Raw genomic sequence first — 53,983 nt, 5'->3', positions numbered from 1 at the left:
GCCGCTTGAAGGTGTCGGGCGATACGACTTCGATGATCTCGGACACCTGCGCGACATCGAGCAGCGCTGCGACGCGCGGCGCGACATTCTTGCCCGACGAGGTCGCCGGCGCGATGATGGTGTCGTAGGCGCCCGCCAGCGACACAATGAGCGCTGCCGTCGGTTCGGCCAGGCGCTCGGCAAGTTCGTCTGCCTCGGCCAGCAACACCTTGCTCACGCCCTTCAGCTTGGCGGCAGCGTCGGCTGCCGGCTTGGCGCCTTTGCCGGCAACCAGCACATGCACGTCCGAGCCGATCTGCAGCGCCGCCGACAGCGCCTTGGCGGTCTGGTCGGAAAGCGTTGCGTTGTCGTGTTCTGCGATGAGGAGAATAGCCATTTTTCTGTTCCTTTCCCGATCGCTTACAACACGCCGGCTTCGTTCTTGAGCTTGTCGACCAGCTCAGTGACGCTCTTGACCTTGACGCCTGCCTTGCGGCCGCTCGGCTCCTCGGTCTTGATGACCTTCAGCCGCGGCTTGACGTCGGCGCCGTAGTCGGCCGGGGTCTTCTCGTCGAGCTGCTTCTTCTTGGCCTTCATGATGTTGGGCAACGAGGCATAGCGCGGCTGGTTGAGGCGAAGGTCGGCGGTGACGATCACCGGCATCTTCAGTTCCACGGTCTGCAGGCCGCCGTCGACTTCGCGCGTCACCTTGGCCTTGTCGCCGTCGAGCACGATCTTGGAAGCGAAGGTGCCCTGCGCCCAGCCAAGCAGTGCCGCCAGCATCTGGCCGGTCTGGTTGGAGTCGTCGTCGATCGCCTGCTTGCCGAGAATGACGAGGCCGGGCTGCTCGGCGTCGACGACGCCTTTCAGCACCTTGGCGACGCCGAGCGGCTCGGTCTGTTCGTCGGTCTTGACCAGGATGGCGCGGTCGGCGCCCATGGCGAGCGCGGTGCGCAGTGTTTCCTGCGCCTGCTGCGGGCCGATCGAGACGACGATGATTTCTTCAGCCTTGCCGGCTTCCTTCAGCCGGATTGCTTCTTCCACCGCGATTTCGTCAAACGGGTTCATCGCCATCTTGACGTTGGCGAGCTCCACCGCCGAACCATCAGCCTTCACGCGAACCTTGACGTTCGCATCCACAACCCGCTTCACGGGCACAAGGATCTTCATTTGCCTGTCACCTCTTCACGCTAGTTGGGCGCGCTATAACAGCCTGCGCCCGTTCTGAGTTGTCGAAAGCCGACATTCCTGACTGAATTTTGGCCGGATGGAATTCCGGCCGGATGGAAATTCTGGTCTTTGCCCGCCTTAGGTTGCGGCGGTGACGTTTCCGTAGTTGCGGCAACCCTGCACGTCAATACGCTGCAAGCGGCTCAAATCGGTTCAGTCCGAACTGGAAGTGTTTCCTCGCCCCCAGCGCGGCGTCGCGGCGGGCGGGTCGGGGATCAGCGGTTCCGTGGCAACCGGCGGTTGGTCGGGAGCGGTGGGCGCGACGTCCTCGTCGGCGCCGGCAAACAGCGGCACGCCGCGGCTGCGCAGGACGAGCACAAGAACGGCTCCGGCAATGATGCCGCCGATATGGCAGGCCCACGAAATCTGGTCCTCGCCGCCGGCGGCAAACATCACCACCTGGAACAGCACCCACAAGATGAGCGGGATGAAGGCCGGGATGCGGAGCGGAATGCGGGCAAAGGCCAGCACCCAGACCTTCACCCTGGGATAAAGGATCAGATAGGCGACGACCACGCCGGCGATGGCGCCGGAGGCACCGATCAGCGGCGCCTGCGAATCCCAGGCGACGAGGCCCTGGAAAGCGGCGCCGGCGATCGCGCACAACAGGTAGAAGATGAGGTAGCGGATGTGGCCGAGCGCATCCTCGACATTGTCGCCGAACACCCACAGGAACAGCATGTTGCCGCCGAGATGGAAGATGTCTGCATGCAGGAAGGAATAGGTGAGGTAGCTCAGGCTTTCGGGGATGACGATGAAACGGGGATCGAGCTCGGCGGTGTCATGGACGACCGACGGGATGAAGCCGAGACCAAGCACGGCGGCATTGGAGAAACTCTCGCCGCCGAGCGCGGTGGCAAGGTAGACCAGGGCATTGACCACGATCAGCCCGATGGTCACATATTGCAGCCTGATGTGCCGCAGCCTGTTGGTGTCGTAAAGCGGGATGAACATGCCCCAGGCCCTCTTCCGCTTTCGACAATCAGCGGTTCTTGCCGGGAACCCATAGCACGTCGGCGTTTCCGTTGTCATTGACCGCCCGGGCGGCGACAAACAGGAAATCCGAGACCCGGTTGATGTATTTCAGACCGTCGCGGTTGACGTGCTCGTCCGGATCCTGGGCAAGGGCCACGATCAGCCTTTCGGCCCGCCGCGCCACGGTGCGGGCAAGGTGAAGTGCCGCCGCTGCCGGCGTGCCGCCATTGAGCACGAAGGATTTGAGCGGCTGAAGCTCCTTGTTGAGAAGGTCGATGTCCTTTTCGACCCGGTCGGTCTGCACGGCGACGATCCGAAGCGGCTCATAGCCGAGCGGCTTGCCGTCGTCGGGCACGGCGAGATCGGCGCCGAGGTCGAACAGATCGTTCTGGATGCGGGAAAGCATGGCGTCGATCGCGGGATGGATCGCGGCCGTGTGGACCCGGGCGATGCCGATGCAGGCATTGGCTTCGTCGACCGTGCCGTAGGCGTCTACCCGCAGGTCGGATTTCAGCCGCCTCTCGCCGGTGCCGAGACCCGTGGTGCCATCATCGCCGGTGCGGGTGTAGATCTTGTTGAGCTTGACCATTTCGCCTCCCCGCCGACATCCCTCACTTGCGGGTGAAATACACCGCAAGCAGGATCAGCACCAGCGCCACGGCCTGCAGCATGACGCGCGCCTGCATCAGCTTGTTCGATGTGACGCCGGAGCCGCCGCGCATCATATTGATGAGGCCACGAACAAGCACGACCGCAACGGCGACCATGACCAGAATGGCGAGAATGTTGAAGACGGTTGCCATTGTTTCGTTCCAGTTGTTTTGGCGTTCAGGCGCGTTTGGCCATCAGGCGGTAAAGCATCGATGCAGGCAGGATGCGTTTGAGCACCGCACCGATCCTGGCCGGCACTGTTACCACATAGTGCGGGCGTGGGCGCCGCGACAGAAGTGCATGGCGCAGCGCCGCATGAACGACTTCCGGCCCTGGCTTCAAGGCCGATTGGCTGCCGCCGGTCCGCAGCCGCTCGAGTTGCGCCGCATAGTCCACGCGGTGCACGGAATTCTCGTGGTCGATGTTGCTGAGAAACCAAATGAGGCCATTGCTGGCGATCTTCGACTTCACCGGCCCCGGCTCGATCAGCGAAACGTGGACGCCGCTGCCGGCCAGTTCCTGGCGCTGGCAGAGCATCAAGGCCTCCAGTGCATGCTTCGACGCGGAATAGGCGCCGCGAAAGCGCACCGGCACGAGGCCAAGGATCGACGAACAGTGGACGATGCGGCCGTCACCCTGGCGGCGCATCACCGGCACCAGCCGGCGGGTCAAATCATGCCAGCCGAAGAAATTCGCCTCGAACTGCTGCTTGAGCGCCGCAACGGGCAGATCCTCGACGGCGCCCGGCTGCGCATAGGCGCCGTTGTTGAAAAGGGCGTCGAGCCGGCCGCCGGTGCGGTCGAGCACCGCCGCCACCAGCGAGGCGATGGAGTCCGGCTCGCAATAATCGAGATAGAAGGCCTCGATGCCATCGGCTTCGAGCGCGGCGATGTCCTGCGGCTTGCGCGCCGTTGCGAACACCCGCCAGCCTTCTGCCTTCAACGCGCGGGCGCAGTACGCGCCTATTCCCGAAGACGCACCGGTGATGATAATCGAGCGCAACTTTCGCGCCGGACTGTTCGTGGTTTCGCCAAGGGTTGCCATTTGCCGCAATCCCTTCCCATATTCCCGGCGTGGAGACAATTGGAGGGCGCGGTTCTTGTTGCGGAAGATCGTAGCCCTCAAGCGGGTCCTCTACGACGCGCTCGGCCATTTCAACACCGATGACGGCTGGGCGATGGCCAGCCATCTGGCGATCACATCGCTGATGGCACTGTTCCCGTTCCTGATCTTCGCGACGACGCTGGCGAGCTTCCTGGGCGCGCAGGCGTTCTCCGACACCGCCGTGCATCTGGTCTTCGACACCTGGCCCGAACAGATCGCCAAGCCGATCGCGCGCGAAGTGCTCAATGTGCTGACCGTCCGGCGCACCGACCTTTTGACCTATGGTGTGGTGCTTGCTGCCTATTTTGCGTCGAACGGCATCGAGGCGCTGCGCACGTCGCTCAACCGCGCCTATCGCGTTTCGGAAACGCGCGGCATCATCTACCGCCGGGTGCAGAGCATCATCTTCGTTCTCATCGCCACGGCCGGTTTCCTGGCGATCAGCGTGCTCCTGGTGTTCGCGCCGCTGCTGGCGCGGATCGCCGAAGCCCATATCGACTGGATCAAGCCCTATATGGGCACCATCACGCTGTGGCGTTACGTCATCGCTTCGGCGGTCATTGTCGGCGGATTGTTTGCCGTGCATTTCTGGCTGCCGGCGGGCAAGCGCCGCTTCGTCTCGCTGGTGCCGGGCATCGTCTTCACGCTGGCGGCATGGCTTATCGGTTCGACCATCTTCGCCACCTATCTCGACCACTTCTCGTCCTATGTGACGACCTATGCCGGCCTGGCCTCGATCATGATCGCCGTGGTCTTCCTCTACATGGTCTCGGCGATCTTCATCCTTGGCGGCGAGCTCAATGCTGCGATCAGCCGCTATCTGGAGGCACGTGCGCGGGTGGGATGACAGGTAGAATTGAGGAATTGAAGAACTGAAGGATTGGAGAAAAAGCGGGCCATATCCGGCGCTGTCTGTGCTTCTTCCTCAATTCCTCAATTCCTCAATTCCTCAATTCCTCAATTCCTCAATTCCTCAATTCCTCAATTCCTCAATTCCTCAATTCCACAGTTCTTCCCTTCGTCTGCCGCGCCGTTGCCAGGCCAACGCCGAATGTGGTGATCGCCATGCCCACGATCTGCAGGGCGTTGAGCTGCTCGTCGAACAGGGCCCATGCGATGACCGCCGTCACCGCCGGCACCAGGTAGAACAGCGACGCCACCTTCGACATCTCGCCGTCGCGGATCATCACCATCAGCAGGAAAATGGCGCCGAGCGACAGCACCAGCACCAGCCAGGCCATGGCGAAGATCAGCTCGCCATTGATGACGACGGTGTGGGTTTCGAAAGCGAGCGAGGCAAGGAGCATCAGCGAACCACCGCCGACATATTGCCACATGGTCGCCGCGACGAGGTCGCCGCCGGAGGCGAAGCGCTTCTGCCAGATGGTGCCGGCGCTCATGCCGAGCACCGAGACCAGTGAGGCGGTCAATGTCGCCGCGGTCACGCCGCCGCCCAGCGCGCCGAGCTTCGGCCACAGCACGATGACGATACCGATGAGGCCGATGCCAAGGCCAAGCCAGTGGCGCGGCAGGATCGCCTCGCCGAGAAACTTACCGGCAAGCACCGCCGTGATCAGTGGCTGCAGGCCGACGATGAGGGCTGAAAAGCCGGCCGGCATGCCCCTGTGGATGGCCCAGAAGACGGCGCCGAGATAGACGCCATGCATCAGGATGCCGGCGCCGGTGGCATGCAGCGCCTCCTGGCGGGTGGCTCTTTTCGAGCCAAGCACAAGCATCAGGACGGCCAGCAGGATAGCAGCGAGGACGAAACGCGCGGCGAGGAAGGTGAACGGTTCCGCCCACGGCATGGCGTAGCGCGCACCGATGAAGCCGGTGGCCCACAAGACGACGAAGGTGGCGGGGATGAACCGCTTGATGCTGTGCATGTTCCGGAGGCCGCCGTACTGGGGAGAGTTGACCGTGGCGCTGCTCTAATGCGCTTCAACCCGACGCGCAAAGCGAAACCATTGATCCATACATCACTGAAATTCAACGGCCGGCGCATTTGGCAGGTGATCTCGCCTGGTCAAAGCCCGACCGTCCGTCTGATGTCATCAGGTGATGCGCCGGCATGGCGCAGCGCGGCAAGACCGGTGTCACGGAGGCTCTTCGACAGCTTTCGGCCGTCGGGTCCGAGGATGAGGCGATGATGGAAATAGGCCGGTTGCGGCAGCCCCAGGAGTCGCTGCAGCAGGCGCTGCACGCCGGTGGCGGAAAACAGATCCTGGCCGCGTACGACGTGGCTGACGCCTTGCAGCGCATCGTCCATGACGACGGCGAGGTGGTAACTGGTCGGGATGTCACGGCGCGCCAAGATCACGTCGCCCCAGTCCTGCGGGCGGGCTTCCACGGAGCGCGTCGCGGAAAGCGTCTCGTCGGAATACTCCGTCCAGGACAGGTCCTTGCCGACACGCGCCATGGCGGCCTCGACATCCAGACGCCAGGCGAAGGGCGCATTCTCGACTATCCGCCGCTGACGTTCCTTCAGCGGCAGCGCCTTGTCCGCGGCGGGGTAGAGCGGCACGCCATCGGGATCGCGCGGCCAGTCGCGCCCACGCTTTTCGCTGTCGGTGATGAAGGCGCGGATCTCGCCACGGCTCATGAAGGCGGGGTAGACGAGTTCCTCCGCGATCAACCGCTCGAGCACCGCCTGGTATTCGGCGAAATGCTCGGACTGGCGGCGCACCGGCTCTTCCCAGCCAAGCCCCAGCCATTTCAGGTCGGCAAGTACGCCGGCCTCGAATTGCGGCGTGCAGCGCGTCGTGTCGATATCCTCGATGCGCAGCAGCAGGCGTCCGTGCGCCCGTGCCGCCAGCTTCTGGTTGAGCAGCGCCGAATAGGCGTGGCCGAGATGCAGGTCGCCGTTGGGGCTGGGCGCGAAGCGGAATGTCAGGAGTGTCATCTCTCAGGCGGCAATCATGTTTTGCGGCGCTTCGCCAATTGCTACCCTGTCGACGGTCGAGGAACAAGAAAGCATGCGCCGTATCGTGACATCAGACGACATTGCCCGGGGGCTCGACGCGCTTTGCGTGATCGACCCGCGCCTGGAAAAGGTGCGCGGCATGGCCGGCGAGGTGCCGCTGCGGCTGTCCGAGCCGGGGTTTCGAAGCCTGGCGTCGATCGTCGTCTCGCAGCAAGTGTCCCGCGCCAGTGCCGATGCCATCTTCGGCCGGCTGACCAAGCTCGTCGATCCGCTGACGCCGCAGGCGATCCTGGCCGCCGGCGAGGACATGTTTCGCGAAGCCGGCCTGTCGCGGCCCAAACAGCGCGGCCTGATCGCTGTTGCCCAGGCCGTGGTCGACGGCCTCGACCTTCATCACCTCTGTTCGCTCGATGCCGAGGAGGCGATCACGACGATGACGGCGGTGTCCGGCATCGGTCCGTGGACAGCGGAAGTGTATCTCTTATTCGCCGCCGGGCATCCCGACATCTTCCCCGCGCGCGACGTCGCGCTGCAGAGCGCGGTCGGCCACGCGCTCGGCATCGAGCCGCGTCCGCCGGAGAAAACCCTGATCGCATTGGCCGAATCATGGAGCCCGTGGCGAGGTGTCGCATCACGGCTTTTCTGGTCCTATTATCGCGAAACCAGAGGGCGGGACGCCGCGCCGCCGGCCTGAATCCGCAAAAAATCATAAAAATCATGCATTTTTGGCGCTTAGGCGACGCGACAATCCGCTTCACATCCCTGTCATGTCGGGCTTACAGTATCCGCGCCGTTCGGGTCTAGAACCAAGGAGGTGAACACGTGACGGTTGCCGTATCTCCGGATGGGCTTCCAGCACTGGTGCTGAATGCGGATTACCGTCCGCTCAGCTATTACCCCTTGTCGCTCTGGTCGTGGCAGGATGCCATCAAGGCGGTGTTCCTCGACCGGGTGAACATCGTCGCCGAATACGAGCACGCCGTCTCCTCGCCGACCTTCTCGATGAAGCTGCCGAGCGTGGTCAGCCTGAAGGCCTATGTGAAGCCCTCCAGGCACCCGGCCTTCACCCGCTTCAACGTCTTCCTGCGCGATCGCTTCCAGTGCCAGTATTGCGGCACGCCTGAGGATCTGACCTTCGATCACGTCATCCCCCGCCATCGCGGCGGCGCGACGACATGGGAGAATGTCGTTGCCGCCTGCTCGCCCTGCAATTTGAGGAAGGGCGGCATGATGCCCGCGCATGCCAAGATGTGGCCGCTGCAGAAGCCTTTCCAGCCGACGGTGCACGATCTGCACAACAATGGCCGCCTGTTCCCGCCCAACCATCTGCATGAGAGCTGGATGGATTATCTGTACTGGGATGTCGAACTCGAACCCTGAGATCGTTCGAGAATTCGGGAGGCTGGCCGTCTGGAGCAATTGTCTGCGCTTCCGCCTACCAGACCATGATATCCGACACTCCCCGGTATCGGACCAGTTCGGTCGTGCTCACTTATCAGCGGCTTCGCGCTTAAGGACCGGCTTCCCCCACTCCGTCGCTGCTTCGCAGCGCCACCTCTCCCCCCTCCGGAGGGAGAGGAAGGGAGCCTCTCTCGGAGGAGCGCTGGCTACAACAGGTTCGCGCCCCTTCCTCTACCCCGTCGATCGGGGGAGAGGTGGCTCGGCGACGCCGAGACGGAGTGGGGGTCGACCTGGCTCGGACGTCGAAGCCGCGCCACCCGAGTCAGCCCGACGAATTTTTGCGCGAACCCTGCGTCGCGCTGCTCAATCAGTCGCGGGTGAGGGCGCCGCGGAAGGCGACGGCGGCGAGGATCAGGCTGGCGATGGCGTTCCAGCCGGCCAGGGACAGGCCAAGGATGCGCAAGGCGGCTTTGTCGCAGGACGGCGGCACGAATTTGTCGAGCGCGTCGAGCACGCCCTTGCCGCCGGTGTCGACCGGCCCGGCGCCTGCGGTACAATCGGTCGGGCCGGCCCACCACTGCCATTCGACGCCGGAGTGGTAGACGCCGAGATAGAGGCCGTAGAGCATCAGGATGCCGCCGACGGCCAGCAGGCCGCGCGTCAGCCAACTGGGTGCGTGCAGCATCGACGCAATCACCGCCAGCACCATCAGCGGCACGCCGACATAGTAGGGCGTGCGCTGTTCGAGGCAGAGGTGGCAGGGGATATAGCCGCCGAGATACTGGAAGCCGAGCGCCGAGCCAACGGTGGCGGCCATGGCGACGGCGAGGAACAAGGCGGTCAGCGTGCGCTGGCGTCCGGTGTCGGCATTCATGGTCGCTGTCATTTCAATCAGTCCGTCCGGCTCGCAATGGTTCTGTTCAGAACGCGTATTTGACCAGGATATAGAGCAAAATCAGGGCAGCCGCGCCGGCGCCGGCGATGAGGCCGAGGCGCTTTTCGATGAATTCGCGGATCGGTTCGCCATAATGGCGCAGCAGCCAGGCGAGCAGCAGGAAACGGCCACCGCGGGCTACGATCGCCAGCACCACGAACAACAGCAAATTGACGCCGATGACGCCGGACAGGATCGTCACCACCTTGATCGGCGGCAGGTGGGCAGCGCCCGACGTGATCAGCATCAGGACGATGAAGCCGATGCCTGCCCCTGCGCGCAGCGCTTCGAACTCGTCGTACTTGCCGTAGAATTCGAGGATCGGCCTCGCCACCGCGTCATAGGCGTAGTGGCCGATGAACCAGCCGGCGATGCCGCCCAGCACCGAGGCGACGGTGGCGATCAGCGCATAGCGGTAGGCGCGATCCGGCCGCGACAGCGCCATCGGCAGATAGAGCACGTCGGCCGGCACCAGGAACACCGAGCTTTCGACGAAGGCGATGAAGGCCAGCCACCATTCGGCGGATTTGCGGGCCGCCAGCGACAAGGTCCAGTCGTAAAGTCCGCGAAGCATCGGCACTCCTAATGCGTGTCGTTCCATTGCGCAGGCAGGTTGGGGTTAACGGCATGCACGCAACAAAGACCCAGAGCACGCCATCCGTCCCCGCAGACGTGCCGCGCTTTGATGCGCCGCCTGTCTAGAAAGATTTTCCGCGCTGCACAATGGCAGCCCCCTCACGAAATCGAAAGGCGCAGTTTGGTCGCATCTTGAGGGCGCCGGAGAATTGGCCAGTTGACGAACAGCCCTCCAACCGTATAGTCCCGCGCCATCCAGGCCGCCCGGCCTGAGCCCCTATGGCGGAATTGGTAGACGCGCTCGACTCAAAATCGAGTTCCGCAAGGAGTGCTGGTTCGATTCCGGCTAGGGGCACCATCCTTCACTCTTCGAGCTTCGGGTGGGACAATTTAGCCTGTGTTTGTTTTGGGATCCGCTTGTGCGCGGCAGCGCCGGCGTTGCGTTCCCGGTTGGCCTTTTGGTGTATCGTGGTCTGCTGTTTCCCATGCTAACGCTTGCCGGCCCTTGTTCGCCTGCAAGTGCCCCTTCAGGCTGATCGGCGCTTTTCGCTCAACAAAACTCGCAGATGCGGTAACGCCGCATGCGCCACCGCCTTGGGTGGTTGCGTGAACATGCAAGGCGGTTCCGCAGCGCCTAGAAGGCAGGTCTTTTGCCAATCCAATGTAATGGACCAACAACCGCCGCAGACACGCGGGGCAATATTGATATTGTTCGGGTAGGCGTAATAGCCGATCGGCGTTGGACCGAAAACGACACAACACGGCGTCCCTACACAGCTTGCGATATGAACAAGCCCTCCCTCCATGTCGAAATGCATGGACGAGTTCGCAAGAACGGAGGTGATTTGCGGCTGTGTTGTCTTGGAAGAAAGGTTGTAGTCGGCCGAACTGAGGGTGCCTCCTACCACGCCGACTTGGACAACCGGAAGATCCGGCAACTGCGCCTTCACCTCTTTCACGACATCATCCAAGAACGGATAATCTCGCGTAGCTCGAGGGCGACCCGACTCCTCGCTGAAGGAATTATGGACGGTAATGTAGGGTTTATGGTCCAGTCCCAAGCTTTGAACCAAGGACGCATCCTCAGGTAACGGATATTGATGGCCGCCAAAGGGCACACCGCTGACATGGTTCAGAAAGGTGTCTCGCCTCACGTTCTGAAATTGGGCTACAAGTGCTGGATGGAAGTCCAAATGAGGATGCGCATCGATCGCATGCGAAAACATCTTCCGATAGGGTGCGATGCTTTGCAGCATTGCTGAAAGCGCCGGCCACCGTTCGGCAGCGGCAGAACTCATGTGCACAAGATCTACGGTGTGTGTGAGCTGCAGGACAAGAAGATATCGATGCGTGACCCACGTAAATACGCGTTTCGGAGCTTCAATGAAAGTTACATCCGGGAGAGGCTCGTAGAGCCAGCCCATTCCGCCCGTTACGGAATAGACGTCGATCTTTGCGCGGCCAAAGTGGCTCAGCAGATCGCGAATAAACCGGACGGCCACGATATGGTCGCCCATGCCGCCTGTTACACGAATGGCAATGCTGTCTCGTCGTTCTACGTTGATCGCTAGATGAAGTGCTAACGCCGCATTCTTGAAGCCGTTGCGCGTCCTGCGTGAGAAGCGCGTAAGGCCTCGATCTTGCCTACTCATGGCGATTCCTAAGCTTTGACGTTGAACATTCTTCCAGACGGTATCTACGCCGCCGCCGCTCCAGATGCTATCCAAGGGCATGGAGCGCTCGGCGATGCAATGATCGAGCCGGGACTGATGGCGAGGAGACCTGCGGCAGCCATTTCATTTTTCATGGCTCGGAATCCTCGCTCTGGCAGGGATCAAGACGCTTGCTGAGGGCATCCACAGACAGGACAACCGTTGGAATGCACTCGACGTTTCGACGGCCTCGAGTTCGGTGTGCCAGAAGGGCGGCGGCGTCATGCCGATCACCAACACGTCCGTCGGCTCGGCGTGGCCACCTGCGTACCGATATGCCTCAGCAGGCGGTCAAGACGCTTTGCGCGTCCCGCCGGTGGGGCCGCCGTCATTGGCCGCGCCGATCTCGCCAGCCGCCAGCAATTCGTCGAATGTCCGTTCGAGATCGGCATTGTCATCGGCTGCCGGTCCGCTGGGGGGATCCTGGCGTGTCAGCGTTTCCAGCCTTTGATGAAGCTGGCGGTTTTCATCGCGGCAACGGGCATGCGCGAGTTCGTCGGTCATGCCGCGCAAGCGGAGATCGGCGAGTTGGACCTTCACCGCGCCATAGTCTCGGCGCGCCGCGTCGCGCTCCTGGCGCAACGTCGCGATCTCGGCTTCCGAGGTTTGGCCCCGATACTCGGCCACGTCCTCGGCGCGCTGCCCGACCCTCGGCGTTGCGCGGACCACGCTTTGATCGGCGGCGCTGCGCTGGAGCGAGCGCAACCTCTTTTCAAGTTCGACGGCCCGCTCCTGCGCGGCGGCGGCGCAATCGCCGAGAACGCCGCGCTGATGCTCGAGCGTGGACAGCCGCACCTGCAGGTCCTGCTGCACCAGCATCTGCGCAGACAGTTTGCCGGTCAGTCTTTCGTTGTGGAGCTGGTAATCCGCGACCTTGGAACGAAGCAGCATGGCGGCCTGTTGCAAGCTGGCGAGCCGCGATGCAACGTCCTCACGCGCCTGCTCTGCGGCTTGCCTGGCGATGATCTCGTCGCGAAATTGCCCCGACACGCGCGCCAGGTTCCGGCCCAGACGCTCGACCTCGACATTCGCTTCGAGGAACCGCGTTGCGCGCTGGCCGGCATGCCTGTCCGCTTGCGCAATGGTCTGCCGTGCCCTGTTGAGTTGGACTTCCAGGTCGGCAATGGTCTTGCTCGCGATCGATAGCTCGCGCGATTTTCGCCCAAGCTCTTTCGAGGTGCGATCCTGCAAGCGCTGCAGCTTCGCCACCTCTTCCTGCAATTCCCATTTGTCGGTATCGGGAGCGTCGGCATCGTGCGTTTGCGCATCAAGCCTGCCCACATCGTGGTCAACCAACGACCACGCCGAGTCGTCACCGGCACGTGGATCCAGCCTGTCGTTGGACAAGGGCGAGGAGCCGCGCATGGCGCGGGCCTGGCTCGAGCCCGTCCGGGCCGAAGTCGAGCCGAGGGAGGCGGCCAGCGTGTCTGACTGGGCCAATCCGGTCACGGGCTCCTCTTCGAAGAGAGGCAAAGCTTGATACGTTGCGGCTCGAATGCTTCGAATCAGTTCGTCGAAGTCTTCGTCGGCCCTTCGGACAACGGCGCTATCCTCCGCACTGATGTGCCGGGCGCCGTTGGCCTCATGATTCAGCGACATTTCTCTCTCATCGCTACCGAATCACTAGATTATCGTGAATTAAGAACAAGAATGCGAGTAGGTTTTATCGGCTTTCACTGGAAATTTCTGCGAGAAATCTCGTTTTTTTATAAGCAGAGATCAATATTCGCGTTTGCCTGCTGGCAACCGAAGTAAACTCCCGGTCACCCACCCGTCAAATATTGCAGCGAAGATGTGCCATTCTCCAGAACCGCACCCTGCCTTTTCTCAGCGCCGCCCCAACAGGCTCTTCATGCGGTTGCGCAGCAGGCGGGCCATGTTGCGGGTCTCGCGGTAGAGGTGCAGTTGCGAGGCGGCCTGGCGGGTGAGGCGGTCGGCATCCGGCGCCAGGCCGATCACCAGCGTGCCCATCGGCTTGCGCTCCGCCCATAGCCGGCTCATCACCGGATGGTCGGGCACCGCGCAGGAATCGGTCATCATGATGTTGGGATCGTCGAGATGCTGCCTGGTCACCTCGATCATCAGCAGCGTGCCGGGCGAATAGCTGGCCAGCGTCTCGTCATAGGCCGTCTTCCAGGTATAGGCGATGCCGGCTTCGACGAAGACGATCAGGCAGGCGATGGTGCGGCCGTCGAGCGTCAGCGAATGGATGCGGCACATGTCCTGTTCGGCCAGCCGGTGCACGGCTTCGCGGGCGAAGGCGGCGCGGAAGCGGTCGATCGCCATGGCGGTGCGTTCGCGGCCTTTCCAGCCGGCCGCTTCCAGCGACAGGAAGCCTTCGATGGCATGGCGGATGTCTTCGGGGCCGCGCGCCACGACATGCTCAAGCTTGCCAAGGTCGCCAAGGCGCCGCTTCAGGCGGCGGAACTCGCGATAATGGTGCGCGCGCAGCGAGGCCTTCAGATAATCATCTCCATCGAGCTCGCTCTCCAGCGCCGGGCGCTGGATCTGGCCGGTGGTGACCAGCGTCAGGCCGCGCGCCTCGGCCACGGTGGCAAGCAGGCTCGCCACCGGGCCATCGAGCCGGACATCGGCCAGGACGAAGACTTTCGGCAGCTTGAGGTGCGGGCGCGACAGCATCGAGAAGAAGTCTTCGACGACGCCGACCGGATCGTCGCGGTCGACCAGCGGCGTGCCGAGCGGACCGAACGGGCTCGACCATGTGCGCATGACCGGCACGCCGAGCGGCACCACCGGCCGTTCCACCGAGAACGGCACCAGAAGGCGCAGCCGGTTGCGGTATTCGTCGCCGTCGCGGATGACCGCCAGCCGCACCTCGCGGTCCTCCAGCCGCGGCATGGCGGGCGCCAGGAAACGCGGGTTGAAGAACACGTTGGGCTCGACCGTGCGGGCGCAGAGATAATCCAGCTCCTCGACCAGGTCGAAGCCGGCCGATGCCGGATAGATGGCGAGCTTGCGCTCGGGCCGGTTGTTGGCGAGGATTTCAATGTGAGCGGGGTCGGCGTCGCGGGTCAGTCCGGCAAGGCCAGACACCATCGCGCCGGCAGTGCCGCCGCTGGTTTCCTCAAGCAACGGGATGGCAGCCATCACGCGGCTCCTTTCGGGGCTAAGAAGATGAGCATGGCGATGCCGAGCTTGCGCCACACCGTGAAGGAGAGCGCGCCGGCTTCGAAGATCATGGCAAAGGCGGTGGCCATTGCCGCGCCCCACAGGCCGAACATCGGGATGAGCACCACATTGAGGGCGATGTTGAAGGCCAGCGTCATGGCATAGACGGCAGCACAGATGTTCTGGTTGCCGCTCATCGTCAGCAGGCTTTCGCAGGGGCCGACGGCGGCCCGCGCCACGACGCCGAAGACAAGCAGGAACAGCAACGGATAGCCTGATGTGAATTCAGGGCCGAACAGCACCAGCATCGGCTCGCCGAGCGCCAGCACCAGCAGTGCCATCAAGAGCGATGGCCAGAACGTCCACGACACCGTCTCGCGGGCGAAGGCGGCAAGCCTTTGCGGGTCGCCATGGGTGAACTGCGCATAGCGCTGGGCAACGCCGGCCTTGACGGCGAAGTAGACGAAATGCACCAGCGCCAGCGTCTTCACGGTGGCGAAATAAACGGCGACGTCGTTGGGATCCATATAGGCGCCGACCATCAGCACATCGGCATTGGTGAGCAGGAAGAAGAAGCTCTCGACCAGGAAGATCGGCAGCGAGACGACGAACCATTGCGCGAAATGGACCTTTATCGGCCCCGCCGGGATCTGCCGTTCCATGCGCTGGGTGACACCGACGAGTTGTCCCAGCGTGGTGGCGTAGGTGGCGGCGATCGAGGCGAAGATGGCGGTCCTGGCATCGGGTGCGTAGCCCACGAACAGCATCAGCGCCATGAACAGCAGGATCAGCACGGGCCGCACCAGATAGGTCGGCGACAGGGCAAACAGCGCCCAGCTGTTGGCGCGTGCCAGGCCCGACAAAAGGTCGGACATGGCGATCATCGGCAGGCAGATGACGCCGAGGATGAACGGGATCACATAGTAGTTCTCGATCCAGGGTGCCGCCAGCCAGACGCCGAGCGCGCCGAGCCCGGCAATCAGCGTGGAGGCGATCAGCACGAACAGACGGCTGGCTAGCACGATGCCGCGCAGTTCGTCCATCAAGCCGCGCTCGCGATATTCGGGAATGTAGCGGATGACCGAGGTGTGGAAGCCCAGGCAGGCGAGATTGCCGACGATGACCATCGTCACCCAGACGAGGACGAAGATGCCATATTCGAACGAGCCCATCCAGCGTGCCATCAGCACCTGGCTGACGAAGGCGATGACGGCGCTAACGATGCGGACCGAGAAGGCGATGACCGACATGCGGCTCGCCTCGCCGCGCTCGTCGGCGGTGAACAGCACGGCATCGATGCGGCCAAGCAACGGCCCCATGCGCAGCGCCCAACGCTGCGGCAAGAACCGCCCGGCAGTCGTGGCCGCGGAAAAGCGCACCCCGATTTCTCTCCGTTTTCCGCTTCTTTTTCAGGCGTTAGTGTAGCGGAGACACATTAAGAAAACGTGGGTGGGGAGCCCCCTTCGCCCCGTCACTATACGGGGAGAAGGTGCCGGCAGGCGGATGAGGGGCGGCGCTGGCGGTGGGAGGGTTTGCGCTGTGCGCTTGGCAAAGAACGGAGGAAATACGAGCGCAAATGATGGCGGGTTAACATTCAAGCACTTTCCCAGAAGCGCGAAACCCGCTCTAATACGCCCGTTCTGGGGAAACCATGTCACAGCTTATAATTCACGGCCATGTGACTCTGGGGGCCCGAGACAAGTTCGTTGCGCGTTGGGTTGTATGAGGATGGGACGATGAAGGCGACCGTTCCACCCTTTGCAGAGTTCTTTGTGCCGGTCTTGCGGGCATTGGACGCGCTCGGCGGCTCCGCTTCGATCGAAGAGATCGACGACAAGACGGCAGTACTGATGAACATTTCCGATGCGGCGCGGGCGGTGCTGGTTGGTGATGGTCCAAGGGCAAAGTTCGATTATCGCTGCGCCTGGGCACGAAGCTGGCTGAAGAATGCAGGCCTCACGAACAATAGCGAGCGCGGCGTGTGGGCGCTCACGGCGGAAGGCCGGGCATCGCTGTCACTTGCTCCGGAAGAAATCGTACGGCTTGTCAGGCGAGCCGACGCGGCACTACGCAAAGCGAAAACTGTCGTTGCCCCCGAGCGCGTGGAGGCCGAAGCGGAAGCAGCTGATATCGCCTTGAAGGACTGGCGGGAGCAACTGCTCGACATACTTCTGGCGCTTGATCCCGCGGCCTTTGAGCGGTTGTGCCAGAGAATTCTCCGTGAGGCCGGCTTTATCAAGGTCGAGGTGACCGGGAGGAGCGGCGATGGTGGCATCGACGGCACCGGTGTATTGCGGGTCAACCTGCTTTCGTTCCACGTGCTATTCCAGTGCAAGCGTTGGAAAGGCTCGGTGGGGTCAGGCGTCGTGCGCGACTTTCGCGGTGCAATGGTTGGTCGAGCCGATAAGGGCCTTGTCATCACCACCGGTACATTTACCGCGGATGCGCGGCGCGAGGCTGTGCGCGACGGCGCTCCTGCCATCGACCTGATCGATGGTGACGGATTATGCGATCTGCTCAAGGATCAGAAGATCGGCGTGCGAGTGAAGATGGTGGAGGAAGTGACGGTCGACGAGGCGGCATTCGCCGAGTTTTAACGACGCCAATCGCGGAACCCAGCGCCGCCCCTCATCCGCCCTTCGGGCACCTTCTCCCCGTGAACGGGGAGAAGGGAAAAAAAGCGCCGCGCCCTTACGCGAACGCCCCGTGGCAGTGCTTGTACTTCTTCCCCGAACCGCAGGGGCAGGCTTCGTTGCGGCCGACTTTGCCCCAGGTGGCCTGGTTGTTGGGGTCGCGGTCCTCGGGAGCGACGACGGCGGTTGTCTCCGGGCGGACCAGGAGGGCGGTTTCGCCGCCTTCGAAGTCGTTCTCGCCGGTGGTGCCGTCGATGTGGGTGCCGAACATGTCGGGGGCTTCCGGGGGCGGCGCTTCGGCGGCCTGGCGGACCAGTTCGACGCGCATCAGCTGCGCGGTGACGGCCTGGCGCAGATTGCCCAGCATGGCCTGGAACAGCTCGAATGCTTCGCCCTTGTACTCCTGCAGCGGATCGCGCTGGGCGTAGCCGCGGAAGCCGACGACCGAACGCAGATGGTCGAGATTGACGATGTGCTCGCGCCACAGATGATCGAGCGTCTGCAGCACAACCGAGCGCTCGACATAGTTCATCACCTCGGGGCCAAAACGCTCGGCGCGCTCCTTGGCGGCGGCTTCGGCGGCCTGCCCGATGCGCTCGCGGATGTCGTCTTCGGCGATGCCCTCTTCCTTGGCCCAGTCCTCGACCGGCAGGTCGAGGTTGAGGAACTCGGCGATCTCGGCCTTCAGCCCGGCAACGTTCCACTGCTCGGCATAGGCGTTTTCGGGAATGGCCTTGGCGACGATCTCGTCGATGACGCCTTCGCGCATCTCGGCGATCGTTTCGGACAGGCCTTCGCCGTCCATCAGCTCGATGCGCTGCTCGAACACCACCTTGCGCTGGTCGTTGGAGACGTCGTCATATTTCAAAAGGTTCTTGCGGATGTCGAAGTTGCGCGCCTCGACCTTCTTCTGCGCCTTTTCCAGTGCCTTGTTGATCCACGGATGGATGATCGCCTCATCTTCCTTGAGGCCGAGCTTCTGCAGCATGCCGTCCATGCGCTCGGAGCCGAAGATGCGCATCAGATCGTCCTGCAGGGACAGGAAGAATTTCGAGCGGCCGGGGTCGCCCTGACGGCCGGAACGGCCGCGCAACTGGTTGTCGATGCGGCGCGATTCGTGGCGTTCGGTGGCCAGCACGTAGAGGCCGCCGGCGGCCAGCGCCTTTTCCTTCAGCCGCTCGATGTCGGCAATGATTTCCTTTTCCCGCGCCTCGCGCTCGGGTCCGGCCGGCATGTCGCCGAGCTCTTCCTCGATGCGCATCTCGGCATTGCCGCCGAGCTTGATGTCGGTGCCGCGGCCGGCCATGTTGGTGGCGATGGTGATGGCGCCGGGCTTGCCGGCCTGGGCGACGATCGCCGCCTCGCGCTCGTGATGGCGGGCGTTCAGCACTTCGAAATCGGTAAAACCTTCCTTGCGCAGGCGCTCGGCCAGCTGCTCGGACTTTTCGATGGAAGTGGTGCCGACCAGCGTCGGCTGGCCCTTGGCGCTGGCTTCGCGGATCTCTCTCACGATCGCCTTGTATTTCTCCTCGACCGTCCGGTAGACCTCGTCGTCCTCGTCGATGCGCACGACCGGCAGATTGGTCGGGATCTCGGTGACTTCGAGACCGTAGATGTTGCCGAATTCCTCGGCCTCGGTCAGCGCCGTGCCGGTCATGCCGGAGAGCTTCTTGTAGAGGCGGAAATAATTCTGGAAGGTGACGGAGGCCAGCGTCTGGTTCTCCGGCTGGATCGCCACATGCTCCTTGGCTTCGAGCGCCTGGTGCAGGCCTTCCGAATAGCGGCGGCCCGGCATCATGCGGCCGGTGAACTCGTCGATGATGACGATCTCGCCGTTGCGGACGATGTAGTCCTTGTCCTTCTGGAACAGCCGGTGCGCCTTCAGCGCGTTGTTGACGTGATGGACGATGGCGACGTTCTCGACGTCGTAGAGCGACTCGCCCTTGAGCAGGCCGGCATCGCGCAAAAGGTTCTCGAGCTTCTCGGTGCCTTCCTCGGTGAAGATCGAGGTCTTCTGCTTCTCGTCGATCTCATAATCCTGCGGCTGCAGCTGGATGATGAAGGTGTCGATGGTGTTGTACATTTCCGAACGGTCCTCGAGCGGACCGGAAATGATCAGCGGCGTGCGCGCCTCGTCGACCAGGATGGAATCGACTTCGTCGACGATCGCGTAATTGTGACCGCGCTGCACCATCTGGGCGCGCTCGTATTTCATGTTGTCGCGCAGATAGTCGAAGCCGAGCTCGTTGTTGGTGGCGTAGGTGACATCGGCGGCGTAGGCGGCGCTGCGCTCCTCGTCAGACAGGCCATGGACGATGACGCCGACCGAGAGGCCGAGGAACTTGTAGACGCGGCCCATCCATTCGGAGTCGCGGGTGGCCAGGTAATCGTTGACGGTGACGACGTGGACGCCTTTGCCGGCGAGCGCATTGAGGTAGACCGGCAGCGTCGCGACCAGGGTCTTGCCCTCGCCGGTGCGCATCTCGGCAATACCGCCATTGTGCAGCACCATGCCGCCGATCAGCTGGACATCGAAGGGGCGCATGCCGAGCACGCGGCGCGCTGCCTCGCGGGCGGTGGCGAAGGCCGGCACCAACAGGTCGTCGAGTGTGGCGCCATTGGCTATGTCCTGGCGGAACTTCGCGGTGCGGCCGACCAACTCCTCGTCGGAGAGCGCCCGCATCTCGTTTTCCATGGCGTTGATCGCCTCGACACGGGGCCGGGTCGATTTGACCCGACGGTCGTTGGAGGAACCGAAAACCTTACGGGCGAGACCGCCGAGACTGACCATCCAATGGTCCTTTCGATAGAATTCTCAATCTTGAGATGAGCGCCGGCCGGCCCCATCAATTCCACGTGAACACTGGCGAACACATTAGTGAACACTGGCAAACACAAAAAGCGCCCGGAAAACGGTTCTGGACGCAAAGTCGTTGGACAGATAAGAGGGGGCTCAACTGATGTCAACGCCGCGCTGGCCCTGCTGGCTGCGCCAAATTCCGCCACAATCTGGCCGATCTGGAAGCACCCTCTTAACAATCCCCACCGGAGTCCACCCTATGTCCCTGTTGTTCCGCCGCGCGTCGCTCGCCAGCCTTGGCTTGGCCGTCGGCCTGTCGGCCCTTTCGCTCTCGCCGCTGATGGCGCAGCAAACCGCTCCCGCCCCGGCGGATGCAGCAGCGCCAGCCGCGGCACCGGTCGATCCGAATAAGGTTATCGCCACGGTCAACGGCCAGCCCCTGACCGAAGCCGATCTGGTGCTTGCCGAAGGGGAATTGTCACAGCAGTTCGCGCAATTGCCACCCGAGCAGCGCCGTGCCGCAGCGCTCTCGGCTGCCATCGAGATCCGTGTCATGGCCGCCCAGGCGGTCACGTCAGGGCTCGACAAGGATCCCGACTTCCAGCGCCGCATGGCCTTCCTGCAGCAGCGCGCGCTGCATGGCGAGATGGTCGAGAAGGGCGTCGTCGACAAGGTCACCGACGCCGAGGTCCGCGCCCGCTACGACCAGGAAATCGCCAACACGCCGCCCACCAACGAGCTGCATGCCCGTCACATCCTCGTGAAGACGAAGGAAGAGGCCGAGGCCATCATCAAGCAGCTCGACGGCGGCGCCGACTTCCAGAAGCTCGCCAACGAGCACACCAGCGATCCCTCGGGCAAGACCAGCGGCGGCGATCTCGGCTGGTTCGGACCTGGCCAGATGGTGCCGGAGTTCGACAAGGCGGCCTCCGCGCTCGAGGTCGGCAAATACACCGAGCAGCCGGTGCAGTCGCAGTTCGGCTGGCATGTCATCAAGCTCGAGGACAAGCGCACCAAGCAGCCGCCGGCCTTCGACGACGTCAAGGACCAGGCCAAGCAGGCGGTCATCCGCGACAAATATTTTGCGCTGGTCAAGTCGCTGCGCGCCGGCGCCAAGATCGAGATCCCCGACGCGAACCTGAAGAAGACGGTCGATACGCTGGAAAGCGCCAAGTAAGACTGATAGCTCTTTGAAAAGGGCGCGGCAGCCAGGGGTTGCCGCGCCCTTTTTCATCGCCGTTTTTTAAGGGGCGGGCGCCGCTATGCCTCGCATCACGTAGTTGACCGCCTTGCCGATGGCGGCTTCGTCCTCGTCGAGCCGGTTGGTCAACAGATGTCTCCAGGCGAAGGAGGCGATCAGGTCTGCGACAACAGCTGAATCGACGCCGGCCGGGATTTCGCCCCTTGCCTTGGCGCGTTCGATGATCTGGCCGGTATGGGAGCGTCGGCCCAGCGAGTAGTCGGCAAGGGCCGCGGCAGCGGTCTCGTCCGACTGCGCCTCGGCGATCAGCGACCGGAACACGCTTCCCGACGATGTCTCGCGCCAGTGGGTGAACAGGTTTTTCAGGAAGCCGACGAGATCCTCCTCCAGCCGCCCGGTATCGGGAACCTCGACGCGCTTCTGGCGCTGATAGACCTCAAGCAGCAATGCCGCCTTGCTCGGCCACCAGCGATAGATGGTGGGTTTGCCGGCGCGGGCCCGCCGCGCCACCGCCTCGATCGAGAAACCGGCATAACCGGCTTCGACCAGTACGGCCTCGGCGGCTTCGAGAATGGCATCGGCGCTGTCGGGGTTGCGCCGCGCACCGATCGATCTGCGCGCCGGATCGGCGTCCTCGGCCATCTCTGTCTCCTCGCCAACACTATCGCCGGCAATATAGGCGACCCGACGCTCAAACGAAACGGCGCGTTTTCAAGCTTCGGGAACGGATGGTAGCGGCAGGGGTTAAGTTCATTCTCTGAAAGTCTACCGCCGTGTCGGTTGGCGAAGCTCCAAACGCAAAAACCCGCCGGGCGGCGGGTCACTGGCGCAAATCAGCACCATGGGCAAAAATGTAGCATAGCTGCCCTCACCGAGTCAAGAAAAAATTCCTATCGCCATGAGGCGCCGCCAGCTTGAATTGCCCGGCTGGCCGTGGGATCACGCCTACTGCATCGCCTGCGATGTCTCGGATTCGATACGCCAGCCGCCGCCGGCCTTGACCACCCCAAGCGTGACGCGCGCCTTGCCGGTCAGGCGTGCCGCCGACCTGTCCTTTGGAAGATAGTCGTAGCGCATCGCAAAGACTGCCTCGGCGCGATCTTCGCCCTGTGGAGTGACCTCCAGGCTGCCGGCCTCCATGCTTAGCGACCAGGAGGCCCACTGCGCGAACCAGTCGGCCTTGATCTTGACGATGGCGTCGGCGTCGTAGCGGGTTCCGAAGATGAAGGCGGATGGGCCGTAGAGCCGCTTGACGGTCTCGCTCATCGCCCCGGTGTCCGGCGTCAGATAGTCCTGGCGCAGGAATTTCTCGATCGATCCCTTGTCGTCGCCGACAGAGCGTTCAAGTGCGGCCACTTCCATTGAAGGCGCCGGCGCCGCGGCCGGCCTTTGTGGCTCTGCGGGTTGTCCGTCCGAGACGAATTCGAAGCGTTCGAGCAACGATCCCTGCTCCCAGGGGCGCTGGGTTTCGCGGGTTTGCGAAACCACGTCGCGGCGCACCGCGATCATCATGTCGTTGATGCTCTGGCCGGGCTCGGCGATGTGGCGCAGCAGGGCGGCGGCGAAAGGCGAGTTGCGTCCGCTGCCGTCCATGGCGACAGCGCCAGGTGCCGTCGAGAAGGCGATGAACGAGCCGCGCGTCGAATCGAATTGCGCCAGCCCGGCCAGCGCCTTCGCCGAGCGCGTGGTGGCGGTGCGGCTGAGACTGCGGGCAAACGGATTGTTGCGGCAGGCATCGAGAAACACCAGGCTGACCTTGGTCTGCTGTTCCATGATGTCGAGGACTTCGTCGATCGGCACTGCTTCGAGCTGCAACTTGACGGGCACGTCCAGCCTGGCGTCGACCGGCACGATGTAGTTGCGCCCGTCGACCTGCAGGCCGTGGCCGGCATAGTAGAAAAGCCCGACGCCGGCGCCCTGGAGCGCATCGGAAAACGCGCCGATGCTGCGTTCGAGTTCACGCTTGCCGAGATCATTGCCCTCGATCACCTCGAAGCCGATCGAGCGCAGCTTGTCGGCGATGTCGAGGGCGTCGTTGACCGGGTTGGCCAGCGTGCCGGCTTCGGCGTAAGTGCCGTTGCCGATGACAAGCGCCACGCGCCGTTGCGGCTGCGCATCCGCGCTCAGCAGCAAAAGTCCCAGAAATGCCCATGCAAGGATCGCAAGCCTGCCCATGGGGCAGATCATAACGCCATCGGCCCCGGCGACGCCATCGGATTTGCAATGCAGGCCTAACCACGAGCGGGTTCGAACTCCCGGGCAAGAGCGACGAAAACGCCCTTGCGCCCGCGCGGTCTATCGGGCAAACCGGCCTTCCCCTGCGATTTTTCCCGCCCGAGGCCTCCATGTCCACGACGATTTCGCCGCTCGCGCCGAAGAAATACCCCAAAATGCCGGAAATCGAAGGGGTGCGCATCGCCACCGCCGAGGCAGGGATAAAGTACAAGAGCCGCACCGATCTTTTGACCATGGTCTTCGATGAAGGCACCGCGGTCGCCGGCGTGTTCACGAAATCGAAATGCCCTTCGGCGCCGGTCGATTTCTGCCGGCAGAATCTCGGCGCAGGCAAGGCCCGGGTGCTGGTCGTCAATTCCGGCAACGCCAACGCCTTCACCGGCAAGAAAGGCCGCGAGTCGACCGCGCTGACCGGCGAGGCGGCGGCGAAGGCGGCCGGCTGCACGGCAACGGAGGTTTTCCTGGCCTCGACGGGCGTCATCGGCGAGCCGCTCGACACCAGCAAATTCAGCCACCTGCTGGCCGGGCTGGTCAGCAACGGCAAGCCCGGGCTGTGGACCGAGGCGGCAAAGGCGATCATGACCACGGATACCTATCCGAAACTGGCGACTGCGACCGTCAAGCTCGGCGATACCGAAGTCACCATCAACGGCATTTCCAAGGGCGCCGGCATGATTGCGCCCGACATGGCGACGATGCTCTCCTTCATCGCCACCGATGCGCCGATCGCCGCCCCCGTCCTGCAGGATCTGTTGTCGCGCGGCACGGCCAAGTCCTTCAACGCGGTCACCGTCGACAGCGACACGTCGACCAGCGACACGCTGCTGATCTTCGCCACCGGCAAGGCCGCCAAGCGCGGCGCGCCGGAGATAACCGATCCCAAGGATGCCCGTCTCGGCGCGTTCCGCCGGGCGCTCGGCAAGGTGCTGAAATCGCTGGCGCTGCAAGTGGTGCGCGACGGCGAGGGCGCCCGCAAGCAGGTCGAAGTCACCGTCACCGGCGCCAAATCGGCGCGCTCGGCCAAGCGCATCGCGCTGTCCATCGCCAATTCGCCGCTGGTCAAGACGGCGGTCGCCGGCGAGGACGCCAATTGGGGCCGCGTCGTCATGGCCGTCGGCAAGGCCGGCGAACCCGCCGATCGCGACCGGCTGTCGATCTGGTTCGGCGACAACAGGCTGGCGCATGAAGGCGAGCGCGACCCCGGCTACTCCGAGGCCGCGACGTCGGCCTACATGAAGCGCGACGACATCCGCATCCGTGCCGATATCGGCATCGGCCGCGGCAAGGCGACGGTGTGGACCTGCGATCTCACCAAGGAATATGTCGCCATCAATGGCGATTATCGGAGCTGACGGTTTTGAGCTCCAGGCATCCGGCAAGCATGCTCGCGATCGTACGCCGCTACGAGGCGGCCGGCTTTCGCGCCTGGCCGGCAGCCGCCGTCCACTATGACGGCACCTGGGTGGTGCGGCTGACCGCCGGCCATCCGGCCAAGCGGCTGAACTCGGTCAATCCGCTCGATCCCGGCGATATCATGCACATGGCCGACCGTATCGGACGGGCCAGCCGCCGTTTCGATGCCTATGGAAGGCCGCTGACGTTCCGCATGTCGCCGCTGTCGGGTCCCGATCTCGCCAGCCATCTCGACCGCGAGGGCTGGAGCCGGTTCGACGAGTCGCTGGTCATGCGGCTGCCGCTGGCCGGCGCGCAGCTCGACGCCGCCATGGACCAGATTCCGCTCAAGGACATCAGCCGCTTCATCGGCGCGTTGCTCAAGGTCAGCGGTTCGGATGTTTCGCTGCGCCCCGGCCTGTCAGAGATCATCGGCGCCATCCAGCCCGAAGCCGGGCTGTTCGCGCTCGAAGATGGAGCCGAGGCGCTGGCGACGCTTATCTGCGTGCATGACGGCGATCTCGCCGGCCTGTTCGAGGTCGCCACCGACAGATCGGCGCGCAACAAGGGCCATGGCCGCAACCTGATCCTGTCGGCGCTGAAATGGGCGCGGCTGCGGGGCGCGCGGGAAGCCTGGCTGCAGGTCGAGGCCAACAACGTGCCGGCGCTGGCGCTCTACCATTCGCTCGGCTTCGAGGAAGTCTATCGCTACCACTACCGCCGGCCGCCGGGTCATGAATAATGTCGTGACCGCCGGCAAACGCCTGCTCCTGGTCGCCGCCTGCGCGCTGGTCGATGCCGACGGCCGGGTGCTTCTGGCGCAGCGGCCTCAGGGCAAGCAACTTGCCGGATTGTGGGAATTTCCCGGCGGCAAGGTCGAGCCCGGCGAGACGCCCGAACAATGCATCATTCGCGAACTGCATGAGGAAATCGGCATCGAAACCGACATTCCCTGCCTGGCGCCGCTCACTTTCGCCAGTCATTCCTACGACGATTTCCACCTGCTGATGCCGCTGTTCATCTGCCGCCGCTTCCGCGGCATCGCCCATCCCAGGGAAGGGCAGGCGCTGAAATGGGTGCGGCCAAAGCAGATGCGCGACTATCCGATGCCGCCGGCCGATGCGCCGCTAATCCCGTTCCTCATCGATCTTCTCTGAGGCTCGCGTCCGGTCGGTTCCTGGTCGAGGCGTGTATCAGCCAGCGTTAATGGAAGATTTATCTCGTCGTGAAAAATTGAAGCATGGCCGTTCGCGGCCGAGCCGTCGATTTGCCGGGGAGCGATAGCATGAGCCTAGACAGGGATTGGGACTCGATCCGGCCCGAGCGCGGTTTTCGCGCCGCCGATGCGGGCATGGGCATATTGCGCATCACGCTGCTGTTCGGTTCGGCCGCGGTGGCGCTGGCGCTGATCGCAACCCCCTTCCTCGACAGCCAGACACGCTCGCTGTCGGCCCGTGATGGTTTCGGCGGGCTTGACATGGCGGCGACAGGCTCGATCGGCCATCGCGAAACCTACACGCTGCGCCGCAGCGTGCTGCAGCCGCAACCGAGCTCGGTCTGCATCATCAGGTCCAATGGCAGGAGCAGCGGCGACTGCTGACATGGTTAAGAGATTTCGGAAAGGCGGCGGTTTCATCGCCTGTTAAGCCTTTGCCGTTAACCTTTCTTAACAGGTCGGCTGTAAGGTCCCGGACAGAGGGGTTGAGGCCATGAAAGCAGTGCTGCTGGGTTTTCTGAACGACGAGACCGGCGCCACGGCCGTCGAATATGGCGTCATCATCGCCGTGCTGTCGCTGGCCATCGTCGGCGGTATCGGTGAGGTCCGCGACGGGATCATCTGGCTGTTCAGCGACAACAACAGCAAGCTTGCGAACGCTTTCGCACCCACGCCCTGATCCGGCTTTCCGCGCCTGCGGGCAGGATCATTGCCCGCCGGGCGCCTCCAGGATTGTTCCCAGCGAGACCTTGGCCGACCCTGGCTTAAGCGGTTTTTGCTGCGATGCGTCGGGCGCCCAGCCGGACATCCAGACAATCGAGAAACTTGCCCTCACGCGGCCGTCGGGGTCGGAAAACCGCTCGGCGTAGATTTCCGCCGCGCGGGCAAACAGCTTGCGCGAGCCCGGCCGCCGGCTGCGATCGGTGAGCGCAGAGGTTTCGCCCATGGCCCGCAGATCCGCCATCAGGTTGAACAGGCTGGCATAGCGCACCGTCACCGTCTCGACGTCGGCGACCGGCAGAGCGAGACCGGCGCGCTGCAGCAGCGCACCGGCATCGCGCACGTCGGTGAACGGGGCGACACGCGGACTGGCGCCGCCGTAAAGCTCGGTCTCGGCCGAAAGCAGGCTTTCGCGCAACTCGAAAAGCGTACCGGCGCCGGCAAAGGCGCCGAGGAAAAGACCATCCGGCCGCAACGCACGGCGGATCTGGATCAGCATGCCGGGGATGTCGTTCATGGCCTGCAGCGACAGAAGCGACACCGCCAGATCGAGGCTTTCCGCTTCGAACGGCACGGTTTCGAGCGGTGCGATCAAGCCGGCGCCGCCACCGCTCAGGAAGGCCGTGTCCGCCTCGACGCGGACGATGTCGGCGACCTTGCCGCTTTCGGCGAGCGTTTCTGCCGCCGCCGGCGTCTGGCAAAACAGCACAGCCGCCTTGCCGAACCTGCGCTCGACGGCGCCCAGCCGGTCGGCAAGGTCCTCGGCCGTGCGGCGCATGAGGAAGTCCGCACCGTCGACCGGATGGGCAAGCGCGCGCCGCTTGTGCGCCAGCCATAGAGAGGTATCCATTATCGGCTGCAACGGGCAGATCCTTTGTTTGTCCACGCTCCGGGATCGTTGATATAGTGGCGCGCAGGAGCAACCACGTGGCCGATCCGATGCCCAAGATCAAGTCCATCGCGATCACGAACCTGGCCCGGTCGGTTGTCGGCTGGCCGGCGCGTATGCTGTTTCCGCCGGTCTGCGCCGGTTGCCGCCGGCATGTCTCGCAGCCAGGCGTGCTGTGCGGCGCCTGCTGGCCGAAGCTCAGGCTGCTGGAGCGGCCATGGTGCCCGGTCATGGGCACGCCGTTCACCCACCATATGGGCGAAGGCTTTCTGTCGGCCGAGGCGATTGCCGATCCGCCGCCTTTCGAGCGGGCGCGGGCGGCGGTCGCCTATTCCGGCGTTGCCCGCCAGATGGTGCAGGGGCTGAAATACCAGGATCGCACGGATCTGGCACCCTGGATGGCGCGCTGGATGGTTCGCGCCGGTGCCGATCTCATCGCCGAGGCGGATGTGGTGGTGCCGGTGCCGCTGCACTGGCGGCGCTTTTTCAGGCGGCGCTTCAACCAATCGGCGGAACTGGCGAGGGCGGTCTCGACGCTTAGTCAACTGCCCTTCGCCCCCTCGGCGGTGCGTCGCGTGAAACTCACCCGCCAGCAGGTCGGGCTGGAGCGCGGGGAACGCGAGGAAAATGTGCGGGCTGCCTTTCGGGTACCCGCCGAGGCGGAAATCGAGATCGCCGGCCGCAGGGTGCTTTTGATCGACGATGTCTACACCACCGGCGCCACGGTGCGTTCCGCCACCAAGGCGCTGAAAAGGGGCGGTGCGGCCGCCGTCGACGTGCTGACCTTTGCGCGTGTGTTGCCGGGGGACTTCCGGGCGGACGAGTCCGCGACTATATAAGTCGGCAACGAACAGCGGAAATTCGTCATGGCCGATGTCACGATCTACACCCGCATGATGTGCGGCTATTGCACGGCAGCCAAGCGGCTGCTCGAGCGCAAGGGCGTCGCCTTTACCGAGCACGATGCCTCCTTCTCGCCGGAACTGCGCCAGGAGATGATCTCCCGGGCGCATGGCCGCACGACCTTTCCGCAGATTTTCATCGGCGATACGCATGTCGGCGGCTGTGACGACCTCCACGAGCTAGAGGCCGAAGGCCGGCTGGACAAACTGCTCGCCAACGGCGCGACGAATTGAGGGAATGACGATGGGTGTTTTCAAAGCCGCTGCGATCCAGATGCGTTCAGGCGAGAGTCCCGAGCGCAACGCCGTGGATCTCGAACGGCTGGTGCGCGAAGCAGCCAGCCTAGGTGCCACCTATATCCAGACGCCGGAAATGACCGGCGCGCTGATCCGCGACAAGGAAGCTCGCGCCGCCTCGTTTACGTCCGAAGACAAGGACATCGTCGTTTCGACCGCGCGCAGATTGGCCAGGGAACTCGGCGTCTTCCTGCATATCGGCTCGACCGCCATCCTGCGGGCCGACGGCAAGCTCGCCAACCGGGCGCTGCTGTTTGGCCCGGATGGTGCTGCGCTCGCCACCTACGACAAGATCCACATGTTCGATGTCGACCTCGACAATGGTGAGAGCTGGCGTGAATCCGCTGCCTACGAACCGGGCACCGAGGCCGTCGTCACCGAGATCGAGGGTGCAAAGCTCGGCTTCGCCGTTTGCTACGATTTGCGCTTTCCGCAGCTCTTCCGTGCCGAGGCACTGGCCGGCGCCGATCTGCTTTCCGTACCTGCCGCCTTCACCCGTCAGACCGGCGAGGCGCACTGGCACGTGCTGCTCAGGGCCCGCGCCATCGAGAATGGCGCCTATGTCATCGCCGCCGCGCAGGGCGGCCTGCATGAGGATGGCCGCGAGACCTACGGTCATTCGCTGATCGTCGATCCGTGGGGCCGTATCATCGCGGAAGCCGCGCATGACGAGCCTGATGTGATCGTCGCCGAGATCGACCCGGCGCAGTCGCTTGCCGCGCGCAAGAAGATCCCCAACCTCAGGAATGCACGGGATTTCGCCGTCAATGCCGGTTCGGGCGAGGCGCCGCGGCTCAGGGGTGCAGCCTCTTGATCCGCTTTGCCCTGATCTGCGAGCACGAGCACGAATTCGAAGGCTGGTTCCGCAGCAACGACGATTTCGACACCCAGAAGAAGCGCGGCTTTGTCGATTGCCCCACCTGCGGATCGCACAAGGTGCAGAAGGCGCTGATGGCGCCGGCCGTCTCCACGGCGCGCAAACAGGAAACAATAGCGCTGGCGATGGGCGAGGCGCAGAAGCAGGCTTTGGCACAGCTCAAGGCAATGGCCGAGAAGGTGCGCGAGAACGCCGACTATGTCGGCGACAAGTTCGCCGAGGAAGCGCGAAAGATCCATTTCGGCGAGAGCGACCCGCGCGGCATCTATGGCGAGGCGACGCTGGACGAGGCCAAGAGCCTGGCCGAGGACGGCGTCGAGTTCATGCCGATCCCGGTGTTCCCGGACGATCGCAACTGAGTCTTTCGACGCCAGCGGGACAGCGCCCCCCTTTGTCCTGCCGGACATCTCCCCCACGGGGGAGATCGGACGTCACCTAGGCCTTCGCCAATCTCTGACGTGGCAGGCGCAGTGTCGAAGCTGCCAATCTCCCCCCTCGTGGGGGAGGTGTCCGGCAGGACAGAGGGGGGCGCGAAGGATCGCAACAGAAATTAGCTCACGCTCCCGATCAGCTTTTCCAGCAGCCGAGAGAGCGTCTCCCGTTCCGCCGGCGTCAAGCCCGAGAGAATCTCGTGCTCGTTGGCAACATGGGCAGTGACGGCCTCATCGATCAAGGCCAGGCCCTTGTCGGTCAGCCTCACGACAATGCCGCGCCTATCGTTGGGATGCGGCCCGCGCAGGATCAATCCGGACGTTTCGAGCCGGTCGAGCCTGTTGGTCATGGCGCCTGACGTCACCATCGTCGCTTCATAGAGGGCGGTTGGCGTCAGCGCGTAGGGAGAGCCTGAACGGCGCAGCGTGGCCAGCACGTCGAATTCCCCGGACTGCAATCCATAACGGGCAAACAACGGCGCTAGGCGCTCGCGGGCGATCAGCGAGGCGGCCTCGTTCAGCCGCCCGAGCACACCCATCGGCGAGACATCCAGATCGGGCCGCTCCCGCTTCCATTGCTCGATCGCCCGTGCTGCCCTGTCCAACTGTCTCACCATCATATATCTTGACGTTAAGAATCTTTCCATTATCTTATCTTAACATGCAATGCCGGCCAAGGGCCGCGCTACAGGATTCGGTCAATGAAACGTCTTTGGGATTCGGCGCTCGGCCTGCTGGTCGTCACCGGCGGCCTGCTCGGCCTGACGCTGCCATTCGGCAAGCTCGCCACGGCTGCCGGCGTGCCGGCCATGGTCTGGGCCTTCGTCATCTCGCTCGGCGCCGGCGGCGTCTTGCTGTGCGTGCTCCTGGCTCGCGGCCAGCGGGTCCGGCTCACCGCGCACAAATTCCGCTATTTCTTCGTCACCGCCGCGGTGTCCTATGCCGTCCCCAACCTCCTGATGTTCTCGGCCATCCCGCATCTGGGCGCCGGCTACACCGGCATCATGTTCACCCTGTCGCCTGTCATCACACTGGTGTTCTCGATCCTGTTGCGTGTCCGGCGCCCCAACATGCTGGGCATTGTCGGCATCGCCGTCGGCTTCGTCGGCGCCGTCATGGTCGCGGTGACGCGCGGCGAGGCCGGCCAGCCGGCCGATTTGTTCTGGGTGGCGATGGGGTTGCTCGTTCCGGTCAGCCTTGCCGCCGGCAACATCTACCGCACGGTCGACTGGCCGGACGGCACCGGCCCGATCGAGCTTGCCGTCGGCAGCCATCTGGCGTCGGCGGCGATGCTGCTTGCCGGCATTCTCCTCCTGTTCGGCGGCGAGGCTTTCGCGCCACTCGGCGGCGTGCCGCTGGTGGTGGTCGCGCAGGTTGCGTCGGCATCGGCGATGTTCGCCTTCTTCTTCCGGCTGCAGGCGGTTGGCGGTCCGGTCTATCTCAGCCAGATCGGTTATGTGGCGGCGGCCGTCGGCCTGTTTGCCGGAACCATCTTCCTCGGCGAGCACTATCAGCTGCTGACCTGGGCGGGCGCGGTCATCATCACCGCGGGCGTGTTCATCACCACCAGGGCACAAAGCCAGACCGGCACGAAGCTGCAAAGGCAGGCGGCGTAAGTGCTTTCGCGCCTCAGCCGGCGTCGGTTTCGTTCTCTTCGCCACCGGGTTCCGGCCTTGGGTGCCGGCGGCGATGAGTGGCCGCGGCGCGGGCCGCCTGTTCGTAGATGCCGGTCATCAGCTCCAGTGTGCGCGCCGCTTCCTCGAGCTTGGCCGCCATCTCCGGGACGCGTGTCACCGCTTCGATGAGCAGGACGGACCGGATGTCGGCATAGCGTTCGGTGACTCGAAACCCAAGCGGCGTGACCTCGTAGGTGACGCCGGCCCTGCCGCTGCCGGTTCGCTTGACCAGGCCGCCCTTGAGCAATTTGCGCAGGCTGTACTGGATGTTGGGGATGTCGTCTCTGTTGGTCATCTGCGCCAGGTCGCGGACGCTCTTTGGCCGGTCGTTCATCCTGATGATGTGAAGCAGCGCATTTTCCGGCCCGCTGGCGGAAAACTCGATCACCGTCGCCAGGCATTCCGCCTGCCAGTGGCCGAACGCCTCGTAGGAGCGCATCAGCGCATATTCGATTTCGGCGACGTCGATTTCGAGCGGCGTCCGCGCCAGATGCCAGCCGCGATCCAGCAGCTTGGCTTGTGTTTCCAATGGTTTGCGCCGGTCGTTCATCATGTCTCCCCGCCCGGCAGCATGCGCCGATCCGGCCGATTGCGTCCATATGATTTTATGATAGACTTTCTATTATAAAATATAACCTAAAAATGAGGAGAACGCGACCGATGAGCATGCTCGACAAGACCGCAGCCAACGCACAGCCCTTCTTTCTAGGGACCTTCGCTTCCAATTGTTCCGGCGGCATGACCGTCACCAAGGTTCCCGAACGATGGGTCAGTTCCTGGGACAACAATCTGCGGCTGGCGCATCTGCTCGACGACGCCGGTATCGATTTCATGCTGCCGATCGCCCGCTGGATCGGCTATGGGGGCGAGACCAATTTCCACGGCAACGTGCTGGAGACGATCACCTGGGCCGCAGGGCTCCTAGCGCTCACCCGCAACATCACGGTTTTCGCCACCACCCACACGGCGGCCAATCACCCTGTCGTCGTCGCCAAGCAATTGGCGACGATCGACCAGATCAGCCGCGGCCGTATCGGCCTCAACATCGTCGCCGGCTGGAACAAGCCGGAATATGAAGCGCTCGGGCTGACGCTGCCCGACGATCACATCACACGCTACGGCTACGCACAGGAATGGTTCGACATCGTCAGGGCGCTGTGGGATCGCACCGAGGCGTTCGACTGGGACGGCACCTATTTCAAGCTGAAGAACGTGCTTGGCGATCCGCGGCCGTCGGCGCGCCTGCCGATCCTCAACGCCGCCGGCTCGGAAGAAGGGCGCAAATTCGCTGTCCGCAATGCGGACTTCCTGTTCACGCCGGCAATCGATCTGTCACGCTCCAGGGACGAGATCGCCGCGCTGAAGCAACAGGCGGTCGCCGCCGGCAGCACTGTCGACGTGCTGACCTTTGCCCATGTCGTCTGCCGGCCGACCGAGAAGGAAGCGAAGGATTATCTCGAGCATTTCGCCCGCGCCAATGCCGACTGGGCAGCCGTCGACAATCTGGTGAAGCTGCAATTTGCGCATGCGCAGTCGTTCCCGCATGACCTCCTGGCGCTCATCCGCGATCGGATGGCGGCGGGCCATGGCGGCTTCCCGCTCACCGGCACGGCCGAACAGGTCGCTGATGGGATCACCGCCTTGCACGAGGCCGGATTTCGCGGCTCGACGCTGTCCTTCGTCGACTATGTCGAGGAATTCCCGTATTTTCGCGACACCGTCCTGCCTATCCTCGAACAGCGGGGCATCCGTATCGCAGCGGCCGCCATGCAGTCGGCGGCCTAGGAGCAACCCCCATGACCGAACCAACGACTTCGGAGGCAAATCCTGTCGGTGTCGCGGATTTTCGGGCCGCGATGCGGCTGATCGTCGGCAATGTCAGCGTCATCACCGCTGGCACCGGCGAGGATCGCTCCGGCCTGGTGGTCATTTCGGTCGTCTCGCTGTCGGCCGAGCCGCCCAAGGTGATCGCCTGCGTCAACAGGTCGTCGTCGACCTGGCCGGTGATCGAACGCTACCGGCATTTCGGCGTCAATTCGCTTGGCCCCCAGCATCAGCGCGTGGCCGAGCGGTTCTCCGGCTTTGGCGGCATCAAGGGCAAGGACCGCTATGAGGGCGCCGAATGGATGACGCTCAAGACCGGAGCTTTACTGCTTTCGGACGCGGTGGCCGCGTTCGACTGCAGCCTCGACGAGATGATCGATCGCGGCACGCATTCCATCGTCATCGGCTCGGTCGAGGCCGTGCGCACCCACGATGCCGGCCAGGCGCTGATCTACTGGCGCGGCGGCTACAGGCCGCTGAAATCTGAATAAGGCCAGAATTCAGAATAAGATCAGACCGAGCCTTTTTCCGCCAGGACCATGTAGTTGACGTCCATGTCCTTCGACCGCGCCCAGCGGTCGGCCAGCGGGTTGTAGGTGACGCCGGTGCGGTCGATGATGGTCAGGCCGGCGCCGCCCAGCGCCTTTTCGAGCTCTTCCGGGCGCACCAGCTTGCCGAACTGATGGGTGCCGCGCGGTAGCCAGCGCAGCACATATTCGGCGCCGATGATGGCTAAGCCCAGCGCCTTCAGCGTGCGGTTGATGGTGGCCACGAACATGATGCCGCCGGGCCGCACCATCTCGCCGCATTTGGCGACGAACAGGTCGATGTCGGCGACATGCTCGACCACTTCCATGTTGAGGATGACGTCGAATTTCTCGCCGGCGTCGGCAAGGTCCTCGGCCGTCGTGGCGCGATAGTCGACGCTGACATTGCCCTCGGCGGCGTGCAGCTTGGCCACTTCGATGTTGGTTTCGGAGGCATCCGCGCCCACGACTTCGGCGCCAAGCCGCGCCATCGGCTCGCACAGAAGTCCGCCGCCACAGCCGATGTCGAGGATGCGCAGGCCCTCGAAAGGCCTTGCAGCGCGTGGGTCACGGCCGAAGCGCGTCGCTATCTGGTCGCGGATATAGGCCAACCGGACCGGATTGAATTTGTGCAGGGGACGGAACTTGCCGTTCGGGTTCCACCATTCGGCGGCAAGGGCGGAAAAGCGTTCCACTTCTCCGGCATCGATTGTCGATCGTCGGGGCTCTGGCATGGGTTGGTCTCCTCGACACTACAGCGCCGCACGTCCTCTTGGACGCGCAAAGGACGCTGTAGCACTTTAGATTCTGCGCATGATCCTTTCCGAAATCGACTTCGATTTCGGGGTCGTGCGCTAGGAAGTCGGGCGTGAGGCCGCGAATGTCAAGGCAACAATTTTCCTCTGCCGGCAGGGACCCGGATTCTGTCAGGGCATGTCAGCTGAAGCGCGCCGCGGTGAAACACAATTGGCCTGGCGGGCGAAGGAATACATCATCGTTTTGAATTCGAAGGAGGTGACGATGACAGCAATGACGGCTTCGATCCTCTGGCATCGGCTGGACGTGGAGGGGCATGATGCCTGTCTGCTTTCGCAGAACGATGGCGGGCACAGCCTCAAGGGACAAGCCATCTTCATCCAGGACGGCAAGCCGTGCTGCCTCGCCTACGAGGTGAATTGCGATGCCGGCTGGCACACACGGGCGGCGCTTATCGAAGGCTTTCTCGGCACGCGCCAGCTGCACTATGCGATCGAACGCGATTCCAACGGCCAGTGGATGCTGAACGGCGAAGTCCAGCAGGGTGTCGACGGCCTTGTCGATGTCGATCTTGGCTTCACACCGGCATCGAACCTGTTGGCGATCCGCCGGTTCGACCTAGGCATCGGCGAGGCGGCGCCTGCTCCGGCCGCCTACCTGACTTTCCCTGAACTGAGCTTGGTGCGCCTCGATCAGAGCTATCGTCGTCTCGACACCGTTCGCTACGCCTATGCCGCGCCGGTGTTCGGCTATGACGAGACGCTCAACGTCTCGCTGCACGGCTTCGTTGTCGATTATCCCGGCCTGTGGAGAAGTGCGGCTGCGTCAGGCTGAAGCGATTGTGATCAATCCGCTGCGACCTGCGTCGTGCCGAGCACGTCACGCAGTTTCGCCGCCAGTTGCTCGATGGTGAAGGGCTTGGCGAGGAAATGCACGTCGTGGTCGAGCACGCCGTTGTGGACCACCGCGTTCCTGGTGAAGCCGGTGGTGAAGATCACCTTCAGCAGCGGCATGCGGGCAACGGCCTCTTCCGCCAGCTTGCGGCCGTTCATGACGGGCATGACGATGTCGGTGAACAGCAGGGCGACGTTCGGGTTCTCCGCCAGTTTCTGCAACGCTTCCTCGCCGCTCGCTGCATGAATGACGGTGTATCCGAGTTCGCGTATGGCCTCAGTCGTGGAGACCCGCACGCGGGCATCATCCTCGACGACAAGGATCGTTTCGGTGACCGGTGCGGCGGTGTTGTCGCCTCGCCCCGTGGGCACGGCCGGCTCTTCGGGGCCGAAATACCGCGGCAAGTAGATCTTGATTGTCGTGCCTTCGCCGGGTTCGGAATAGATGTTGACATGGCCACCCGACTGCTTGACGAAGCCGAACACCTGGCTCAACCCCAGGCCGGTGCCCTTGTTGACCGCCTTGGTGGTGAAGAAGGGCTCGAAGGCCTTGGAGATGACATCGGGGGTCATGCCCGAACCGGTATCGCTGACGGCGATCATCACATACTGGCCGGCCGCGACTTCGGCATGGGCAGCGGCGTAGCTGTCGTCGAGATGGCTGTTGGCGGTCTCGATGGTCAGCTTGCCATCATCGCCCATGGCGTCGCGGGCGTTGACGGCCAGGTTGAGAACGGCGTTCTCGATCTGGCTCGGGTCGGCATGGGTTTTCCACAAGCCTCCCGCCAGCACCGTTTCGATGCGGATGGTTTCGCCGAGTGCCCGCCGGATCAGGTCGGACATCCCGGTCAGCAGGCGGTTGGCGTCGACGATCTGCGGCGCCAGCGGCTGCTGACGCGAGAAGGCGAGCAGCCGGGCCGTGAGATTGGCGGCACGGGTCGCGGCATCGATCGCCGCATCGATGAATTGTGCGATGTCGTGCTCGCCGCGCGCCAGCTTGCGCTGGGCGAGGTTCATGGCGCTGATGATCACGGCCAGCATGTTGTTGAAGTCGTGGGCGATGCCGCCTGTAAGCTGGCCGACCGCCTCCATCTTGTGCATCTGGCGGATCTGGGATTCGGCCTTTTCGCGAGTCTCGATCTCCTTACCGAGGGCGACGTTCTTGCGCACCAACTCATCCTGGGCGACGGCCACCTCACGGAAGCGGCGGCGCGATTCCCTGATCGCGTAGCCGGCAAGCAGGAAGATCGCCAGCAGCGCCGCCAGCGAACCGATGCGTAGCCAGGCCTCGACCTGGTCGGTATGCGCGTCGCGCGCGGCGATGGCTGCGGCACTGATGCGTCGGACCGTATCCATGCTGGTCCGGATTTCGTCCATGACGGCCTTGCCCTGGCCGCTGCGAACCAGATCCAGGGCATTCGTCGCATTGCCCTGGTCGTACAGGGCAATCGTCTCGGCCAGTTCAGCCTGCTTTTGCGAAAGCGCGTCCTTGATATGGTTGATCGGCTGGACGAGCTGGTCGTCGGGGGCGGTCAAGCTGTCGATGCGGGCAAGTTGGCCCGGAATGGCGCGGACAGCGCTCCGATAGGGTTCGAGATAGGATTTCTCGCCGGTCAGCAGGTAGCCACGCTGGCCGTTCTCGGCTTCCTGCGCCAGAGAAAGCAGACCCGAAAGCAATTGCTGATATTCGATTGCCTCGCGCGCGGCGGCGCGGTTGGCCCGTTGTTCCTCGACCAGCATGGCGCGGCTGCCGACAATCAGCACCAGCACGGCGAAGCCGGCGACAAGCGGGAGCGATTGCCATCGCATGGCACGTCGAAGACGAGCAATCATCATCTGTTATGCCGAACCAAAAGAATTCCCCGCAGGCTGCATTTCGTAGGCGGCGGCGGGGCGGAAGGCAATATGCCGGGTTCTGGCGCCGGCAATCGGCCGCCAGCCTTGCGAAACCTTCATCATTTGGCTAAGGAGGCCGCGCATTCAGCGGCCGGCGTCAGCCGGCCTTCCGCTTTTCGGGATTTCGGCTTTTGGCCGGGATCCGGCTTCAGGCAAAGGCATTTCGCTCCCATGGCGCGCATCGTGATGAAATTCGGCGGAACCTCGGTCGCCGACATCGCCCGCATCCGCAACGTGGCGCGTCACGTAAAACGCGAGGTCGACGCTGGCCACGAGGTGGCGGTGGTCGTTTCGGCGATGGCCGGGAAGACCAATGAACTGGTCGGCTGGACGCGTGAGGCCTCGCCGATGCATGACGCACGCGAATATGATGCGGTCGTCGCTTCCGGCGAGCAGGTCACGGCCGGCCTTCTGGCCATCACCTTGCAGAACATGGGCGTGCACGCCCGCTCCTGGCAGGGCTGGCAGATCCCGATCAAGACCGACAATGCGCATGGAGCGGCGCGCATCCTCGATATCGACGGCGCGTTCCTGATCAAGCGCTTCGGCGAGGGCCAGGTGGCGGTGATCGCCGGGTTCCAGGGCATCGGCCCGGACAATCGTATCGCCACGCTCGGCCGCGGCGGCTCCGACACCAGTGCCGTCGCCATCGCCGCGGCGGTCAAGGCTGATCGCTGCGACATCTATACCGACGTCGACGGGGTCTACACCACCGATCCGCGCATCGAGCCCAAGGCGCGGCGGCTGGCCAAGATATCGTTCGAGGAAATGCTTGAAATGGCTTCGCTCGGCGCCAAGGTTCTGCAGGTGCGTTCGGTCGAGCTTGCCATGGTGCACAGGGTGCGTACCTTCGTGCGGTCGTCCTTCGACGATCCCGACGCGCCCGGAATGGGGGATTTGCTCAATCCGCCCGGAACGCTCATTTGCGACGAGGAAGAGATCGTGGAACAGCAGGTCGTCACCGGAATTGCCTACGCCAAGGATGAAGCGCAGATTTCGCTGCGCCGGGTCGGCGACCGGCCGGGCGTTGCCGCCGGCATCTTCGGGCCGCTGGCCGAGGCCAACATCAATGTCGACATGATCGTCCAGAACATTTCCGAGGACGGCAAGTTCACCGACATGACCTTCACCGTGCCGTCGGGCGATGTCGACAAGGCGCTGGCCGTGCTTGAACGCCTCAAGGCTTCGATCGGCTACGATGTCGTGCAGTCGGAAGCCGGCATGTCGAAGGTTTCGGTCATCGGCATCGGCATGAGGAGCCATGCCGGCGTCGCCGCCACCGCTTTCAAGGCGCTGGCCGACAAATCGATCAACATCCGCGCCATCACGACCTCCGAGATCAAGATTTCGATCCTGATCGACGGTCCGTATACGGAACTTGCGGTTCGTACTTTGCATTCCGTCTACGGTCTGGATAAGCAGTAGCGAGAACGATTTGAGTTGTTGCGTGTGCGCCGGTCGCGGTGGAAACTGCGGCGGGCAGAATGCCCATTGGAGAAGAAGCCGCGATGCGTGATCAGGCCAGTGGCCCGCGCGTTTTGCTCAAACGGCTCCGCGAGCTCATGCAGGAGCCGCTGGAGCCGCAGGAGCGGCTTGACCGGATCGTGCGCGACATCGCCTCCAACATGGTCGCGGAAGTCTGCTCGCTCTATGTGCTGCGCGCCGATTCGGTGCTCGAACTCTACGCTACCGAAGGTCTGAACCCGAACGCCGTCCATTTGGCGCAGTTGCGGCTGGGCCAAGGCCTGGTCGGCACGATCGCCGCCAGCGCGCGGCCGCTCAACCTGTCCAATGCGCAGGAACACCCTGCCTTCGCCTATCTGCCTGAGACCGGGGAAGAGATCTACAACTCGTTCCTCGGCGTGCCGGTGCTGCGGGCAGGGCGCACGCTGGGCGTGCTGGTGGTGCAGAACAAGACCATGCGCCACTACCGCGACGACGAGGTCGAGGCGCTGGAAACCACGGCGATGGTGATCGCCGAGATGATCGCCACCGGCGATCTGGCGCGGCTGACCCGGCCCGGCCTCGAACTCGATCTGCGCCGCCCTGTCAGCTTCACCGGCCTGTCCTTCAATGAAGGCGTCGGGCTCGGCCATGTCGTGCTGCACGAGCCGCGCATCGTCGTCACCAATCTGTTCAACGAAGACAGCGAGGAAGAGGTCCGCCGCCTCGAGACCTCACTCAGCTCGCTCAGGCTGTCCATCGACGACATGCTGGAACGCCGCGACGTCGCCTTCGAAGGCGAGCATCGCCAGGTGTTGGAAGCCTATCGCATGTTCGCCAACGATCGCGGCTGGGTGCGGCGGCTGGAAGAGGCCATCCGCAACGGCCTGACGGCCGAAGCGGCGGTGGAAAAGGTGCAGAGCGACATGCGCGCCCGCATGCTGCACATGACCGATCCCTATCTGCGCGAGCGGATGAGCGATTTCGACGACCTCGCCAACCGCCTGCTGCGTCAGCTGATGGGGCGCGGGCCGGAAGATGTCGCCGCATCGCTGCCGAAGGATGCCATCATCGTTGCCCGTTCAATGGGGGCTGCCGAGCTGCTCGATTACCCCCGCGACAAGATGCGCGGGCTGGTGCTCGAGGATGGTGCCGCGACCAGCCACGTCGTCATCGTCGCACGCGCCATGGGCATCCCCGTCGCCGGCCAGATGAAGGGCGCCGTTTCCATGGCGGAAAACGGCGATGCCATCATTGTCGACGGCGAAGAGGGCGTGATCCATTTGCGGCCGCAGCCTGACCTGGAAGCCGCTTATGCCGAAAAAGTGCGCTTCAGGGCGCGCCGGCAAGAGGTCTACCGCGAACTGCGCAAGAAGCCGTCGACGACCAGGGACGGTGTCCAGGTCGATTTGCTGATGAATGCCGGTCTCGCCGTCGACCTGCCGCAGCTTGCCGAAGCGGGCGCGGCCGGCATCGGCCTGTTCCGCACCGAATTGCAATTCATGGTCGCCTCGACATTTCCCCGGGCCGAAGCCCAGGAAAAGCTGTACCGCGACGTGCTCGAAGCGGCGCGCGGCAAGCCGGTCACTTTCCGCACCATCGACATTGGCGGCGACAAGGTGCTGCCCTATTTCAAGGGTGCGATCCAGGAAGAGAACCCGGCGCTTGGCTGGCGGGCGATTCGCCTGACGCTTGACCGGCCGGGGTTGTTGCGCACCCAGATCCGCGCTTTGCTCAAGGCCAGCGGCGGCCGCGAATTGAAGCTGATGCTGCCGATGGTGACCGAGCTGGGCGAGATCGCCCAGGCACGCGAGATCATCGATCGCGAGGTGCGGCATTTGTCGCGCTTTGCCCATCATTTGCCGACCAGCCTGAAGCTGGGCGCGATGTTGGAAGTTCCGTCGCTGTTGTTCCAGCTCGATGAATTGATGAAGGCGGTCGATTTCGTCTCGGTCGGTTCGAACGACCTGTTCCAGTTCGTCATGGCCGTCGACCGTGGCAACACGCAATTGGCAAACCGCTTCGACACGCTGTCGGCGCCGTTCCTGCGTGTGCTCAAGCAGATCGCCGATGCCGGCGTCCGCAACAATACGCCGGTGACGCTGTGCGGCGAACTCGCCGGCAAGCCGATCTCGGCGATGGCGCTGATCGGCCTCGGTTTCCGTTCGATCTCGATGTCGCCGGCCTCGATCGGTCCGGTCAAGGCGATGCTGACGGAACTGCCGCTGGACGAGTTGAAGGCGTTTTTCGACGACAATCTGATGGCTCCGGCACAGGGCTTGCCGATGCGGGCGCTGCTGCAGGCCTTTGCCGACGACCGTTCGATCCCATTGTAGCAGCCTCATCATGGTCAATTTGCCCCGCGATCGTATGGATCAAGTCGTCAAGCGTTTCGAGATGCTCGAAGCGCAGATGTCGGCTGGTCCGGCGCCGGATGCCTATGTGCGCATGGCGTCCGAATATGCCGAAATCCAGGATATGGTGGCCAAGGTCAGGGCATTGCGCCTGGCCGAGCGTGAACAGGCCGATCTGGAAGCCATGCTTGCCGACAAGGGCACCGATGCCGAGATGCGGGCGCTCGCCGAGGCCGAGTTGCCGGAGATCGAGGAGCGCATCGAGGCATTGCAGAAGGATATCCAGATCCTGCTGTTGCCCAGGGATGCCGCCGACGACAAGAACGCCATTCTCGAAATCCGCGCCGGCACCGGCGGTGACGAGGCCGCGCTGTTCGCCGGCGACCTGTTTCGCATGTATGAGCGCTACGCCGCCGAACGCGGCTGGCGTTTCGAAACCGCCTCGGCCAGCGATGGCGACGCCGGCGGCTTCAAGGAAATCATCGCCACCGTGTCGGGCAAAGGCGTCTTTGCGCATCTGAAATTCGAATCCGGCGTGCACCGCGTGCAGCGTGTGCCGGCAACGGAGGCCAGCGGGCGCATCCACACCTCGGCCGCAACCGTCGCGGTGCTGCCCGAAGCCGAAGAGGTCGACATCGACATCAGGGCCGAAGACATCCGCATCGACACGATGCGCGCCTCGGGTTCGGGCGGCCAGCACGTCAACACCACCGATTCGGCCGTCCGCATCACCCATCTGCCAACCGGCATCATGGTCGTGCAGGCGGAGAAATCGCAGCATCAGAACCGCGCCAAGGCCATGCAGATCCTGCGTGCCCGGCTCTATGATCTGGAGCGCGGCAAGGCCGACGAGGAGCGTTCCGAATCGCGCAAGTCGCAGGTCGGTTCCGGTGACCGCTCGGAGCGCATCCGCACCTATAATTTCCCGCAAGGCCGCGTCACCGACCATCGCATCAATTTGACGCTCTACAAGCTCGACCGGGTGATGATGGGTGAACTCGACGAGATCATCAACGCGCTGATTGCCGATCACCAGTCGAAATTGCTCGCCGACATCGGCATCGATGACTGACCTGCCCGACGCACTCGGCCCGCTGCTGCGGGAAGCGTGGGCCCGGCTTGGCACCACTGTCGACGACCCGGCGCTCGATGCGCGGCTGATCGTCGAGCATTTTTCGGGCACGACGCGCACGCAAGCCATTGCGGACCCTGAACGCAGGCTCGGCGCCGGCATTGTTGCCGAAATCGATGCCGCCCTGAGACGCCGCGCTGGCGGCGAACCGGTGCATCGCATCCTCGGCTATCGTGAATTCTACGGTTTGCGCCTGTCGCTGTCGCCGGAAACGCTGGAGCCGCGGCCGGATACCGAAACGCTGGTCGAGGCGATATTGCCCTTCGTCAAGGCAGTTGCGGCGCGGGAAGGCGGGTGCCGCATCCTCGATCTTGGCACCGGCACCGGCGCCATTGCGCTGGCGCTGCTCAGCGTCGTACCGACGGCTAGCGCCACCGGCGTCGATCTGTCCGCAGGTGCGCTGGCGACGGCGGCCAGTAATGCCGGGAAACTGGGTCTTGCAGACCGGTTCACGGCGCTGCAGTCGGACTGGTTCGAAAAAGTTTTCGGCCGGTACCATGTAATCGCCGCAAACCCTCCCTATATAACCACCGAAGACATTGGAAATCTGCAGGACGAAGTCCGCAATTTCGACCCGCGCCTGGCCCTGGATGGCGGCGCGGACGGTCTGAACCCCTACAGAACCATCGCTGCGGAAGCGGCAAGGTTTTTGGAAACTGAAGGCAGGATTGCGGTCGAGATCGGCCATACGCAACGCAACGAGGTCTGCGAGATATTCGCTGCAGCCGGCTACGTGTCGGGCGGTGCTTTTCGTGACCTCGGCGGAAATGACAGGGTTATTGTCTTTGAAAGGATAAAGCCTTGACGCAGTGCAAAAAAGCGCTTGGCAATGCCGGGGAATGCGGCTAGGGTCGCCTTAACCGGATGAGACGAAGCAGGCAGTGCTCTTAGTGATTCGGTTTTCCTTGGAAATAGCTGCCTTCTTGCGCAAACGATGCCCAAGCTTCGTGCGGGAATCGTCCGGCAAGTGATGTAACCGGAACAGGATGGCACGTGGCGCCAACGCAATCGATGCGGGCGAACGCCGGTGAAGAGACGAAACGGCTGGCTGCATGAGCGCCTCCGTTCGTGAAGAGTTTTTCGAAAATTTCAAAATGAAGAGAGTTTGATGAGGCCACAACAGCAGAACAGGCGCATGCGCGGTCGCAATAATAATGGCGGCGGCGGTGGTAACAATAACAACAACAATAACAACAACAACCGCAAGGGGCCTAATCCCCTGACGCGCAACTACGAGAGCAATGGCCCGGATGTGAAGATCCGCGGTTCGGCTCAGCAGATCGCCGAAAAGTACGCCACCCTTGCCCGCGATTCTCACAGCTCCGGCGACCGGGTCATGGCGGAGAACTATCTCCAGCACGCCGAGCATTACAATCGCATCATCGCGGCCGCACAGGCGCAGATGCCGATCCAGAACGCGCAGCAGAATCGTGATGATTTCGACGATGACGGCGACGAGGACCGCGACGATTTCGACAATGGCGGCAACAACAGCAACACTGTTTCCGATGCCCAGATCCCGGTGATCAACCATGGCGCCGGCCCGCAGCCGGTCATCGAAGGGACGCCGGCCGAGGTTGCGCTCAACCGGGAAGGTGGCCGCGAGGCCCGTGATAATAATGGCGGGCGCAACAATGGTGGCCGCGACAACAATGGCGGGCGCCATCGCGATCGTCGCCCCAATGGCGGTTACGGCCAGAACGGCCAGCGCGACTATGCATCGTCCGCCGAGCAAGCTGGCCAGCCCCAGCGCAACGAGGCTCCAAGCGAGGCCGAAGCCGCCGCGCCGACCGAATCCGTTGCTGCGGCCGAACCGGCTCCGTCGTTCGAGAATCTTTCGCCGGCAGGCCTTGCGGCCCAGGCCGAACTCAACGAGGCGGCCGCCGAAAGCGGTGCTGCCCGTCGTCCGAGGCGGCCGCGCCGCCCGCGCGTCAACGCCGATCAGGTTGATGGCGGTAGTGACAATGCCAATTCCGTGGCCAACGCCGGCGAGGCGGCTGCGGCCCCGGTCGACAGCGGCAACGCCCAACCGATCAATGTCGATATCGACAACTGATCGAACGGCATTTCAAGGCATTGAACGGCGGAGAGAAATCTCCGCCGTTTTCGTTTGGGCGGCCGTGCAATATTATGAAGTTGCCGATATCGAGACGTCTTGAGGGTTCGGAGCTTGTGCACCATATCAGCCTCAACTGGACCCGGCTCGAATGGGAGGGTCCGTCACCGCAATCGGATCCGGTGCCGCAAAGCGGGCCGGTGATGGAAGGAGACAGATATGAACCTTGAGAAATACTCAGAGCGCGTGCGCGGTTTTATCCAGTCCGCGCAGACTATGGCGCTTTCCCGCAACCATCAGCAATTCACCCCTGAGCATATCCTGAAAGTGCTCGTCGACGACGATGAGGGCCTGGCCGCGTCGCTGATCGAACGCGCCGGCGGCAACGTCCGCGACGTCAAGCTTGGCGTCGAGACGGCACTCGAAGCGATGCCCAAGGTCGAGGGCGGCAATGGCCAGCTCTATCTGGCCCAGCCGCTGGCAAAAGTGTTTTCGACCGCCGAGGAACTGGCCAAGAAAGCCGGCGACAGCTTTGTCACGGTGGAGCGGCTCTTGCAGGCGCTGGCCATGGAGAAGTCGGCCAAGACCGCCGACATACTGGCCAAGGCCGGCGTCACCCCGCAGGCGCTCAACCAGGTCATCAATGACGTCCGCAAGGGCCGCACCGCCGATTCGGCGAGTGCCGAACAGGGCTACGACGCGCTGAAGAAATACGCGCGCGACCTGACCGCGGATGCCCGTGCCGGCAAGCTGGACCCCGTGATCGGCCGTGACGACGAGATCCGCCGCACCATTCAGGTGCTGTCGCGCCGCACCAAGAACAATCCGGTGCTGATCGGCGAACCGGGCGTCGGCAAGACGGCGATCGCCGAAGGCCTGGCGCTGCGCATCGTCAATGGCGACGTGCCGGAATCGCTGAAGGATAAGCAATTGATGGCGCTCGACATGGGCGCGCTGATTGCCGGCGCCAAATATCGCGGCGAGTTCGAGGAGCGGCTGAAGGCCGTGCTCTCCGAAGTCACCTCGGCCAGCGGCAACATCATCCTGTTCATCGATGAGATGCACACCCTGGTCGGTGCCGGCAAGGCGGATGGCGCCATGGATGCGTCGAACCTTCTGAAGCCGGCGCTGGCGCGCGGCGAGCTGCACTGCGTCGGCGCCACCACGCTCGATGAGTATCGCAAGCATGTCGAGAAGGATGCAGCGCTTGCCCGCCGCTTCCAGCCGGTGTTCGTCGACGAGCCGACGGTGGAAGACACCGTCTCGATCCTGCGCGGCCTGAAGGAGAAGTACGAGCAGCACCACAAGGTGCGCATTTCGGATTCGGCGCTGGTGGCGGCGGCGACGCTGTCCAACCGCTACATCGCCGATCGCTTCCTGCCGGACAAGGCGATCGATCTGGTCGACGAAGCCGCATCGCGGCTGCGCATGCAGGTCGATTCCAAGCCCGAGGCGCTGGACGAGATCGATCGCCGCATCATGCAGCTCAAGATCGAACGCGAGGCGCTCAAGGTCGAGACAGACGACGCCTCGAAGGATCGACTTGCCCGCCTGGAAAAGGAACTCGTCGGCCTCGAGGAGGAATCGACCGAGATCACCGCCAAATGGCAGGCCGAGAAGCAGAAGCTCGGGCTGGCCGCCGATCTGAAGAAGCAGCTTGACGAGGCGCGCAACGAGCTCGCCATTGCGCAGCGCAAGGGTGAATTCCAGCGCGCTGGCGAGCTTGCCTATGGCAAGATCCCGGAACTGGAAAAGAAGCTGAAGGAGGCCGAAACCCAGGACGGCAAGGCTGGCATGGTCGAAGAGGTGGTCACGCCGGATCACGTCGCGCATATCGTCTCGCGCTGGACCGGCATTCCGGTCGACAAGATGCTGCAGGGGGAGCGCGACAAGCTGCTGCGCATGGAAGACGAGATCGGCAAGCGTGTCGTCGGCCAGGGCGAGGCGGTGCAGGCTGTTTCCAAAGCGGTGCGGCGCGCTCGCGCGGGCCTGCAGGACCCGAACCGGCCGATCGGCTCGTTCATGTTCCTCGGGCCGACGGGCGTCGGCAAGACCGAACTGACCAAGGCGCTGGCAAGCTTCCTGTTCGACGACGAGGGCGCGATGGTGCGCATCGACATGTCGGAGTTCATGGAAAAGCACTCGGTCGCCCGGCTGATCGGCGCACCTCCCGGCTATGTCGGCTATGAGGAAGGCGGCGCGTTGACCGAAGCGGTGCGGCGCCGGCCCTATCAGGTCGTGCTGTTCGACGAAATCGAGAAGGCGCATCCCGATGTGTTCAACGTGCTGTTGCAGGTGCTCGATGACGGCCGCCTGACCGATGGGCAGGGCCGCACGGTGGACTTCCGCAACACGCTGATCATCATGACGTCGAACCTGGGCGCCGAATATCTCGTCAATCTCACCGAGGATCAGGACGTCGATCTGGTTCGCGACGAGGTGATGGGTGTCGTCAGGGCGTCGTTCCGGCCGGAGTTCCTCAATCGCGTCGACGAGGTGATCCTGTTCCACCGGCTGCGCCGGCAGGATATGGGCCGCATCGTCGAGATCCAGCTCAAGCGGCTGGAGAGCCTGCTTGTCGACCGCAAGATCACGCTGTCGCTGGACCAGGAGGCGGTCGACTGGCTGGCGGCCAAGGGCTACGATCCGGCCTATGGCGCGCGGCCGCTGAAGCGGGTGATGCAGAAGGAATTGCAGGACCCGCTGGCGGAGAAGATCCTGCTCGGCGACATTCTCGACGGCTCGACCGTCAAGGTGACAGCCGGTTCCGACCGGCTGAACTTCCGCTCGAAGCCGGCGATCGTCGCGGCGGAAGTGGCAGCCTGATCCTACGCCGCGCGTCCTTCCCGGACGCGCGGCGTTTTAGGTCTTTGTCATATGCATGTCGTTTTCCCAAAACCGGGGCCACTTTTGGGCGACGTGCGCAAAAAAAGGGGGCGGGATGACGCTGGACGACTACAACGGCTTCTGCGCCTCGCTGCCCGCGACGAACCACGTTGTCCAATGGGGCGGCGCCCATGTCTGGAAGGTCGGAGACAAGGTCTTCGCGGTTGGCGGCTGGGATCAGGGCCAGCAGCTCTTCGTCACCTTCAAATGCTCCGATATCGCCTATGATGTGCTCAAGGAGCAGCCGGGCCTGCGGCCCGCGCCCTATCTTGCCTCGCGCGGCATGACATGGATCCAGCGTCGGACAAGCCAGAGCATGGATGATGCCGCGCTGAAGGACTATCTGCGCGAGAGCCATCGCCTTGTAGCCCTGAAACTGACCAGGCAGGCGCGCAAGGAATTGGGACTTGCCGCAAGCTAGTCTATATTCCTCGAGGCGCTGGAAAACCGCCATCTTCATGCCCGGTTCATGTTGGAACCATATGGTGGGTAACTGGTTTGCTGACGAGGGGCTTCGCCAGAGAACAATGCCGGGCGGCGGCAATTACGGACCGGAGAGTTTCGCCACTATGCTGCGTACGATCTTCACCCTTTCGGTACTTGCCGGCGGGCTTTTGTCTGCCAATGCAATCGCAGCCCCGACGCAGGACAGCGCACCACCGATTGTCCGTGCCGCCGATACCGGTGGCATCCTTGTCGCCCAGGACGGCAATCTCGACATCTACTACGACGCCAGGGGCAACCGCGTGATCGTCGATGCCGATACCGGCAAGGTCATCGCCATCCAGCCGCCGCAGACCCGGCTCGACCGCCGCGCCTTGCGCCGCGAGACACGACTGCGCGAACTGGGCCGCGCCCCCGACGGCGACGACCGCTACTATCTCGACGATCCGGAAGACATGGCGCGGTTCCGGCGCCAGCAGTTGGAAGAGGAAGGCCGCGTTATCCCGCCGCCGGCGGACGAGTACGATCCCTATGGGGACAATGCCGTCGAAGCCTATCCGCCGGCACCGCAGGACGATGGCAGCTACGATGACAATTATCCCGACGCGCCGCAGCCGGCAAAGCCGGGTACCATCAAGCGCCAGCCGCTGGACGAAGCCTCGATAGACCCTGCCCAGCCGGCGACGTCAGCCGATCAGGCAGCTCTGCCACCAGAGACTGGCGGCAAGACCACTGTTGCCCCGGCACTGTCGCTGGGAGCGCGCCAGGATGTCGCCGCCCTTCAGGTGCTGCTCGACCGGGGTGGCGCTTCGCCTGGCGTCATCGACGGGCGTTTCGGTTCGAACGTCGACAAAGCGCTCGCTGCCTACAACCAGATCACCGGCGCCAATCTGCGATCGACCGACGCGGTCGCCATCCAGGCGGCACTTGCGCAATCCGGCGGCGATGCCTTCGCCAACTACACGATCACAGCGGAGGATGCGGCCGGTCCCTATGTCGCGTCGATCCCGGAAGACTACAGCCAGAAGGCGCAACTCGATCGCATGGGCTATACGTCGGTGACCGAGGCGCTCGCAGAGCGCTTCCACATGGATGAGAATTATCTCAAAGCGCTCAACCCGGACCTCGATTTCAATCGTCCCGGCACGACCATCAAGGTCGCCAATTTCGGCAAACTGGTTTCGACGCCGGTGGCCCGCATCGTCGCCGACAAGGACAAGAAAGAGGTTTTCGCCTATGATGCCGGCGGCAGGCTGGTCGCGGCCTATCCCGCAACCATCGGCTCTTCGGACACGCCGTCACCGTCCGGCATTCACACGGTGTCGCGCGTCGCGCTCGATCCGAACTACACCTACAATCCCAGCATCAATTTCAAGCAGGGCCAGAACGACAAGGTCCTGACCATTCCGCCTGGGCCGAACGGTCCCGTCGGCTCGGTCTGGATCGCCCTGGACAAGCCGACCTATGGCATCCACGGCACGCCGGATCCGTCGAAGATCGGCAAAACCGAAAGCCATGGCTGCGTACGCCTGACCAACTGGGATGCGCGGGAGTTGGCCAAGCTGGTTTCGCCGGGTGTCACGGTGGAGTTTGTCGGCGGACCTTCAGCCGATAACCTTGCGCAGCAGTGAACTGGGAAGTGCGGCGGCATAGACCAGCTGCATGATCAGGATGAAGCCGAGCTTTCAAGCGGCCGCCTCATCGAAATCCCCGCCGGCTGCACGTAACGGGGCTGGCATGACTGTGCCATTTGCACCCTGTCAGGGTGCAACCCTGGCCAAACGGCTGGTTTCAATGACTGCAAGCCACTGGCCGGTTGTTGCCGATGCGCTAGGGGTTTAAGCAAGGTTTCATGCATTCACCGAGCAAAGCTGCCGCGGTCCCGCTGACGAGCCCGGTCACGCATGGAACGTTTTGTCCGCAGTCGCAGCGGCGATTTGTGCTGATCGCGGCAATTCTGGCCTCGGCGCTTGGCTTCATAGACGGCTCGATCCTGGCCATCGCCACACCGGCGATTCGCGTCAACCTCGGCGCCAACCTTGCCGAGGCGCAGTGGATTTCCAATGCCTATGCATTGACGCTGTCGGCGCTGATCCTGGCCGGGGGTGCGGCCGGCGACCGATTCGGTCTGCGCCGCGCCTTCGTGTCCGGCATTGCGCTGTTCATCGTCGCTTCGCTGGCCTGTGCGCTGGCGCCGAATGCCATTGTGCTGATCGCATTTCGCGCGTTGCAGGGCATCGGTGCGGCAATCATGGTGCCCGGCAGCCTCGCCATCATCGCCAAGGCCTACCCGAAGAAAGAACGCGGCCGCGCGATTGGGATCTGGGCGGCGGCTTCAGCGCTGACCACGGCACTTGGCCCGGTGTTCGGCGGTTTCGTGCTGTCGGCCTTCGGCGACGGCATCTGGCGGGCGATCTTTGCCATCAACCTGCCGCTGGGCTTGATCTCGATCTGGCTTCTGCTGGCCAAGGTTCCTGCCGATACGCCGACGGAGAAACGCAGCCTGGATCTCGGTGGTGCAGCGCTCGCGACATTGGCCTTCGGCGCGCTTGCCTATGGGCTGACCTCGATGAGCGCCAGCGGCGAGGGCCTCATGGCAGGGCCGAGCATTGCCGCAGGCGTCGTACTGCTGGCTGTCTTCATCGTTTTCGAGCTTCGGCAGCGCGAGCCGATGATCGACCTCAGCCTGTTTCGCGTCGGTGCTTTCGCCGGCGCCAATGTGGCGACATTCTTCCTCTATTTTGCGCTATCGGCCAACCTTTTCTATCTGCCGATGCTGCTGATCGCCGGCTGGGATCTGAGCACGGCCGAGGTCGGCTTCATCTTCCTGCCCTTGTCGGCATTGATCGCGCTTTTGTCGGGACCGGTCGGCAAGCTTTCGGACCGGATCGGACCACGTTTTCCGATCGCCTGCGGCAGCTTGGTCGTGGCTTTCGCGTTTGCCGGGCTGGCCTTGCTCACCTACGCCGGTATCCACAATTTCTGGATTGGAATATTCCCGCTGATGGCGCTGATGGGGCTCGGCATGGCTCTGGTCGTGTCGCCTTTGTCGACCGCGATCATGACGGCGGTGGAAGACAAGGACACGGGGGCCGCCTCCGGCATCAACAATGCCGTCTCACGCATCGGCGGTCTGATCGCGGTGGCGGCGATGGGCTCGCTTGCCGCATGGGTTTACGCGAATGCGCTGGACGCGAGCGCAACGTCCGCCATCCCAGGATTTGGTGAACCGGCGCCAGCCGGGCTTGCGCCGGCCATCGATGCGGCGAGGCTCGCCGCCAGCGATGCCGCTTTTGCCGCGGTTTCTTCGGTGACCGCGCTGCTTTGCCTGCTTGCGGCTGTCATCGCCTGGACGACCATTCCCGGTGAGCGATTGCCATGGCCGCGACAGGCCGAAGATCGGCAAGGCTGAAGCGGGTCAACCGTCGATCTTGGCGCTCGCAACCTTCAGCGAATCGCTGTCTTCCTGCTTCAGCAGTTCGTCGATGCGCTCGCGCTCGCGCTTGAAGGCGACGAGGTCATCGCCCTTCAGCACCTTGCCGACCGGCAGGCGGACACGCATCGGATCAACCTTGGTGCCGTTGACGATCAGCTCGTAGTGAAGATGCGGGCCGGTGGCGAGGCCGGTCTGGCCGAGGAAGCCGATGGTCTGGCCCTGGCGGACGTGCACGCCCGGTTCGATGCCTTTGGCAAAGGCGCTCTGGTGATTGTATGATGTCTCATAGCCATTGGCATGGCGGATGATGATCTGCTTGCCGTAGCCGCCGGCCCAGCCGACCTTCTCGACCGTGCCGTTGCCGGCGGCGATGATCGGCGTGCCGATCGGCGCGGACCAATCGACGCCGGTGTGCATGCGGACATAGCCGAGGATCGGATGCCTGCGGGCGCCGAAACCGGAGCGGAATTTCCCGGCGGGCAGGGGATTGCGCAACAGGAACTGCTCGGCGCTCGAGCCGTCCTCATCAAAATAATCGGTGCCGCCGTCCTGCATCTGGAAGCGGTAGAAGTTGCGGGTCTGGCCGCCGAACGTCGCCGAGACGTAAAGAAGCTCGGAGCTGTCCGAGGTCTGGTCGTCACCGTCGGGCTGCGAGAACAGGACTTCGATGCGGTCGGCGGGGCTGAGGCGGGATTGGAAGTCGACGTCGGACGCCAGCAACTTGATCAACCGCTGCGTCATCGCCTTGGACATGCCGTAGGAATAGGCGGCGCGGTAGATGCCGTCATAGACGTTGGGCAGGTTGCCGCGCACCACCACGGGCGCCGACGAATCATCGAAGGCCGTCAGCAATTCGGGGTTCGGATCCGGTTCCTGCGCCGGCACATACTGGCCGCGATCGTTGAGCGCGATGGTGACGATGTGCTGGGTCCGGTCATAGACGCTGGTGCGCACGACCTTGGCGGCATCGCCGTGAACCTCGAGGCCGACACGCAGCACGGTTCCAGCTTTGAGCGCTGTTGCGTTGAGCAACTTGGCGATAGCTTCGGCCATTCCGGTGGCATCTTCACCCGTGTAGCCCGAATTGGCAAAAGCCTCGGTGACGTCGAGATCCTTGGTGAAGGGGATGATTTCCTCGGCGAAAGCCGGCGCCTGGTCGTCAACAGTGGCACGGGGCGCCACCGAGACATTTTCCGGCACGATCTTGACGTCGTAGGAGCCCGCCATGCTCTCGGCAAAAGCTTCGCCGAATCGCTGCGGGTCGACATAGTGAAGTGAAGCGACCTGCACGGCGCCGTCGCTGAGGTCGGTGCCGGCTTCGCGCACCACTTTTTCCACCTCGTCGGCGGAGAGGTCGCTCTTTTCGTCGAAGGAAGCTGTTTCGATCGGAAAATCGACGGTCTTCAGGCTCATCTCGCTTTCGACCTTGGCGCCGTAGATCTGGCCGGAAGCGGCAGAGGCCGTCGCCGGCTGGGCATTGTCGTCGCTGTCGTCGCCGAACACCTGCATCGGGTCGAAGGGTGGGTAGGCGCGGCTGGTGGTGTGGCCGGCGGCAAGGGCCATCTTGATCTGGACGAAAGGCATGGTGTGGATGACGTCGCGGTCGCCGACCTTGGTGACCATCGACACTTCCATGCGGCGGCGGTCCTTGGCCTTTGCGATCTGACGCGGCGCCACCAGCCTGGTGGTCTTGGCGACTTCGCCGGAATCCCCGTTGCCGGCAAGGCTGATCAACTCGGCGATCTCGGGTGGGGTGGCCAGTTGCTGGCGGCCGTCAAGGGCGGCGAACAGCGCCACGCCCATCAGCACGCTTGAGGTGACGCCAGTGAGAAATGTTCCCGACAGCCAGCGTGCAGAAACCTCGCGCCGGTCGGGCGGGCCGCTGCGGCCATCCGCGATAAGCGGCGGCTCGTTGCCGAGTTCGGCTATGACATCTTCCGTGTCTGGCATCCAGAAAGGCTGCTTCTTCCCCGGGCGGAACGGCTTGTCGCTTTTGTTGTGGCCGTGACATTTGCCTGTCATGGCAGGTGAAGTCAACGAAGCGCCAGGCTCCGAACGAATTGCCCCCAAGCACTTCTCTTATAGAGCGCTCTACCAGGCGGGGCGGTGTACCTTCTCTGCAAGGCCCATCGCACACTCCTATATAGAGGGCTCGTAAGACAGGCGCTGCTCCGTCGGCGGCGCCCACTTTCGTTGGCTTTGGTGTCGAACGGCAATGCGGCGGCAATAGGGCTCCTTCCCTGCCGTCCAATCGGTATTGCCAGCGTTCCCCTGGGGCAGTCGGCTATCGGCAGATCGGGTCCGAAATTTCTGTCGCAAAAACTTCAAAAACATTGTCGATGTGTGTTGACAGTTGTCGTTGGTGGCGACTATATACGCCTCACGAACGAGGGCGGCTCGCCGCTGGCGACGAAGAAGTTTGCTTCTAAGCCTGCCCTTAGCGAAATTCAAGA

Annotated in this window: 50 protein-coding genes, 1 tRNA gene and 1 pseudogene; 29 read left to right on the top strand and 23 right to left on the bottom strand. The window is 63.5% G+C overall.

Annotation, left to right across the window (positions count from 1 at the left end; all coding sequences use genetic code 11):
- The 6 genes and pseudogenes from NP503_RS32005 to NP503_RS31980 all read right to left on the bottom strand — a co-directional run.
- Positions 1-376 (bottom strand): annotated as a pseudogene (locus NP503_RS32005) (electron transfer flavoprotein subunit alpha/FixB family protein); the annotation flags it as partial.
- Positions 377-399: 23 nt separating this feature from the next.
- Positions 400-1,149: an electron transfer flavoprotein subunit beta/FixA family protein gene (locus NP503_RS32000; protein ID WP_127277120.1), complete on the bottom strand. Its 750-nt coding sequence runs from the start codon at positions 1,147-1,149 to the stop codon at positions 400-402.
- Positions 1,150-1,362: 213 nt separating this feature from the next.
- Positions 1,363-2,163, bottom strand: a complete 801-nt coding sequence (locus tag NP503_RS31995) for a rhomboid family intramembrane serine protease (protein ID WP_127272488.1) — start codon at positions 2,161-2,163, stop codon at positions 1,363-1,365.
- Positions 2,164-2,191: 28 nt separating this feature from the next.
- Positions 2,192-2,773, bottom strand: a complete 582-nt coding sequence (locus NP503_RS31990; RefSeq protein WP_127270629.1) for a cob(I)yrinic acid a,c-diamide adenosyltransferase — start codon at positions 2,771-2,773, stop codon at positions 2,192-2,194.
- Between the two features lie 22 nt (positions 2,774-2,795).
- Complete coding sequence (locus tag NP503_RS31985) at positions 2,796-2,987, bottom strand: twin transmembrane helix small protein (protein WP_013529428.1); 192 nt, start codon at positions 2,985-2,987, stop codon at positions 2,796-2,798.
- Between the two features lie 25 nt (positions 2,988-3,012).
- A complete protein-coding gene (locus NP503_RS31980) occupies positions 3,013-3,879 on the bottom strand; it encodes an SDR family oxidoreductase (protein WP_127270628.1) in 867 nt (288 codons plus the stop codon).
- A gap of 55 nt (positions 3,880-3,934) precedes the next feature.
- On the opposite strand from NP503_RS31980, the gene NP503_RS31975 reads away from it, so the two are divergent.
- Entirely contained in the window at positions 3,935-4,786 is an 852-nt protein-coding gene (locus NP503_RS31975) for a YihY/virulence factor BrkB family protein (protein ID WP_127270626.1), read from the top strand.
- Between the two features lie 142 nt (positions 4,787-4,928).
- Here the strand turns inward: NP503_RS31975 and NP503_RS31970 are convergent, their stop codons facing one another.
- Together NP503_RS31970 and gluQRS are read right to left on the bottom strand one after the other, a co-directional pair.
- Positions 4,929-5,825, bottom strand: coding sequence for a DMT family transporter (locus tag NP503_RS31970; RefSeq protein WP_127272487.1), 897 nt, complete (start codon positions 5,823-5,825; stop codon positions 4,929-4,931).
- 140 nt (positions 5,826-5,965) lie between these two features.
- A complete protein-coding gene (gluQRS, locus tag NP503_RS31965) occupies positions 5,966-6,841 on the bottom strand; it encodes a tRNA glutamyl-Q(34) synthetase GluQRS (RefSeq protein WP_127268793.1) in 876 nt (291 codons plus the stop codon).
- A 73-nt stretch (positions 6,842-6,914) separates the two neighbouring features.
- On the opposite strand from gluQRS, the gene NP503_RS31960 reads away from it, so the two are divergent.
- Together NP503_RS31960 and NP503_RS31955 are read left to right on the top strand one after the other, a co-directional pair.
- A complete protein-coding gene (locus NP503_RS31960; RefSeq protein WP_127268792.1) occupies positions 6,915-7,556 on the top strand; it encodes a DNA-3-methyladenine glycosylase in 642 nt (213 codons plus the stop codon).
- Positions 7,557-7,684: 128 nt separating this feature from the next.
- Complete coding sequence (locus tag NP503_RS31955) at positions 7,685-8,242, top strand: HNH endonuclease (protein WP_006328497.1); 558 nt, start codon at positions 7,685-7,687, stop codon at positions 8,240-8,242.
- A gap of 388 nt (positions 8,243-8,630) precedes the next feature.
- Here the strand turns inward: NP503_RS31955 and NP503_RS31950 are convergent, their stop codons facing one another.
- Positions 8,631-9,149, bottom strand: coding sequence for a disulfide bond formation protein B (locus NP503_RS31950; protein WP_127268791.1), 519 nt, complete (start codon positions 9,147-9,149; stop codon positions 8,631-8,633).
- A 34-nt stretch (positions 9,150-9,183) separates the two neighbouring features.
- Positions 9,184-9,771, bottom strand: a complete 588-nt coding sequence (locus NP503_RS31945) for a YqaA family protein (protein WP_127268790.1) — start codon at positions 9,769-9,771, stop codon at positions 9,184-9,186.
- Positions 9,772-10,046: 275 nt separating this feature from the next.
- Between NP503_RS31945 and NP503_RS31940 the strand changes: the two genes are divergently transcribed.
- A tRNA-Leu gene (locus NP503_RS31940) sits at positions 10,047-10,131 on the top strand.
- 169 nt (positions 10,132-10,300) lie between these two features.
- On the opposite strand, the gene NP503_RS31935 is transcribed toward NP503_RS31940, so the two are convergent.
- The 4 genes from NP503_RS31935 to NP503_RS31920 form a co-directional block, all read right to left on the bottom strand.
- Complete coding sequence (locus NP503_RS31935; RefSeq protein WP_127268789.1) at positions 10,301-11,506, bottom strand: glycosyltransferase family 9 protein; 1,206 nt, start codon at positions 11,504-11,506, stop codon at positions 10,301-10,303.
- 270 nt (positions 11,507-11,776) lie between these two features.
- The gene (locus tag NP503_RS31930) at positions 11,777-13,084 is read right to left on the bottom strand and encodes a hypothetical protein (protein WP_127272363.1); all 1,308 of its coding nucleotides are present in this window, start codon (positions 13,082-13,084) and stop codon (positions 11,777-11,779) included.
- 228 nt (positions 13,085-13,312) lie between these two features.
- Complete coding sequence (locus tag NP503_RS31925) at positions 13,313-14,593, bottom strand: GNAT family N-acetyltransferase (RefSeq protein WP_127272362.1); 1,281 nt, start codon at positions 14,591-14,593, stop codon at positions 13,313-13,315.
- A complete protein-coding gene (locus NP503_RS31920) occupies positions 14,593-15,993 on the bottom strand; it encodes a lipopolysaccharide biosynthesis protein (RefSeq protein WP_127271016.1) in 1,401 nt (466 codons plus the stop codon). Before NP503_RS31920 ends, NP503_RS31925 begins: the two co-directional genes overlap by 1 nt.
- 357 nt (positions 15,994-16,350) lie before the next feature.
- Here NP503_RS31920 and NP503_RS31915 point away from each other — a divergent pair, with 357 nt between their 5' ends.
- Positions 16,351-17,211, top strand: coding sequence for a restriction endonuclease (locus NP503_RS31915; RefSeq protein WP_127272361.1), 861 nt, complete (start codon positions 16,351-16,353; stop codon positions 17,209-17,211).
- A gap of 94 nt (positions 17,212-17,305) precedes the next feature.
- On the opposite strand, the gene secA is transcribed toward NP503_RS31915, so the two are convergent.
- Positions 17,306-20,038, bottom strand: a complete 2,733-nt coding sequence (gene secA, locus NP503_RS31910; protein WP_127269308.1) for a preprotein translocase subunit SecA — start codon at positions 20,036-20,038, stop codon at positions 17,306-17,308.
- Between the two features lie 268 nt (positions 20,039-20,306).
- On the opposite strand from secA, the gene NP503_RS31905 reads away from it, so the two are divergent.
- Positions 20,307-21,224, top strand: coding sequence for a peptidylprolyl isomerase (locus NP503_RS31905; protein ID WP_127269307.1), 918 nt, complete (start codon positions 20,307-20,309; stop codon positions 21,222-21,224).
- A 66-nt stretch (positions 21,225-21,290) separates the two neighbouring features.
- Here NP503_RS31905 and NP503_RS31900 read toward each other — a convergent pair whose 3' ends face one another.
- On the bottom strand, positions 21,291-21,890 hold the full coding sequence (locus NP503_RS31900) for a TetR/AcrR family transcriptional regulator (protein ID WP_127269306.1): 600 nt from the start codon (positions 21,888-21,890) through the stop codon (positions 21,291-21,293).
- A 303-nt stretch (positions 21,891-22,193) separates the two neighbouring features.
- Complete coding sequence (locus NP503_RS31895; protein ID WP_127272360.1) at positions 22,194-23,423, bottom strand: caspase domain-containing protein; 1,230 nt, start codon at positions 23,421-23,423, stop codon at positions 22,194-22,196.
- A gap of 170 nt (positions 23,424-23,593) precedes the next feature.
- Here NP503_RS31895 and argJ point away from each other — a divergent pair, with 170 nt between their 5' ends.
- From argJ to NP503_RS31870, 5 genes are all read left to right on the top strand, one after another.
- Positions 23,594-24,835 (top strand): bifunctional glutamate N-acetyltransferase/amino-acid acetyltransferase ArgJ, encoded by a 1,242-nt coding sequence (argJ, locus tag NP503_RS31890; protein WP_127272359.1) that lies wholly within the window; start codon positions 23,594-23,596, stop codon positions 24,833-24,835.
- Positions 24,836-24,864: 29 nt separating this feature from the next.
- Positions 24,865-25,617, top strand: coding sequence for an N-acetyltransferase (locus NP503_RS31885; RefSeq protein ID WP_127269617.1), 753 nt, complete (start codon positions 24,865-24,867; stop codon positions 25,615-25,617).
- Positions 25,610-26,032, top strand: a complete 423-nt coding sequence (locus tag NP503_RS31880; protein WP_127269618.1) for a (deoxy)nucleoside triphosphate pyrophosphohydrolase — start codon at positions 25,610-25,612, stop codon at positions 26,030-26,032. The genes NP503_RS31885 and NP503_RS31880 overlap by 8 nt, the downstream gene beginning before the upstream one ends.
- A gap of 128 nt (positions 26,033-26,160) precedes the next feature.
- Positions 26,161-26,475, top strand: a complete 315-nt coding sequence (locus NP503_RS31875; RefSeq protein ID WP_013529445.1) for a hypothetical protein — start codon at positions 26,161-26,163, stop codon at positions 26,473-26,475.
- A 109-nt stretch (positions 26,476-26,584) separates the two neighbouring features.
- Complete coding sequence (locus NP503_RS31870) at positions 26,585-26,770, top strand: Flp family type IVb pilin (RefSeq protein ID WP_013529446.1); 186 nt, start codon at positions 26,585-26,587, stop codon at positions 26,768-26,770.
- Between the two features lie 27 nt (positions 26,771-26,797).
- Here the strand turns inward: NP503_RS31870 and NP503_RS31865 are convergent, their stop codons facing one another.
- Positions 26,798-27,673: a class I SAM-dependent methyltransferase gene (locus NP503_RS31865; RefSeq protein WP_127269619.1), complete on the bottom strand. Its 876-nt coding sequence runs from the start codon at positions 27,671-27,673 to the stop codon at positions 26,798-26,800.
- A gap of 65 nt (positions 27,674-27,738) precedes the next feature.
- Here NP503_RS31865 and NP503_RS31860 point away from each other — a divergent pair, with 65 nt between their 5' ends.
- The 4 genes from NP503_RS31860 to NP503_RS31845 are packed head-to-tail and all read left to right on the top strand — an operon-like array spanning position 27,739 to position 30,135.
- Entirely contained in the window at positions 27,739-28,539 is an 801-nt protein-coding gene (locus NP503_RS31860; protein WP_127271367.1) for a ComF family protein, read from the top strand.
- A gap of 27 nt (positions 28,540-28,566) precedes the next feature.
- Entirely contained in the window at positions 28,567-28,836 is a 270-nt protein-coding gene (gene grxC, locus NP503_RS31855; protein ID WP_127271365.1) for a glutaredoxin 3, read from the top strand.
- 10 nt (positions 28,837-28,846) lie between these two features.
- A complete protein-coding gene (locus NP503_RS31850) occupies positions 28,847-29,713 on the top strand; it encodes a carbon-nitrogen hydrolase family protein (RefSeq protein WP_127271363.1) in 867 nt (288 codons plus the stop codon).
- Complete coding sequence (locus NP503_RS31845) at positions 29,710-30,135, top strand: DUF1178 family protein (protein ID WP_023811158.1); 426 nt, start codon at positions 29,710-29,712, stop codon at positions 30,133-30,135. The genes NP503_RS31850 and NP503_RS31845 overlap by 4 nt, the downstream gene beginning before the upstream one ends.
- A 191-nt stretch (positions 30,136-30,326) precedes the next feature.
- Here the strand turns inward: NP503_RS31845 and NP503_RS31840 are convergent, their stop codons facing one another.
- Complete coding sequence (locus NP503_RS31840) at positions 30,327-30,812, bottom strand: MarR family winged helix-turn-helix transcriptional regulator (protein WP_127271370.1); 486 nt, start codon at positions 30,810-30,812, stop codon at positions 30,327-30,329.
- Positions 30,813-30,908: 96 nt separating this feature from the next.
- On the opposite strand from NP503_RS31840, the gene NP503_RS31835 reads away from it, so the two are divergent.
- Positions 30,909-31,823 carry a DMT family transporter gene (locus NP503_RS31835; protein WP_127271361.1) on the top strand — a complete coding sequence of 305 codons (915 nt, stop codon included), beginning with the start codon at positions 30,909-30,911 and terminating at the stop codon, positions 31,821-31,823.
- Positions 31,824-31,836: 13 nt separating this feature from the next.
- Here the strand turns inward: NP503_RS31835 and NP503_RS31830 are convergent, their stop codons facing one another.
- Positions 31,837-32,433 carry a winged helix DNA-binding protein gene (locus NP503_RS31830; RefSeq protein WP_127271360.1) on the bottom strand — a complete coding sequence of 199 codons (597 nt, stop codon included), beginning with the start codon at positions 32,431-32,433 and terminating at the stop codon, positions 31,837-31,839.
- A 110-nt stretch (positions 32,434-32,543) separates the two neighbouring features.
- Between NP503_RS31830 and NP503_RS31825 the strand changes: the two genes are divergently transcribed.
- Positions 32,544-33,668, top strand: coding sequence for an LLM class flavin-dependent oxidoreductase (locus tag NP503_RS31825; protein ID WP_127271358.1), 1,125 nt, complete (start codon positions 32,544-32,546; stop codon positions 33,666-33,668).
- 11 nt (positions 33,669-33,679) lie between these two features.
- Positions 33,680-34,198 carry a flavin reductase family protein gene (locus NP503_RS31820; RefSeq protein ID WP_127271356.1) on the top strand — a complete coding sequence of 173 codons (519 nt, stop codon included), beginning with the start codon at positions 33,680-33,682 and terminating at the stop codon, positions 34,196-34,198.
- A 20-nt stretch (positions 34,199-34,218) separates the two neighbouring features.
- On the opposite strand, the gene ubiG is transcribed toward NP503_RS31820, so the two are convergent.
- Positions 34,219-34,968, bottom strand: coding sequence for a bifunctional 2-polyprenyl-6-hydroxyphenol methylase/3-demethylubiquinol 3-O-methyltransferase UbiG (gene ubiG / locus NP503_RS31815; protein ID WP_023811162.1), 750 nt, complete (start codon positions 34,966-34,968; stop codon positions 34,219-34,221).
- Between the two features lie 286 nt (positions 34,969-35,254).
- Between ubiG and NP503_RS31810 the strand changes: the two genes are divergently transcribed.
- Positions 35,255-35,824, top strand: coding sequence for a putative glycolipid-binding domain-containing protein (locus NP503_RS31810; protein ID WP_127266721.1), 570 nt, complete (start codon positions 35,255-35,257; stop codon positions 35,822-35,824).
- 11 nt (positions 35,825-35,835) lie between these two features.
- Here NP503_RS31810 and NP503_RS31805 read toward each other — a convergent pair whose 3' ends face one another.
- Complete coding sequence (locus tag NP503_RS31805; RefSeq protein WP_127266722.1) at positions 35,836-37,692, bottom strand: CHASE3 domain-containing protein; 1,857 nt, start codon at positions 37,690-37,692, stop codon at positions 35,836-35,838.
- Positions 37,693-37,950: 258 nt separating this feature from the next.
- Between NP503_RS31805 and NP503_RS31800 the strand changes: the two genes are divergently transcribed.
- The 9 genes from NP503_RS31800 to NP503_RS31760 all read left to right on the top strand — a co-directional run bounded on the left by NP503_RS31800 (position 37,951) and on the right by NP503_RS31760 (position 51,506).
- Complete coding sequence (locus NP503_RS31800; protein WP_013529459.1) at positions 37,951-39,204, top strand: aspartate kinase; 1,254 nt, start codon at positions 37,951-37,953, stop codon at positions 39,202-39,204.
- 83 nt (positions 39,205-39,287) lie between these two features.
- Positions 39,288-41,558 (top strand): phosphoenolpyruvate--protein phosphotransferase, encoded by a 2,271-nt coding sequence (gene ptsP, locus NP503_RS31795; protein WP_027038177.1) that lies wholly within the window; start codon positions 39,288-39,290, stop codon positions 41,556-41,558.
- A 10-nt stretch (positions 41,559-41,568) separates the two neighbouring features.
- Positions 41,569-42,648, top strand: coding sequence for a peptide chain release factor 1 (gene prfA, locus NP503_RS31790; protein ID WP_127266723.1), 1,080 nt, complete (start codon positions 41,569-41,571; stop codon positions 42,646-42,648).
- The gene (prmC, locus tag NP503_RS31785; RefSeq protein WP_127266724.1) at positions 42,641-43,513 is read left to right on the top strand and encodes a peptide chain release factor N(5)-glutamine methyltransferase; all 873 of its coding nucleotides are present in this window, start codon (positions 42,641-42,643) and stop codon (positions 43,511-43,513) included. The genes prfA and prmC overlap by 8 nt, the downstream gene beginning before the upstream one ends.
- Positions 43,514-43,816: 303 nt before the next feature.
- Positions 43,817-44,764, top strand: a complete 948-nt coding sequence (locus NP503_RS31780) for a DUF4167 domain-containing protein (RefSeq protein ID WP_127266725.1) — start codon at positions 43,817-43,819, stop codon at positions 44,762-44,764.
- 219 nt (positions 44,765-44,983) lie between these two features.
- Positions 44,984-47,590, top strand: coding sequence for an ATP-dependent chaperone ClpB (gene clpB, locus NP503_RS31775; RefSeq protein ID WP_127266726.1), 2,607 nt, complete (start codon positions 44,984-44,986; stop codon positions 47,588-47,590).
- 115 nt (positions 47,591-47,705) lie between these two features.
- Entirely contained in the window at positions 47,706-48,071 is a 366-nt protein-coding gene (locus NP503_RS31770) for an MmcQ/YjbR family DNA-binding protein (RefSeq protein ID WP_127266727.1), read from the top strand.
- Between the two features lie 148 nt (positions 48,072-48,219).
- On the top strand, positions 48,220-49,725 hold the full coding sequence (locus tag NP503_RS31765; protein WP_127266730.1) for a L,D-transpeptidase family protein: 1,506 nt from the start codon (positions 48,220-48,222) through the stop codon (positions 49,723-49,725).
- A gap of 221 nt (positions 49,726-49,946) precedes the next feature.
- Positions 49,947-51,506 (top strand): MFS transporter, encoded by a 1,560-nt coding sequence (locus NP503_RS31760; protein ID WP_127266728.1) that lies wholly within the window; start codon positions 49,947-49,949, stop codon positions 51,504-51,506.
- 6 nt (positions 51,507-51,512) lie between these two features.
- Here NP503_RS31760 and NP503_RS31755 read toward each other — a convergent pair whose 3' ends face one another.
- Positions 51,513-53,480, bottom strand: a complete 1,968-nt coding sequence (locus NP503_RS31755; RefSeq protein WP_164748944.1) for a M23 family metallopeptidase — start codon at positions 53,478-53,480, stop codon at positions 51,513-51,515.
- A 252-nt stretch (positions 53,481-53,732) separates the two neighbouring features.
- Between NP503_RS31755 and NP503_RS31750 the strand changes: the two genes are divergently transcribed.
- On the top strand, positions 53,733-53,983 hold a 251-nt coding region (locus NP503_RS31750; RefSeq protein ID WP_245473768.1), incomplete at its 3' end, for a hypothetical protein.

The sequence above is a fragment of the Mesorhizobium sp. SEMIA396 genome (assembly GCF_024518615.1).
Classification (GTDB): domain Bacteria; phylum Pseudomonadota; class Alphaproteobacteria; order Rhizobiales; family Rhizobiaceae; genus Mesorhizobium.
The sequence above is the reverse complement of the archived record's forward strand: the minus strand, read 5'-3'. Positions and strand labels throughout refer to the sequence as shown.

Excerpts from the sequence above, each read along its gene's own strand:
- NP503_RS31995 (WP_127272488.1), bottom strand. The coding sequence starts at position 2,163 with ATGTTCATCCCGCTTTACGACACCAACAGGCTGCGGCACATCAGGCTG.
- NP503_RS31895 (WP_127272360.1), bottom strand. The coding sequence starts at position 23,423 with ATGGGCAGGCTTGCGATCCTTGCATGGGCATTTCTGGGACTTTTGCTG.
- ubiG (WP_023811162.1), bottom strand. The coding sequence starts at position 34,968 with ATGCCAGAGCCCCGACGATCGACAATCGATGCCGGAGAAGTGGAACGC.
- NP503_RS31780 (WP_127266725.1), top strand. The coding sequence starts at position 43,817 with ATGAGGCCACAACAGCAGAACAGGCGCATGCGCGGTCGCAATAATAAT.
- NP503_RS31935 (WP_127268789.1), bottom strand. The coding sequence starts at position 11,506 with ATGCCCTTGGATAGCATCTGGAGCGGCGGCGGCGTAGATACCGTCTGG.
- ptsP (WP_027038177.1), top strand. The coding sequence starts at position 39,288 with ATGCGTGATCAGGCCAGTGGCCCGCGCGTTTTGCTCAAACGGCTCCGC.
- NP503_RS32000 (WP_127277120.1), bottom strand. The coding sequence starts at position 1,149 with ATGAAGATCCTTGTGCCCGTGAAGCGGGTTGTGGATGCGAACGTCAAG.
- NP503_RS31760 (WP_127266728.1), top strand. The coding sequence starts at position 49,947 with ATGCATTCACCGAGCAAAGCTGCCGCGGTCCCGCTGACGAGCCCGGTC.
- NP503_RS31985 (WP_013529428.1), bottom strand. The coding sequence starts at position 2,987 with ATGGCAACCGTCTTCAACATTCTCGCCATTCTGGTCATGGTCGCCGTT.
- secA (WP_127269308.1), bottom strand. The coding sequence starts at position 20,038 with ATGGTCAGTCTCGGCGGTCTCGCCCGTAAGGTTTTCGGTTCCTCCAAC.
- prmC (WP_127266724.1), top strand. The coding sequence starts at position 42,641 with ATGACTGACCTGCCCGACGCACTCGGCCCGCTGCTGCGGGAAGCGTGG.
- NP503_RS31830 (WP_127271360.1), bottom strand. The coding sequence starts at position 32,433 with ATGAACGACCGGCGCAAACCATTGGAAACACAAGCCAAGCTGCTGGAT.
- NP503_RS31970 (WP_127272487.1), bottom strand. The coding sequence starts at position 5,825 with ATGCACAGCATCAAGCGGTTCATCCCCGCCACCTTCGTCGTCTTGTGG.
- NP503_RS31900 (WP_127269306.1), bottom strand. The coding sequence starts at position 21,890 with ATGGCCGAGGACGCCGATCCGGCGCGCAGATCGATCGGTGCGCGGCGC.
- NP503_RS31755 (WP_164748944.1), bottom strand. The coding sequence starts at position 53,480 with ATGCCAGACACGGAAGATGTCATAGCCGAACTCGGCAACGAGCCGCCG.
- NP503_RS31810 (WP_127266721.1), top strand. The coding sequence starts at position 35,255 with ATGACAGCAATGACGGCTTCGATCCTCTGGCATCGGCTGGACGTGGAG.
- NP503_RS31905 (WP_127269307.1), top strand. The coding sequence starts at position 20,307 with ATGTCCCTGTTGTTCCGCCGCGCGTCGCTCGCCAGCCTTGGCTTGGCC.
- NP503_RS31805 (WP_127266722.1), bottom strand. The coding sequence starts at position 37,692 with ATGCGATGGCAATCGCTCCCGCTTGTCGCCGGCTTCGCCGTGCTGGTG.
- NP503_RS31945 (WP_127268790.1), bottom strand. The coding sequence starts at position 9,771 with ATGCTTCGCGGACTTTACGACTGGACCTTGTCGCTGGCGGCCCGCAAA.
- NP503_RS31875 (WP_013529445.1), top strand. The coding sequence starts at position 26,161 with ATGAGCCTAGACAGGGATTGGGACTCGATCCGGCCCGAGCGCGGTTTT.
- NP503_RS31765 (WP_127266730.1), top strand. The coding sequence starts at position 48,220 with ATGCTGCGTACGATCTTCACCCTTTCGGTACTTGCCGGCGGGCTTTTG.
- NP503_RS31870 (WP_013529446.1), top strand. The coding sequence starts at position 26,585 with ATGAAAGCAGTGCTGCTGGGTTTTCTGAACGACGAGACCGGCGCCACG.
- NP503_RS31800 (WP_013529459.1), top strand. The coding sequence starts at position 37,951 with ATGGCGCGCATCGTGATGAAATTCGGCGGAACCTCGGTCGCCGACATC.
- NP503_RS31925 (WP_127272362.1), bottom strand. The coding sequence starts at position 14,593 with ATGGCTGCCATCCCGTTGCTTGAGGAAACCAGCGGCGGCACTGCCGGC.
- NP503_RS31915 (WP_127272361.1), top strand. The coding sequence starts at position 16,351 with ATGAAGGCGACCGTTCCACCCTTTGCAGAGTTCTTTGTGCCGGTCTTG.
- prfA (WP_127266723.1), top strand. The coding sequence starts at position 41,569 with ATGGTCAATTTGCCCCGCGATCGTATGGATCAAGTCGTCAAGCGTTTC.
- NP503_RS31960 (WP_127268792.1), top strand. The coding sequence starts at position 6,915 with ATGCGCCGTATCGTGACATCAGACGACATTGCCCGGGGGCTCGACGCG.
- NP503_RS31850 (WP_127271363.1), top strand. The coding sequence starts at position 28,847 with ATGGGTGTTTTCAAAGCCGCTGCGATCCAGATGCGTTCAGGCGAGAGT.
- NP503_RS31980 (WP_127270628.1), bottom strand. The coding sequence starts at position 3,879 with ATGGCAACCCTTGGCGAAACCACGAACAGTCCGGCGCGAAAGTTGCGC.
- NP503_RS31770 (WP_127266727.1), top strand. The coding sequence starts at position 47,706 with ATGACGCTGGACGACTACAACGGCTTCTGCGCCTCGCTGCCCGCGACG.
- clpB (WP_127266726.1), top strand. The coding sequence starts at position 44,984 with ATGAACCTTGAGAAATACTCAGAGCGCGTGCGCGGTTTTATCCAGTCC.
- NP503_RS31835 (WP_127271361.1), top strand. The coding sequence starts at position 30,909 with ATGAAACGTCTTTGGGATTCGGCGCTCGGCCTGCTGGTCGTCACCGGC.
- argJ (WP_127272359.1), top strand. The coding sequence starts at position 23,594 with ATGTCCACGACGATTTCGCCGCTCGCGCCGAAGAAATACCCCAAAATG.
- NP503_RS31825 (WP_127271358.1), top strand. The coding sequence starts at position 32,544 with ATGAGCATGCTCGACAAGACCGCAGCCAACGCACAGCCCTTCTTTCTA.
- gluQRS (WP_127268793.1), bottom strand. The coding sequence starts at position 6,841 with ATGACACTCCTGACATTCCGCTTCGCGCCCAGCCCCAACGGCGACCTG.
- NP503_RS31990 (WP_127270629.1), bottom strand. The coding sequence starts at position 2,773 with ATGGTCAAGCTCAACAAGATCTACACCCGCACCGGCGATGATGGCACC.
- grxC (WP_127271365.1), top strand. The coding sequence starts at position 28,567 with ATGGCCGATGTCACGATCTACACCCGCATGATGTGCGGCTATTGCACG.
- NP503_RS31950 (WP_127268791.1), bottom strand. The coding sequence starts at position 9,149 with ATGACAGCGACCATGAATGCCGACACCGGACGCCAGCGCACGCTGACC.
- NP503_RS31930 (WP_127272363.1), bottom strand. The coding sequence starts at position 13,084 with ATGTCGCTGAATCATGAGGCCAACGGCGCCCGGCACATCAGTGCGGAG.
- NP503_RS31885 (WP_127269617.1), top strand. The coding sequence starts at position 24,865 with ATGCTCGCGATCGTACGCCGCTACGAGGCGGCCGGCTTTCGCGCCTGG.
- NP503_RS31820 (WP_127271356.1), top strand. The coding sequence starts at position 33,680 with ATGACCGAACCAACGACTTCGGAGGCAAATCCTGTCGGTGTCGCGGAT.
- NP503_RS31880 (WP_127269618.1), top strand. The coding sequence starts at position 25,610 with ATGAATAATGTCGTGACCGCCGGCAAACGCCTGCTCCTGGTCGCCGCC.